At 67.7% G+C, this 49,921-nt stretch carries 56 protein-coding genes and 4 pseudogenes (1 of these 60 running past the window's edge); 43 read left to right on the top strand and 17 right to left on the bottom strand.

Annotated features, from left to right (window positions below; translation table 11 throughout):
* The first annotated feature begins 1,069 nt into the window (after positions 1 to 1,069).
* From OG729_RS39500 to OG729_RS39440, 13 genes and pseudogenes are all read left to right on the top strand, one after another.
* A complete protein-coding gene (locus tag OG729_RS39500; protein WP_405803382.1) occupies positions 1,070 to 1,441 on the top strand; it encodes a hypothetical protein in 372 nt (123 codons plus the stop codon).
* A 231-nt stretch (positions 1,442 to 1,672) separates the two neighbouring features.
* A pseudogene (locus OG729_RS39495) lies at positions 1,673 to 1,795 on the top strand (hypothetical protein); the annotation flags it as partial.
* A gap of 386 nt (positions 1,796 to 2,181) precedes the next feature.
* On the top strand, positions 2,182 to 3,387 hold the full coding sequence (locus OG729_RS39490) for a DUF932 domain-containing protein (RefSeq protein ID WP_405803384.1): 1,206 nt from the start codon (positions 2,182 to 2,184) through the stop codon (positions 3,385 to 3,387).
* Between the two features lie 403 nt (positions 3,388 to 3,790).
* Positions 3,791 to 4,153: a hypothetical protein gene (locus OG729_RS39485; RefSeq protein WP_405803386.1), complete on the top strand. Its 363-nt coding sequence runs from the start codon at positions 3,791 to 3,793 to the stop codon at positions 4,151 to 4,153.
* Positions 4,146 to 4,352, top strand: coding sequence for a hypothetical protein (locus OG729_RS39480; protein ID WP_405803388.1), 207 nt, complete (start codon positions 4,146 to 4,148; stop codon positions 4,350 to 4,352). The genes OG729_RS39485 and OG729_RS39480 overlap by 8 nt, the downstream gene beginning before the upstream one ends.
* A 392-nt stretch (positions 4,353 to 4,744) precedes the next feature.
* Entirely contained in the window at positions 4,745 to 5,362 is a 618-nt protein-coding gene (locus tag OG729_RS39475) for a hypothetical protein (RefSeq protein ID WP_405803390.1), read from the top strand.
* An 82-nt stretch (positions 5,363 to 5,444) separates the two neighbouring features.
* Positions 5,445 to 5,687, top strand: coding sequence for a hypothetical protein (locus tag OG729_RS39470; protein ID WP_405803392.1), 243 nt, complete (start codon positions 5,445 to 5,447; stop codon positions 5,685 to 5,687).
* Between the two features lie 203 nt (positions 5,688 to 5,890).
* Entirely contained in the window at positions 5,891 to 6,118 is a 228-nt protein-coding gene (locus OG729_RS39465; protein ID WP_405803394.1) for a hypothetical protein, read from the top strand.
* A gap of 417 nt (positions 6,119 to 6,535) precedes the next feature.
* Entirely contained in the window at positions 6,536 to 6,736 is a 201-nt protein-coding gene (locus OG729_RS39460; protein ID WP_405803396.1) for a hypothetical protein, read from the top strand.
* Positions 6,737 to 6,746: 10 nt separating this feature from the next.
* On the top strand, positions 6,747 to 7,319 hold the full coding sequence (locus OG729_RS39455) for a hypothetical protein (protein ID WP_405803398.1): 573 nt from the start codon (positions 6,747 to 6,749) through the stop codon (positions 7,317 to 7,319).
* Between the two features lie 37 nt (positions 7,320 to 7,356).
* A complete protein-coding gene (locus OG729_RS39450; RefSeq protein WP_405803400.1) occupies positions 7,357 to 7,581 on the top strand; it encodes a hypothetical protein in 225 nt (74 codons plus the stop codon).
* Between the two features lie 8 nt (positions 7,582 to 7,589).
* The gene (locus OG729_RS39445) at positions 7,590 to 8,051 is read left to right on the top strand and encodes a nucleotidyltransferase domain-containing protein (protein WP_405803402.1); all 462 of its coding nucleotides are present in this window, start codon (positions 7,590 to 7,592) and stop codon (positions 8,049 to 8,051) included.
* Positions 8,048 to 8,542, top strand: coding sequence for an integrase (locus tag OG729_RS39440; protein ID WP_405803404.1), 495 nt, complete (start codon positions 8,048 to 8,050; stop codon positions 8,540 to 8,542). The genes OG729_RS39445 and OG729_RS39440 overlap by 4 nt, the downstream gene beginning before the upstream one ends.
* 29 nt (positions 8,543 to 8,571) lie before the next feature.
* Here the strand turns inward: OG729_RS39440 and OG729_RS39435 are convergent.
* Positions 8,572 to 9,050, bottom strand: a pseudogene (locus OG729_RS39435) (HIT family protein).
* 108 nt (positions 9,051 to 9,158) lie between these two features.
* Here OG729_RS39435 and OG729_RS39430 point away from each other — a divergent pair.
* From OG729_RS39430 to OG729_RS39400, 7 genes are all read left to right on the top strand, one after another.
* Positions 9,159 to 9,458, top strand: coding sequence for a hypothetical protein (locus OG729_RS39430; RefSeq protein WP_405803406.1), 300 nt, complete (start codon positions 9,159 to 9,161; stop codon positions 9,456 to 9,458).
* A gap of 41 nt (positions 9,459 to 9,499) precedes the next feature.
* On the top strand, positions 9,500 to 9,844 hold the full coding sequence (locus OG729_RS39425; RefSeq protein WP_405803408.1) for a hypothetical protein: 345 nt from the start codon (positions 9,500 to 9,502) through the stop codon (positions 9,842 to 9,844).
* A gap of 127 nt (positions 9,845 to 9,971) precedes the next feature.
* Positions 9,972 to 10,727, top strand: coding sequence for a hypothetical protein (locus OG729_RS39420; protein ID WP_405803410.1), 756 nt, complete (start codon positions 9,972 to 9,974; stop codon positions 10,725 to 10,727).
* Between the two features lie 318 nt (positions 10,728 to 11,045).
* Positions 11,046 to 11,303: a hypothetical protein gene (locus tag OG729_RS39415; protein ID WP_405803412.1), complete on the top strand. Its 258-nt coding sequence runs from the start codon at positions 11,046 to 11,048 to the stop codon at positions 11,301 to 11,303.
* A gap of 88 nt (positions 11,304 to 11,391) precedes the next feature.
* A complete protein-coding gene (locus OG729_RS39410; RefSeq protein WP_405803414.1) occupies positions 11,392 to 12,294 on the top strand; it encodes a replication-relaxation family protein in 903 nt (300 codons plus the stop codon).
* A gap of 477 nt (positions 12,295 to 12,771) precedes the next feature.
* Entirely contained in the window at positions 12,772 to 13,122 is a 351-nt protein-coding gene (locus tag OG729_RS39405) for a hypothetical protein (RefSeq protein ID WP_405810992.1), read from the top strand.
* 268 nt (positions 13,123 to 13,390) lie between these two features.
* Positions 13,391 to 14,779 (top strand): hypothetical protein, encoded by a 1,389-nt coding sequence (locus OG729_RS39400; protein ID WP_405810990.1) that lies wholly within the window; start codon positions 13,391 to 13,393, stop codon positions 14,777 to 14,779.
* Here OG729_RS39400 and istB read toward each other — a convergent pair.
* Both istB and istA read right to left on the bottom strand, forming a co-directional pair.
* Complete coding sequence (gene istB / locus OG729_RS39395; RefSeq protein WP_405803643.1) at positions 14,725 to 15,495, bottom strand: IS21-like element helper ATPase IstB; 771 nt, start codon at positions 15,493 to 15,495, stop codon at positions 14,725 to 14,727. The genes OG729_RS39400 and istB overlap by 55 nt on opposite strands.
* Entirely contained in the window at positions 15,492 to 16,907 is a 1,416-nt protein-coding gene (gene istA / locus OG729_RS39390) for an IS21 family transposase (RefSeq protein WP_405811003.1), read from the bottom strand. Before istA ends, istB begins: the two co-directional genes overlap by 4 nt.
* Positions 16,908 to 17,005: 98 nt before the next feature.
* Between istA and OG729_RS39385 the strand changes: the two genes are divergently transcribed.
* The 3 genes from OG729_RS39385 (at position 17,006) to OG729_RS39375 (ending at position 19,178) form a co-directional block, all read left to right on the top strand.
* Positions 17,006 to 17,839 carry a hypothetical protein gene (locus OG729_RS39385; protein WP_405810988.1) on the top strand — a complete coding sequence of 278 codons (834 nt, stop codon included), beginning with the start codon at positions 17,006 to 17,008 and terminating at the stop codon, positions 17,837 to 17,839.
* The gene (locus OG729_RS39380) at positions 17,836 to 18,360 is read left to right on the top strand and encodes a helix-turn-helix domain-containing protein (RefSeq protein WP_405810987.1); all 525 of its coding nucleotides are present in this window, start codon (positions 17,836 to 17,838) and stop codon (positions 18,358 to 18,360) included. Before OG729_RS39385 ends, OG729_RS39380 begins: the two co-directional genes overlap by 4 nt.
* A 92-nt stretch (positions 18,361 to 18,452) precedes the next feature.
* Entirely contained in the window at positions 18,453 to 19,178 is a 726-nt protein-coding gene (locus tag OG729_RS39375) for a dienelactone hydrolase family protein (protein WP_405810985.1), read from the top strand.
* A 150-nt stretch (positions 19,179 to 19,328) separates the two neighbouring features.
* Here the strand turns inward: OG729_RS39375 and OG729_RS39370 are convergent, their stop codons facing one another.
* A complete protein-coding gene (locus OG729_RS39370; RefSeq protein ID WP_405810983.1) occupies positions 19,329 to 19,748 on the bottom strand; it encodes a DUF3307 domain-containing protein in 420 nt (139 codons plus the stop codon).
* 340 nt (positions 19,749 to 20,088) lie between these two features.
* Here OG729_RS39370 and OG729_RS39365 point away from each other — a divergent pair, with 340 nt between their 5' ends.
* The 5 genes from OG729_RS39365 (at position 20,089) to OG729_RS39345 (ending at position 24,389) form a co-directional block, all read left to right on the top strand.
* Positions 20,089 to 21,513, top strand: a complete 1,425-nt coding sequence (locus OG729_RS39365; protein ID WP_405810982.1) for a site-specific integrase — start codon at positions 20,089 to 20,091, stop codon at positions 21,511 to 21,513.
* Positions 21,513 to 22,556 (top strand): hypothetical protein, encoded by a 1,044-nt coding sequence (locus OG729_RS39360; RefSeq protein WP_405810980.1) that lies wholly within the window; start codon positions 21,513 to 21,515, stop codon positions 22,554 to 22,556. Before OG729_RS39365 ends, OG729_RS39360 begins: the two co-directional genes overlap by 1 nt.
* 5 nt (positions 22,557 to 22,561) lie before the next feature.
* On the top strand, positions 22,562 to 22,762 hold the full coding sequence (locus tag OG729_RS39355; RefSeq protein ID WP_360875857.1) for a hypothetical protein: 201 nt from the start codon (positions 22,562 to 22,564) through the stop codon (positions 22,760 to 22,762).
* Position 22,763: 1 nt separating this feature from the next.
* Positions 22,764 to 23,243, top strand: a complete 480-nt coding sequence (locus tag OG729_RS39350) for a hypothetical protein (protein WP_405810978.1) — start codon at positions 22,764 to 22,766, stop codon at positions 23,241 to 23,243.
* A 438-nt stretch (positions 23,244 to 23,681) separates the two neighbouring features.
* Entirely contained in the window at positions 23,682 to 24,389 is a 708-nt protein-coding gene (locus tag OG729_RS39345; protein WP_360875853.1) for a hypothetical protein, read from the top strand.
* 80 nt (positions 24,390 to 24,469) lie between these two features.
* On the opposite strand, the pseudogene OG729_RS39340 reads toward OG729_RS39345, so the two are convergent.
* The 3 genes and pseudogenes from OG729_RS39340 to OG729_RS39330 all read right to left on the bottom strand — a co-directional run bounded on the left by OG729_RS39340 (position 24,470) and on the right by OG729_RS39330 (position 27,643).
* A pseudogene (locus OG729_RS39340) lies at positions 24,470 to 25,242 on the bottom strand (transposase).
* A gap of 97 nt (positions 25,243 to 25,339) precedes the next feature.
* Positions 25,340 to 25,600 (bottom strand): integrase core domain-containing protein, encoded by a 261-nt coding sequence (locus OG729_RS39335; RefSeq protein WP_405810976.1) that lies wholly within the window; start codon positions 25,598 to 25,600, stop codon positions 25,340 to 25,342.
* A gap of 1,041 nt (positions 25,601 to 26,641) precedes the next feature.
* A complete protein-coding gene (locus OG729_RS39330) occupies positions 26,642 to 27,643 on the bottom strand; it encodes a phosphotransferase family protein (protein WP_405811446.1) in 1,002 nt (333 codons plus the stop codon).
* Positions 27,644 to 28,257: 614 nt separating this feature from the next.
* Here OG729_RS39330 and OG729_RS39325 point away from each other — a divergent pair.
* The gene (locus tag OG729_RS39325; RefSeq protein WP_405810974.1) at positions 28,258 to 28,860 is read left to right on the top strand and encodes a hypothetical protein; all 603 of its coding nucleotides are present in this window, start codon (positions 28,258 to 28,260) and stop codon (positions 28,858 to 28,860) included.
* Between the two features lie 704 nt (positions 28,861 to 29,564).
* Positions 29,565 to 29,960 carry a hypothetical protein gene (locus OG729_RS39320; protein ID WP_405810973.1) on the top strand — a complete coding sequence of 132 codons (396 nt, stop codon included), beginning with the start codon at positions 29,565 to 29,567 and terminating at the stop codon, positions 29,958 to 29,960.
* 265 nt (positions 29,961 to 30,225) lie between these two features.
* On the opposite strand, the gene OG729_RS39315 is transcribed toward OG729_RS39320, so the two are convergent.
* Positions 30,226 to 30,750, bottom strand: coding sequence for an NUDIX domain-containing protein (locus OG729_RS39315; RefSeq protein ID WP_405810971.1), 525 nt, complete (start codon positions 30,748 to 30,750; stop codon positions 30,226 to 30,228).
* Between the two features lie 285 nt (positions 30,751 to 31,035).
* Between OG729_RS39315 and OG729_RS39310 the strand changes: the two genes are divergently transcribed.
* Positions 31,036 to 31,716: a hypothetical protein gene (locus OG729_RS39310; RefSeq protein ID WP_360875842.1), complete on the top strand. Its 681-nt coding sequence runs from the start codon at positions 31,036 to 31,038 to the stop codon at positions 31,714 to 31,716.
* Between the two features lie 63 nt (positions 31,717 to 31,779).
* Here OG729_RS39310 and OG729_RS39305 read toward each other — a convergent pair whose 3' ends face one another.
* Positions 31,780 to 33,681, bottom strand: a complete 1,902-nt coding sequence (locus OG729_RS39305) for a hypothetical protein (RefSeq protein WP_405810970.1) — start codon at positions 33,679 to 33,681, stop codon at positions 31,780 to 31,782.
* A 1,050-nt stretch (positions 33,682 to 34,731) separates the two neighbouring features.
* Here OG729_RS39305 and OG729_RS39300 point away from each other — a divergent pair.
* From OG729_RS39300 to OG729_RS39280, 5 genes are all read left to right on the top strand, one after another.
* Complete coding sequence (locus OG729_RS39300; protein WP_405810968.1) at positions 34,732 to 35,241, top strand: GNAT family N-acetyltransferase; 510 nt, start codon at positions 34,732 to 34,734, stop codon at positions 35,239 to 35,241.
* Between the two features lie 10 nt (positions 35,242 to 35,251).
* A complete protein-coding gene (locus OG729_RS39295; RefSeq protein ID WP_405810966.1) occupies positions 35,252 to 35,722 on the top strand; it encodes a hypothetical protein in 471 nt (156 codons plus the stop codon).
* A 281-nt stretch (positions 35,723 to 36,003) separates the two neighbouring features.
* Entirely contained in the window at positions 36,004 to 36,198 is a 195-nt protein-coding gene (locus OG729_RS39290) for a hypothetical protein (RefSeq protein WP_405810965.1), read from the top strand.
* A gap of 356 nt (positions 36,199 to 36,554) precedes the next feature.
* Positions 36,555 to 36,923 (top strand): VOC family protein, encoded by a 369-nt coding sequence (locus OG729_RS39285; RefSeq protein WP_405810963.1) that lies wholly within the window; start codon positions 36,555 to 36,557, stop codon positions 36,921 to 36,923.
* A gap of 93 nt (positions 36,924 to 37,016) precedes the next feature.
* Entirely contained in the window at positions 37,017 to 37,343 is a 327-nt protein-coding gene (locus tag OG729_RS39280) for an IS30 family transposase (protein ID WP_405810961.1), read from the top strand.
* Between the two features lie 79 nt (positions 37,344 to 37,422).
* On the opposite strand, the gene OG729_RS39275 is transcribed toward OG729_RS39280, so the two are convergent.
* The 3 genes from OG729_RS39275 to OG729_RS39265 form a co-directional block, all read right to left on the bottom strand.
* A complete protein-coding gene (locus OG729_RS39275) occupies positions 37,423 to 37,779 on the bottom strand; it encodes a hypothetical protein (RefSeq protein WP_405810959.1) in 357 nt (118 codons plus the stop codon).
* A 305-nt stretch (positions 37,780 to 38,084) separates the two neighbouring features.
* Positions 38,085 to 38,327 (bottom strand): hypothetical protein, encoded by a 243-nt coding sequence (locus OG729_RS39270; protein ID WP_405810958.1) that lies wholly within the window; start codon positions 38,325 to 38,327, stop codon positions 38,085 to 38,087.
* Positions 38,328 to 38,993: 666 nt separating this feature from the next.
* A complete protein-coding gene (locus OG729_RS39265) occupies positions 38,994 to 39,899 on the bottom strand; it encodes a LysR family transcriptional regulator (protein WP_405810956.1) in 906 nt (301 codons plus the stop codon).
* A gap of 137 nt (positions 39,900 to 40,036) precedes the next feature.
* On the opposite strand from OG729_RS39265, the gene OG729_RS39260 reads away from it, so the two are divergent.
* Positions 40,037 to 40,855 (top strand): 3'(2'),5'-bisphosphate nucleotidase CysQ, encoded by an 819-nt coding sequence (locus tag OG729_RS39260; RefSeq protein WP_405810955.1) that lies wholly within the window; start codon positions 40,037 to 40,039, stop codon positions 40,853 to 40,855.
* A 41-nt stretch (positions 40,856 to 40,896) separates the two neighbouring features.
* A complete protein-coding gene (locus OG729_RS39255) occupies positions 40,897 to 41,493 on the top strand; it encodes an NADPH-dependent F420 reductase (RefSeq protein ID WP_405810953.1) in 597 nt (198 codons plus the stop codon).
* Between the two features lie 216 nt (positions 41,494 to 41,709).
* Here the strand turns inward: OG729_RS39255 and OG729_RS39250 are convergent, their stop codons facing one another.
* The 3 genes and pseudogenes from OG729_RS39250 to OG729_RS39240 form a co-directional block, all read right to left on the bottom strand.
* Complete coding sequence (locus tag OG729_RS39250) at positions 41,710 to 42,249, bottom strand: Tn3 family transposase (protein ID WP_405811444.1); 540 nt, start codon at positions 42,247 to 42,249, stop codon at positions 41,710 to 41,712.
* Positions 42,246 to 42,440, bottom strand: coding sequence for a hypothetical protein (locus OG729_RS39245; RefSeq protein WP_405811479.1), 195 nt, complete (start codon positions 42,438 to 42,440; stop codon positions 42,246 to 42,248). The genes OG729_RS39250 and OG729_RS39245 overlap by 4 nt, the downstream gene beginning before the upstream one ends.
* 13 nt (positions 42,441 to 42,453) lie before the next feature.
* Positions 42,454 to 42,672, bottom strand: a pseudogene (locus tag OG729_RS39240) (hypothetical protein); the annotation flags it as partial.
* A 1-nt stretch (position 42,673) separates the two neighbouring features.
* Here OG729_RS39240 and OG729_RS39235 point away from each other — a divergent pair.
* Both OG729_RS39235 and OG729_RS39230 read left to right on the top strand, forming a co-directional pair.
* On the top strand, positions 42,674 to 43,123 hold the full coding sequence (locus OG729_RS39235; protein WP_405811477.1) for a hypothetical protein: 450 nt from the start codon (positions 42,674 to 42,676) through the stop codon (positions 43,121 to 43,123).
* A 9-nt stretch (positions 43,124 to 43,132) separates the two neighbouring features.
* Positions 43,133 to 44,368, top strand: coding sequence for a DUF418 domain-containing protein (locus OG729_RS39230; protein ID WP_405810951.1), 1,236 nt, complete (start codon positions 43,133 to 43,135; stop codon positions 44,366 to 44,368).
* Positions 44,369 to 44,404: 36 nt separating this feature from the next.
* On the opposite strand, the gene OG729_RS39225 is transcribed toward OG729_RS39230, so the two are convergent.
* Positions 44,405 to 44,833, bottom strand: a complete 429-nt coding sequence (locus OG729_RS39225) for a DUF4913 domain-containing protein (RefSeq protein ID WP_360875820.1) — start codon at positions 44,831 to 44,833, stop codon at positions 44,405 to 44,407.
* A 201-nt stretch (positions 44,834 to 45,034) separates the two neighbouring features.
* On the opposite strand from OG729_RS39225, the gene OG729_RS39220 reads away from it, so the two are divergent.
* The 3 genes from OG729_RS39220 to OG729_RS39210 all read left to right on the top strand — a co-directional run bounded on the left by OG729_RS39220 (position 45,035) and on the right by OG729_RS39210 (position 48,788).
* On the top strand, positions 45,035 to 46,246 hold the full coding sequence (locus tag OG729_RS39220; RefSeq protein ID WP_405810949.1) for a hypothetical protein: 1,212 nt from the start codon (positions 45,035 to 45,037) through the stop codon (positions 46,244 to 46,246).
* A 266-nt stretch (positions 46,247 to 46,512) separates the two neighbouring features.
* Positions 46,513 to 47,508, top strand: coding sequence for an inositol polyphosphate kinase family protein (locus tag OG729_RS39215; protein ID WP_405810947.1), 996 nt, complete (start codon positions 46,513 to 46,515; stop codon positions 47,506 to 47,508).
* A gap of 155 nt (positions 47,509 to 47,663) precedes the next feature.
* The gene (locus OG729_RS39210) at positions 47,664 to 48,788 is read left to right on the top strand and encodes a hypothetical protein (protein WP_405810945.1); all 1,125 of its coding nucleotides are present in this window, start codon (positions 47,664 to 47,666) and stop codon (positions 48,786 to 48,788) included.
* 50 nt (positions 48,789 to 48,838) lie between these two features.
* Here the strand turns inward: OG729_RS39210 and OG729_RS39205 are convergent, their stop codons facing one another.
* Positions 48,839 to 49,921, bottom strand: partial view of a TraM recognition domain-containing protein gene (locus OG729_RS39205; protein WP_405810943.1) — the 3' portion only. The gene runs 708 nt beyond the window's last position; only the last 1,083 of its 1,791 coding nucleotides appear in the window; the start codon falls outside the window, past its right edge; the stop codon is at positions 48,839 to 48,841.

The raw sequence follows: 49,921 nt of genomic DNA, 5'->3' as shown, positions 1-49,921 counted from the left end.
ACGCGCCGTCGCTACGCGACGGTTCAATTACCTTGCTCCGCAAGGTAATTGACGCTGCGTCACTCCGTGACGCAGAAATTCGGAAATGCTCCGCATTTCCGAACAGAATTCGCTCCGCGAATTCAGAAAGGCGCAGGTTAGAGGAAGAGGCTTGCTCGCATCGTCGGGTGAATAGCCGTCAATCCAATTTACAAACACACACATCATCAGCCGCGAATTCCGAAAGCTGGCTAGGGGGCGGATCGCCTTTCGCGATATGACCCATACTCAATTCTGCATCGCAGATACTAATTCAGAAATTCATCCTGACCCCCTCTCAGCTTGAAGGGCACTGCCCCACAGCCCCGCTGGGTCCCGCAACTGAACAGGCAGACAACCGGCGAGGACTGAGAGCGCGTCAGGCCAGACCTGACAGTACGAAGAGGCTGAGATCGAGGACGGAGTCATGCTGCGGAGGCGCGCTACGGGGCGGGGCCGTACAAATGAGGGAGTTCGGGGCGAGTCCTCCCCGGGGGGTGTGCCTGCTACGGCAGGACCGACCCCCACGGGAGGAAGAGAGGGACAGGAGGAAGGGGAAGGGGCGGGAGGAGGAGCCGGGGGCGAGGCAGGGCGTACGGGAGGCGGAGAAGGGTGGAGAGACAGGCGAGCAGCTCCACCCCCACGACACGCCCCCACACGGGGCGACACACCCCGCCAGGGACACCCAGCCAGCGCGACGGCCCACGGCCGACGCGCAACCAACCCACAGACCGCGCCCGATCCCCGAGGTGGCCGTCCGACCACACCCGCCCCCCATTCCTTACTCATCCTTCTACCGGTGCGGGACAGTGGCAGCAGAGGGGATGTCAGCACGCCGACCACGCGCTTGCAGGCCGTTGACCTGGGGTAGCTGGGAGGCCGGCCGCCACGGCGCGCAACACCTGACGCAACACCTGACGCAACATCAGGACGCAACATCTACCGCAACATGGGGCGCAACAGGTCTTCCGCCCGACGTCAAAACACACTATTATTTGAAGTCCTGGAGGGCGGCCCCCGGGAACCGCAAGGAACCAACGAAGGGGAAGACGTGGAGATCCAAATCTCTGGCGGGATCGTCCGCCGGGTGCACGGAGGTAAGGATGCACCCATGAACGGCCTTGCAATCCAGGCCCGTACAGTCGCAAACTTCCTGCCCCTGCTGTGCCAGCGCGCGGGAGCGAAGATCGTGCACAACTCCGACGCGAATTACACCGGAATTCGCTTTGACACCAAGGTCGGTCCGGTTGTGCTGGAAATGCCGACGGGTGACGGCTCTTACCGGCTCGTGCACGAATTCATCGAGCCGGACGAGAAAGGGCGCACCGAAGTTGAGATGCGGCGATTCCTGCAGATCTACAAGCCCCGTGGAGTCGCGCACATCACGGCCGAGTTCCTCCGGTCGCGCGGCTTTCTGAAGTAGTCCGCGCGGGGGCACCCCTCCCGGGGTGTCCATTTCCACCCGCTATCACGGAGAGGAAAAGGGAAGCCATGGAGAACACGCGGATTGCAGAGCAGGCCGAGGACGTCGGAGCGCCGCTCACGGAGGCCGAGCAGGACCAGGCCCGTTACGCGCTGCGGCAGCTGGCCCGCAGCGAGAGCGACCCGGACGCCCTGAGGGTGCCGCAAGAGCAGTTGGACATGGTCCGGCCGTTCTTCGAGCTGGGTTGGGCCCTGGGGGTGCGCACCGGTCACACCGGCCCGGCCATGGCCGATGTGCCGGTCGACCGCGCTACAGTCGCGCACGCGTTCGTCATGCTGCTGTCCGGGCGGGTAGCGGATCAACTCGTGATCGCTGTGGCCCGGAGTCTGGACCCGCAGCACGCCGGACCGGTGCTGTGGCAGAAGGTCAGGTATCACGGCAGCCTGACGCAGCGTCACGGTACCTACTGGGTGCAGGCGATCCACGCGCACGCCGACCCGTTCGGAGAGGCCCCCGAGTTGCGCTATGACCTGTGCGAGATGCGCGGTGTCGCGGCGGTGTCGGCGGTCACGAATGCGCGGCGCACGAGCCTTACGCCGCTGCCTGAGTACCGCACGCTGGTCTAAGTGTGCTGGTCAGGGGTGGGTTCACTCACCCTAAAAAAACACTAATATTGGAGTTGTTCGGGGGGCGGCGGCCCCGCCCCCCGAAACCGCAGAATCCAACGTCGAAGGGGAACCGTGAGTATCACCGACGTAAACACCGCGTTCGCTGCCGAGAAGACCGCACAGGTCGAAGCCGTCCGCGAACACGAGCGCGCCTTCCAAGCCCGTGTGGACCGGGGCGAGATCCGCATGATCGGCACCGACCAGTACGAAGTCCTCACCGGCTGGGACCGGGGCGAGACGTTCACCGTCTCCCGCAACACCGAGGGGCAGATCGAACAGATCATCGCCAACCACGGGCTCGACGAGCAGGCGGACGGCACCACCGCCCTGTACGCGTCCTCCCCGGCCTGGCACGGCCTCGGCCAGATCATCCCCGGCGGCACCACGGACATTGACGAGGTACTGCGTCTGTCCGGGCTCGACTTCGACGTCACCACGGTGCCCGCCCTGTACGAGTGGCAGGGTGAGACGCGCGAGCACGCCGACCAACAGCACACCGTCCGCTCCGACAGCGGCGCCGCTCTCGGTGCAGTCGGCTCCCGGTACACACCGATTCAGAACCGGGCGGGGTTCGAGTTCCTCCAGGAACTCGTGAGCCGCTACGACGTGGTGTGGGAGTCCGCCGGACTCCTGCGCGGCGGGAAGCGCGTGTTCATCTCCATCCGCCTCCCGGAGACGGTCACCGTGGACGCCGACGGCATCAACGATGTCGTGGTGCCGTACATCGCCGTGATGAACGACCACTCCGGCAACGGCCAGTTCCAGTGCGTCGTCACCCCGTGGCGCCCTGTCTGCGCCAACACCGAGCGGTTCGCCGTCCGTGACGCCGTCACCCGCTGGGCCGTCCGACACACCGCAGGAGCCACCAGCCAGATCAAGGAAGCCCGCCGCACCCTGGGTCTCTCCTCCCAGTACTTCGAGCGGTTCGCCGACGAAGAGACCGCGCTCGCCCGCACAGACATCGCTATCGCCGACTTCCACCAGGCGATCGCCGACCTGTGGCCCCTCGACGACGACTCATCCAGCCGGAAGCGGACCAACCACGCCGCCCGGTTGGACGCCCTCGACGACGTGTTCCGCACCGAGAGCGAACGCGTCGGACGGACCGCCTACGCGGCCGAGCGCGCCATCACCGGCTACCTCGACCACGTCACCCCCAGGCGCCCGCCGCAGTCCATGACCGAGGAAATCGCACGCGCCACGGCCGTACTCGAAGGCGCCGACGACGAGATCAAGAACAAGGCCCACCGGCGCCTGCTCCAGCTCCGCACCCGCTGAGCCCCGAGATCGGCAGCCTCAGCTGACAGACCCCCGTGCGGGCCGGGAACCTCCCCGAGCCCGGCCCGCACGGGCCAACCTCCCCCAGAGCGCGGAGCGCGCGTTCCCACCCGCTCAGGGAGCGCGGAGCGTGCCCGCCCCGGCCCCTGCCGCGTAGAGGCAGCGCGACGCGTCTGCGGAGCAGACCGCGCGCCAGAAGACACCCGTTGTGCCCAGGGGCGCAGTGCGGCCGGCCTCCGAGGCCCACCGCCCACCGCCCCGCCTCGCAAGGAGCCCTCATGCCTTCACGCCCGGAGCTCACCCACCCCGGCGACGCCGCCATCGAAGCCGCCATGAGCCGCACCCTGACCGCCCTTACCGCCGTGTGCAGGCAGTCGGAGACGGCCAACACACGCTGAACCTCGTGGCCGAGCGGACCGACGACGCGTTCGTCACGAGCCGAGCCGATCTCTCCATCGGCACCGAGCCGCTCCGCCTGGCCGTCCTGGACGAAGACGAGTTCTGCGCCCTGCGCGCACTGCTGATATTCGCGCTGGAGGACAGCTCCATGCGGAGCGCCGTCTTGGTCGCCACCACGGCCTCCGAGCCCAACCCCTGTGCGTGCGGCTGGACCGTACGGACCGGGTGGCTGCACCCCATGGACACGGCCGAGCTCCACGCCGCCGTCTTCCCGTGCCCCGACGTGTCCGCCGTCCTGCGCGAGGCCTACCCCGCCCCGGTCCTGCGCCAGATCCCCGACACCGACGAGGAGAGCCCCCGTGGCTGACAATCCCGCCGTCACCGCAAACGGCTACTTCACCAACACCACTGCGGTCCCCGGCACCCTCCGCACGGTCAACGCCAAGAACACCGGACCGAAGTTCTTCCACCTGCACGGCCGCCGCTACGCCGAATGCCCGTGCGGCAAGGAAGTTTCCCTGACCGAGCGGGACAACCTCCGCCGCCACAAGCCGCCGCAGGAGTAATCCGCAGACGCCGTTCCCGCCCCCCAGCCCGGGGGCGGACGGCCGCACCGGCCAGAGCAGCACTGGCCGAAGACCTGCCGCCCCGACGCCTGCACCCTCCCCTTCGGCGGGCGCGGGGCGGCAGGCCCCCAGCTCGCCCAGTCGACGCCCGAGGAGTCGCAGCCCATGACCGGCCCGAGCCTGACCATCGAGACGCCCGCCGGCCCCGTGCGCGCCACGGCCGGCCCCCGCACGGACGACGCCGTTCGAGCTGGGCGGGGCGATGCGCGGCAGCGTGCACGTCACCGGCACCGGCACCGGCACCGGCACCCATCACCCCCACTACTGGGACCAGTTCACCGCCGTCCGCGCCTGTCTCGGCCCCGTGAGCGCCTTCCAGGTCACCGCCCCCGATGACCGCCCTGCCGCGGCTCTCCCGCAGCCGCACCGGCTACCGGGGCAGCCTGACCCTCTACCGCGACGACTACACCGACCGCCCCCAGGTGACGGTCTACCCGATGGAGTCCGCCGCCGGACACGACCCGTCGGAGAAGACGGCACAGACGCTCACCGCCGTCGTGCGAGCCTGCGCCGACCATGTCGCACAGCGCGACGACCTGCCCGCGATCCTCAACGCCTCCCGGCAGCGCGACACCCCCGCCCTGCTGCGCTTCCTCACCTGGTCAGCCGCCCACGCCCAGGCTGAAGCCGCCCGCTACGAGCGGGAAGCCCGCGCCGCCCACCCCGCGCGGCGCGCCGCCGTGACCGCCTGGTGGACCGTCGCACGATGGTTCCTCGCTTCCCCGCACCCGGTCCTGCTGCTGATGCTGGCCGACCTCCCGTATTCGCAGTTCCCCAACTCGCTGGCCCGCACCGTCGACGTCAAGCAGTGGTGGGGCCCCTACTGCCTCACCGAGGCCGCCCGTGAGCACGAACACGCCCGCCGCGCCCACGACGAGGCCGCCTCACTGCGCGCCCAGCAGCGCGCCCGCCCAAGCGGGCGCCGCCGGGCCCTGGTCAGCGCCAACTGACACCGAGCCGTCGTAGCCAAGCCGAGGAAACCGCAGGTCAGGGGCGCCCCCTCTCGTACCCGGGCCGACCGAAGGAGCCACCGTGCCGGAGCAGTTCACGTTCACCGTCAACTCCGGATCGCTCGGCTACCGCGTCCTGGACCGCCAGGACCGGGGCACCAGCTACGGCGTCGCCTGGTACCAGGCGGAGTGCTGCAAGTGGGTTGCCGAGTATCCCGGCAACCACCCGGGCAGCGGCGGCGGCATCCCCGGCTTCGCCAGCCGCGAGTGGGCCGCGCGCTTCCTGTACCGCTACCGCAAGCCCCAGCCGTCCGGGCGCCCCTGAGCCACCGCCCCTCCCCCAGACACCCACCGCCCCGCCCGACGATGGAGACGATCTGATCATGCGTTGGCTGATGAGCCTCGGTGAGCGCACCCGCCCCGACGAGCCCCGCTTCGCCGAGTGCCCCGGCCCCCGACAAGGCACGCGCCCTGGCCCTGGTCGACGACTTCGGCCACCTCTTCACCATCCTGCGCGAGTGACGGCAGGTGTACGGCGAGGAGCTGACCGCCTGGGCGATGCAGGTGGAGAGCGACGACATCGAGAACCTCCCCGCCGAACTGATCAACGGGTGGGAGTGGGAGGGCGACACCGTCCGCATCGACACCGAACGCGGCGGCTACGTGCGGGTGTCCGACTACCGCGAGGCTCCGGTACGCGCGGGCATCACCACCCGCTCCAGCACCGGCCTCCCGCTGTGGACCACCACGCCCTGACCAGCACGGCAGTCCGTGACCGCGAGCAGTCGCACCGTCCGATACCGCTACCGCAAGCCCCAGCCGTCCGGCCGACCCTGACCGGCCGCCAGACCGCCGCCCGTCACAGAAGGGACCGACCGCACCTTGGCAACCTTCGGTCACATCACCCGCGAGCGCTGCGACCAGTTGGGCCGCGCCCTCACGGCTGCCGGTCTTTCCTGGACAGACAACGGCCGTCAAGACAAGCCCGAGTTCTTGACCTACACCCCCCACCGACGCGCACGGCCGCGAGTGGAGCATCAGCCCGGCCACCTGCAACCAGATCACCCCGTCCCGCCCCGCGAGTATCTGGCAGGCCCAGTGCACCGAGCCGATGCACCGGACTCCGGTCATGTCCGCACGGGCAGTCCTCGACCACATCCGGGGCTTCCCCGCATGACCGGCCCGCTGCGGCCGTGGCGCCCCGAGGACTTCGACGACCAGTGCGAGACGTGCGGCGCGCCTCCAGGCCAGTTGTGCAAGCCGCCGTGCGACACCGGCTACACCGCCGAAGACTTCCGCCGCGACGCCGAGACCCGCGACCAGCCCGCGAGCAGCCCCGCGCCGGGCACGCCCACCAGCCATCCGAAGGAGTGAAGCGGCCGCCATGCCACAGGAGTTGACCACACAGGAGTTGTTGGACGCGTTTGCCGACGAGGTGGCGCAGGAGCTGGGCACGCACTGCCGGACGGACCGGCTCACCGGCTACGAGCGCGGTATGGGAGGACTCATCATCGACGACGACGGCCGCGCCGTGCGCCTGTGCCAGCCCGACGACCGCCGCCCCGACCAGCTGAAGATCTACGCCGCACTGCCGGACGAGACCGAGATGACCGCGCCCTCGATCAGGGTCACGGCCAGCAGCGCCCACCATGTGGCACGCGAGGTCACCCGGCGGCTGTACCCGCTGCACACCGAGGCCGCGCAGCAGGCCGCCGAACGCGCCGCCCAGCAGCAGGCGGAGGAAAGCAGCCGTCGCGCCGTCGCCGAGGCCGTGGCCGGCGCACTCCCCGGGGCCCGGGGCGAGGAGCAGTACCGGCGCACCCGGATCATCTCTGGCAGCACGACACCAGGCCGACCGGGGAGCACGGCCCCGTCCGGGTCGACAGCATCTGTGCAGTCGTCGGCCCCTCCGGGGAGTGGGTGCAGGTCGAAGCATCCGGCCGCCCCGGCTCCGTGACCCCCATGCCGGCCGCGTTCGCCCAGACGTCACGGGAGTGAGAAGAGCAGGTCAGGGGTGGGTTCCCAGGCTCCGCAAGCTCGGCATCCGGCTGGCGGAGACCCGGTCGACCGCTCTGTTCCAACTCGCCACCGAGCTGCCCGCCGCAGTCCTCGCCCGCACCCTCGGCATCGACATCACCGTCGCCGTCAAGTGGCAGCGGGCCGCTGCCGGAGACTGGGGTGCCTACACAGCCGAGATCAGCCGCCGTCCAGAAATCTAGGAGCCCACATGGCACACCGCGCCGAACAATCAGCGCAGCAATCCGAGATCTCACAGGAACGGGCCGCCGAAGCGCAGGAGATCATCGACGGAATCACACGCTGGGCCGCAAACCGCCAGGACATCGTCGGTCTGCTCCTTGTCGGTTCATACGCCCGCAATGCCGCGCGCCCCGACTCCGACATCGACATCGTCCTGCTCACGACGGACCAGACCCAGTACTTCAACAACACCTGGGCCAACGACCTCGCCCTCGGCGGACTCGTGCGAACTCAATCGTGGGGACCCATCACCGAACGACGGTATGCCACGGTCTCAGGTTTGGAAGTTGAGATCGGCATCGGGTCTCCGGAGTGGGCACGGACAGACCGCGTCGACCCTGGCACACGCCGCGTCGTCACTGACGGCGCCCACTCTCTGCATGACCCAGCAGGAGTCCTTGCCTCTCTGATCCAGACCTGCCGACCGTGACCACCCGGACAGGGGCATTCGGACAGTTCCAATACCCGACTCCACCATTAGCGGTCTTCCAGGAGGAGCTGATCAAGTCCTACCGAGCCTTCCTCGACACCCGGCGCGCTGACCGCCCGGCCGCGGAATACCGGGAACCCACCGAGCAGGAGTGGGAGGAGTTCCAGAAGCACTTCGAGTTGCGCAAGGTCGAGCTTGGAACCTGTGGGCGCCCCTACGGCACCCCCTGCCAGCACGAGCATGCCTGCGTCCGGTGTCCGGTGCTCCGCGTCGACCCGCAACAGCGTCGACGACTGGAAGAGATCATCCGAAATCTCGGCGACCGTATCCAAGAGGCCCGCGTCAACGGCTGGCTCGGTGAGGTGCAAGGGCTTCAGATCAGCCTCGAAGCCGCCCGCAACAAGCTCGCTTCGCTGGACCGGCTCTCACGAACCCGTAACCGCACCCCGGTCACCCTGGGCATGCCGATCATCCATGGAGAAGGCCAGTGACCTCGGCGATCTCCTTCGTCGGCTCGCCGTCAGTGCGCCGAGCGCAGACAGTCCAACTCGTCCTCGATCGCCTTGCGCAGTGGGTCATGCTGCGGACCGAGTGCGAACTGATCGTCGGTCCATCTGTCACGGGATAGAGCCACACCGGCTTGCTGACCAAGTCGGTTGGCTCCCACCCGAATCGCGGCCATACGTGCGCATGCAGGAACCCATCGGTGTTGCCCAGGATCTCCAGATTGACCCTCCGGAAGGCTGCGTCCATGCGACGGGATACTCGCTCGACTGCTTCTCCGAGAGTGTCCATGTCGGACAGAAACGACAGCCGCCTGGCCTTGGGCAGTTCCGACAGTCTCTCCACCTTCGGGTCGTCCACCAGGAGCACCGAGTAGCCCGGCAGGAACTGCACATCGCCGATCACTGCGAACCCTGCGTCCAAGCGCCGCAGCACGGCCGGGTTTTCACCTCGCAGAGCACTCCCGATCCGGTCCATTCGCCAGTCATCGACCATGACCAGAACCTATTTGATCGCGACCGCCCGACCCTCGGTCAGCGTCTCGGAGCACCGCGCCCGACCGGCACTTCGTTAGTTCGGAAAAGCTGTTCCTGCTCGATCTGCGTGTTCGCCTCCAAACGCGACGTACTGCTCGCTCTCGGCCGGCGGCCGCGGCTGGCCGCCCTGTACGCCGAGATCGAGCAGGTGCGCGACGACAGCTTCTGCGCCGGCTGGCGAATCACCGATCTGATCCGCCACGCCGAAATCTGCGGGGCGCCCGACCCCGGCATCGTCTGCCCGGACGACGGCCCGGAGTTCACCGCCCTCGAGGTCCACGTGCGCGCAGCGCTGAAGAGGGAGCCCCGCAAGGAACCCAAGCTGGCCCGTGGCAGCGGCCGCGCCATGTGCGACGGCTGCAGCTGACCACCACACCGGCCTTCACCCCCTTGTCGGAGGGATACTCAATGATGATGACGACGACCCAGCGCATCCTCGACCTCGCTGCGGCGGCACCGGCCAGCCTCGGCGAGGACCTGGTGCTGCTCCTGAGCGAGGCGAACGAGCTGTACCAGCAGGGTCTGCAGGATCTGCATCGGAGTGTGGCAGCGCGCCTTGGCGGGCTGGCCACTGCGGAGCTGATGTTCGCCGCGGACACGGCCGGTATGCCCTGTGATGCATCGCAGGACCGCGACGAGGTGATCCTGCTGCTGGCCTTGGCCGAGTGGGAGATGACGCCGGCCGCCATGGCGTACGCGGAGATGGCGGAGGACGCCGCGCGCCGCGGCGTCTGCTTGATCCCTGAGGATTGAGCCGTGAGCGCGGCCGTCCGGGAAAATCCTTGAACCGCGGGCTGGACCCCCAACCGCAACTCCTGCCATTATTTGCGTTGTGGGCCGGGCAGGCCGGCCCACTTCCGACAGGACGGATGGTTCTGCCATGACCTCGCGCCGTGAGCCTCGCCTGGCCGACGCTGCCGAGATCGCGGCTGAACAGGGCCTGACGCCCGCGCGCATCAGCGGCCTCTACACCGAGCGCGCGGAAAACGCGGCCGGCGTGCCCTTTCCCGAGATCGCGGACATGCGCGGCCGCGCCCGCCTGTGGGACCACGCGCAGGTCACCGAGTGGTTCGCCCACCGCACGCCGGCAAGGCTCCAGGAACACACACCGCCCTCCCGCGACCCGCAGGAGTTGCTGAACGCGGCGGATGCCTCGCGGTTCCTCGGCTACAAGAACTCCAACCAGGTCACCACTTTCGTACGCGACCACCCGGGTTACTTCCCCGACCCGGACGTCGTCGAAGAGTTGGGCACCACGGAAAACCCCTACCGCCGGCAGCTGTGGCGCGTGCAGACTCTGCTGGACTGGATGGCCACCCGGCCCGGCCGCGGAAGACGAGCGGGAGCCAAAGCGGTACCGCCCCTGCCCGACGTTCCCGTCGACGGCGATCCCGACGAACTTCTGGGAGCGACGCAGGCGGCCGCCTTGCTGGGGTACAAGAGCGTCGGCTCCTTCTCCAGCAGCCTGTCCCAGGGCAACCTGCCGCTGCTGAAAACCCCGGACGCGCTCGCCGAGAATGCCGGGCGCCAGAACGGGCGCCGACGGTGGACGCGCCGACATATCCTCGAGCAGGCCGCCCAGCGGTCCAAGAAGCAGAACCCGGCGGTGAGCGCACATCCGCCCACCGCCCCATGAACGCGGCAGCCGGTTACGGGCGTTGGTCCCTTGCGGGCCGACTGTCGCACGATGGCCGGCATGGCGTGGCTCGCCACCACGCCCCGCAGCAGCAGATGCTGCTGCGGACCGGCCATCGCCGAACTTCTAGGTGCCGCCCTCCAAGCCTCGTGGTCGGGGTCATGGATGGCGACCACGGTGCAGACCACGAGGCTGATTCGAGTTCGTGACCATGGTCGGGGCTTCATGGTCGGGGATCTGGTCGGGGACCACGGGTTTCCTCATCAGCAACCGAAGGTTCTGACGGAGACCGCCACGGCCCGCGGAAGGAAGACCCCCATGAGCAGCGCTTGGACATGCGACGGCTGCGGCGTCCCCCACATCGACCACGCGTCATGCGAAGCGTGCGGTACGAGCAGCCCGAGCGCCACCGCCGCCGATCTCGCGAGAACTGCCCCGAAGGACGCCCCTGCGGCCCGCGCGGCCCAGGTCGAGGAAGCCGCTCGCGGCAATCACCGGTTGGCTGACCCCCTCGACAGCGTGAGCGATGCCCACCTCGACGACGCCCTCGCGATGCGACGCCTCGCCATCGCGTGACCGGCACATCGAGGGACCCGTGTTCTCATGCGCGCAGCCGCCCATTGCTCAGCACCCAGGCCGCAGGCGTGCGTCGAAAGGATTTCGCATGACCAGCACTCCGGCCACGAGCTTGGCCCCCAGCCCCGCTGAACCCCTGAGCCACCAGGTACTGGCCGCGCTCGCCCAGCACCGCATCGCCACCACCAGCCAGCTGCGCCGGATGCTGCGGCCGGACGGCACACGGCAACTGCTGTCCCGCGTCCTGAACAAGCTCCGCTCCGACAGCTTCGTCGACTGCACGGTACTGCCGGACGCCAACCGCTCACGTACCCACGCCTGGTACCTCACGCAGGAAGGCTCACGCCTGACCCGGGATCTGCCCGTCCTGCGGGGACGGCCGCCCTACCCCATCACCTCGGATACGGCAGCCTCGCTCAAGACCCCGCACACGCTCGCCGTCGTGCGCGCCCACCTGGCCTTTGCCGCAGACGCCCGCCGGCTCGGACACGAGCACGGCCCCTGGGACTGGACCCCTGAGGTGTCTCACTCCATCGGCGAAGGCGAACAGACTACGGCCGACGCCGTCATGTACTACACCACCGCCGAAAGCGAACACCGACGAAAGCTCCGCGCGTTCGCGGAAGCCGATCGCACCACCATGAGCAGCGAGCGGCTGGCCGTGAAGTCGATCGAGTACGCCCGTCTGTTCCAGTACGAAGCCCAGCCCGTCACCCGCCACAGGCCGACCGCCACAGGCCCTGCCTGGCTCCGCTGGTATCCGGTCTTCCCCCGCGTGCTCTTCGTGCTCACCGGCGCCTCCCGAACCAGGCTGGACAATCCGATCAGCGATCTGCAGGCCATGGTCGCCCAGCACCCGCTCGTAACAGCCCTCGCCCGCGAAGTCCGGCTCGGAGCCGCCCTGCTGGAAGACATCGAGCAACACGGCCCCGCCCAAGCCGTCTGGGTGCCACTGGCCGACGGCAAACCCCGCCCATGGACCGAGCTGTGAATCCCCCGCGCGAGCGATAGGGAGTGACCAGCCTGCCACCCCAGGACTGCTGCCCTGAAACGGCAGGCATTCACCACGCCCCAGACCATCGCCTGAGGCATCCCGCGTCCCGCAGACTCACCCGGCCGCCCGTCCACCCGACAGCAGCCACTCCACGGTCAGTGGCCGCAGTGCGGGCCGCCTGATCACACGAGGTCCGCCTGCAAGTACTTCCCAGACGGGAAGCCACCTTCGCGACCAGGTAGTCAGATCTGCCGGTACAGACGGAAGTGCCAAGGCTCGCCGCCACGACGACGAACTCGCTTGACGGACCAGACGGACTGTCCGGCGCTAGGAGCAACAGCGGCTTACAGACCCGTGGAGGCGCCGCCCGCTCCTGCGCTGGTCTCGTGCCGACTCTTCGGCTGCGGCTACTCAGGACGACCTAGGTACTCGCGCCCAAGCGGAGCGCGGTACCTGCTGCCTAGCATCCCGAGCATGAGTTCCGTTGAGCAGATGGCCGGATCGAGTGAACAGGTGGCGGCGCGGCAGCAGTCGCAGGGTACGACGTCGCTTGTACTGGGTGCTGTCGCCGTCGCGATGATGGTCTGCCCCTTGCTGCCCGCCCCGGTCCCGATGTGGGTCCGCCTTCTTCCCGTGTACTTCTTCGTGCCCGTGGGGATCTCTGCGGTCGTCTCAGGCACCGTCGCTCTGCGCAGGATGCGGGGCTGGGAGGGAGCCGATCGCTTCCGGGCGCGGGCGGGTGTCGCGCTCGGCACCGCGGCCGTCGTGATTCCGCTGGCCGTGATCGTCTGGGCGATCTGGGCGCTGAACCAGGCCTACAAGTAGACGGCGATCAGCTATGAGCTTCAGAGATGGGTTCGGAGAGGTCGTTTTCATCTTGAGTGCTGTGCTCTGGGCTGTTTTGTTCTGCCCCTCGGGGTGTTGCTGGTGGGTCTGCAGGGGCGGCTCTGCTTGGTGGGGCTGGTGGTGTGACGAATGGGGTGGAGGTCTGCTTGCGCCTGTCTCATTCCAGGACGACCGGGTCTGTCCCGTGCTTCGACGAGGCGGGATGCAGTGCCGGCGCCCCTGGACGTCGTCCCGCACACAGATGTGCATGCGGCACCGCGAGTTGTTCACGAGGCTGGGACGCCCGCCGCTGGAGGCGTTCTTCGCCGACCCCCGCGTTCGCCCGCTGCCGGGCTTCGGCCTGTGCTCGGTCGACGCCTGCCACCGGCACCAGGCGAACAGCTCGAACCTGTTCTGCCCTCCGCACTGGGTGAGGTGGCAGGAGGCACAAGTCCCCGACGCTGAATTCGAGACGTGGTGCCGCACCGAGCCCGGCACGGCGGAGTCCACCGCGCTGAGCCTGCGCGGTCTGCCGGCCCTGGTGACCGCCGAGATCCTCTACGTCCTCCAGGCCCGCACGGACGCCGAGGTCAAAAGCCCGCCCGTCCTGCTGCGAGGCCTCGTCCGGCACCTGCGCGAGCAACGCGTCGAGCAGTTCGACGACGTCCAGGTGCCCCGCAACACCCACCTCGCCGGCATGGCCAACCGCATGCGCCACATGCTCGCGGCCGCCGTCTCCACTCCGGAACTGGAGCAGATCAAGGACGTCTGGAACATGGGCGCCTTCGGACTGGGCCAGTGGCGGCGGATGGACTTCACGCCGTTGCACCAGGAGTGGATGCGGCGGGCCTGCAAGACGTGGGTGCTGGACGAGATCCCCCGTCGCTACGGCAAGAACATCCCCAACGGCCTCTCCGACATGATCCTCTGCCTGCGCTACCTCTCCCAGAGCCTGGTCCGCTCCCGTCAGGACGACGGAGCGGACATGGCCGCGCTCGGCCGCAGCGACATCGAGACGTTCACGCAGTACGTGGCTCACCTCGCGCACACCGGCGAGATCAGCGCTTTCCGCCGCACGACGGTCTGCCGCTTCACCAGCCGGTTCCTGCGCGAAATCCGCGACCTGGGCCTGACACGGCCCGGCGAAATCCTCGCCGACCTGCCCGACGACTTCGCGCTGCGCAGGCACGACATGCCCCCGGTCGTCATCGAGGAGGGGCCGGGCAGAGCCCTGCCGAAGGAGATCCTCAGCCAGCTCTGCGAGCGGCTGCCCACCCTCGACCAGATCCGTGACGGCAGCGACGACGCGCGCGCCGCCATTGAGATCCTCGTCGATACCGGCCGACGCCCCGACGAGATCGGATGCCTGCCCTGGGACTGCATGGAGACCGACGAGCACGGCAAGTCCGTGCTCGTCTACACCGACTTCAAGAACAACCGCATCGGCCTCCGCCTGCCGATCCCGGACTCCACCGCAGAGATCATCGTCGGGCAGAAGAAGGCCATCCGCGCCCGTTTCCCAGACACCGAGCTGTCCAAGCTGGTCCTTGTCGGCGTACGGCCTCAGCTCCCCAGCCGCGTACAGATGAACGTCCCCAGCTGTCAGGCCACTTCGTTCTCTCGCTCGATGGCCTTGAGTCGGTTCTTGAGTCGGTAGCTGGGGCCGTTGATGGCGATCACTTCGCAGTGGTGCAGGAGGCGGTCGAGGATGGCGGTGGCGAGGACTTCGTCGCCGAAGACCTGGCCCCATTCGCTGAAGGTCTTGTTCGAGGTGAGGATGATCGAGCCCTTCTCGTAGCGCTTGGAGATGACCTGGAAGACCAGGTTCGCTTCCGCTCGTTCGAGGGGCTGGTAGCCGACCTCATCGACCACCAGGACGCTCGGCCGAAGGTAGGAACCGAGCTTGCTGGTCAGCCGGCCCGTCGCTTCGGCGGCTTTGAGGTTGCGGACCATGTCGTCGAGACTGGTGAAGTAGATCGAGTAGCCGGCCCGGCAGGCCGCGACCGCGAGAGCGACGGCGATATGCGTCTTGCCGACCCCGGGCGGACCGAGCAGGGCCGCGTTCGCCTTGGCCTCGACGAAGGACAAGGTGGCCAAGTCCTTGACCTTGCGCGGGTCGAGTTCGGGCTGGAAGGAAAAGTCGTATTCGTCGAGCGTCTTGTGGTGCGGCAGCTTTGAGGTCCGCAGGCAGGTGCGGAAGCGGCGGTCGTCACGGACGGCGAGTTCTTCGGAGAGGACCAGGTCGAGGAAGTCGAGGTAGCCCATCTTCGCCTCGTCCGCGCGCCGGGTGAACTCGTTGATGGTTTCCGCCAGGTGGGGCAGGCCGAGCTTGCCGGCCGTGGTGCGGATGCGGTTGCCGGTCAGCTCGCTCAAGAGGATTCCTTCGTCGGTCGGCTGGTGGTGAAGGGGCGGGTGCCGGTCAGTTCGTCATAGACCGACAGCGGACGGCGGCCGACCTCGATCCGGGTGGCGGCGGCCCGGTTCAGCAGGGCCTGCAACGGGCCGGCTTCTTCACCTCGGGGCTGCGGGCGGGGCCGGGGCGGGATGTCGCCGGTGGTGGTTCGGCGTCCCTTGCCGGTGGGCAGGCCGTCCCAGTGCTGTTCCTCGACAACGCGGACACCGCGGCCGACCACCCGCGCATGCATGGCCAGCAGCGTGTCGCCGTCGGTGCCGGGGACGGTGGAGTGCAGCATGACCTGCGACTTCGTGGCCCGGATCTCCACCAGCTGGCGCGGGCGGACGCGCCGGGCGGGCACCGAGTAGAGGTTGCCGCCGAAGGCGACCAGGCAGTCCTTGCCGACCGGCCGCAGGTGCCGCTCGGCCACCAGATAGGGGGTCGGCGGCAGCGGTTTGAGGGCCGCGTGGTCGCGGGCCGCCCGCTCGCCGATGACCTCCCGGTGTGTCTTGTGGATCTGAGCCCGCCGGAGCGGCACCCACGCGGCGAACGCGGCGTCCATCTCCTCGACGGAGCAGAAAGCCCGGCCGGACAGCACGTGATCTCGGACGATCAGCACCTGGCGTTCGACGCGGCCTTTGCCGGTGGGCCGGTAGGCGGCCAGGACATCGATGTCGAAGTCGTAGTGGCCGGCGAAGCCGACCGCCTCCGGATGCAGCGGGACCGCCTCGCCGGGGGCGACATGCCGGCGGACGACGGTCTTGGTGCGGTCGTAAACGATCGTCATGGGCACCCCGCCGAAGTGGGAAAACGCCCGGCGGTGGCAGTCGAAGAACGACTGCAGGTCTTGGCTGGTGGTGAAGCAGCAGAACGGGTCACGGGAGTACGACAGCGTCATGTGGAAGGAGTAGACCTTGCCGATGCCCATGTGGGCGAGGGTCCTTCCCTCGTCGCCCCAGTCCACCTGGGCCTGGGCGCCCGGGATGACCTCGAAGCGGCGGTGCATGCCCGCCAGTTCCTTCGGCGTGATGCCGAGTTCCTCGGCGATCCTGGGACGGGCATCCTGGACGTAGAGCTTCGTCCGCTGGTAGTTGCCGGTGAACCCGTACTCGCTGGCAAGCCGTTCGTGGATGACCGCCGCTTTCATCAGGACCTCGGCCCGCAGCATCGAGTCGACCAGCGGCGCGAACTCGTCGATTGCCCTCGCCCGTGACCGCCCGTTCGCCGACCGCCTCGGAGGAGTCGCCGGACCAGGTGCAGAGAGGTACTTGCGGACCGTCTTCCTGTCCAGCCCCGTCTCCCTGGCGATCTCCGACAGACTTATCGCCCCGGACTCCAACAGGCCACGGAAACGCCGCAGTTCCAGCCAGCGATGCGGATCCAAGACCACCGTCAACCGCCCTCCGCCATCCCACATCGATCAAGCAGCAGAGTGGCGGGCAACAGGTCTCACCGCATCAACAACTGTCCCTTTTCATCCGTACGCGGGTGGGGACGTTCACGTGTACGCCGACAGTCCTCTTCCCCCAGCCCCGGCAGAACTCCGAGGGCACCAAGCCGTTCCGGATGCAGCCCATCGGCAACGTCCACCGCCGCTGGATCAACGCCATGCCCCCACTGCTACTGGCCGACGGCACCGAGTTCCCCAAGCTGGAAGTCGTGCCCTACTCCTACCGCCACTCCTACGCCCAGCGGCACGCCGACGCCGGAACCCTGCCTGACGTGCTGCGCGAGCTCATGGGTCACCGGTCGTTGCAGACCACTCAGGGCTACTACCGGGTCACGGAGAAACGCACCCGGGCCGCGGTCGATAAACTTGTCTCGCACCAGTTCGACCGGCACGGCAACAAGATCTGGACCCAGGCCCGCCAGCTCCTGGAGCACGAGCACGCCCGCCTGCGGATCGGCCAGGTGTCCGTCCCCTACGGGATCTGCGTCGAGCCGAGCAACGTCAAGGCCGGCGGCCACGGTTGCCCGTTCCGGTTCCGCTGCGTCGGCTGCGACCACTTCCGCACCGACCCGTCGTACTTGCCGGAGCTGCGGACCTACCTCGACACTCTGCTCCGGGATCGCGAACGCCTGGCCGCAGCAACCGACTTGGACGCTTGGGCCCGCACCGAGGCGACTCCCTCCGAGGAGGAAGTCAAGCGCATCCGCACACTGATCCGCCGCGTCGAGACCGACCTGGACGGGCTCACGGACGACGAACGCGAGCAGATCACGGAGGCTACGCGGACCCTGCGCAAGACCCGCACCGTCTCCCTGGGCATGCCCGGCATCCGCCCGCCGGAGCCGGACCTGCGGCTGGAGCGTGACACGTGAGCACATCACCGGACCACCTGGCCCGAGCACGGGCAGCGGACTCCGACCGGCGGCGGACCCGTGCCCTCAAGGTCCTCGACAAGCTGGCCGCGGACGGCGAGGAGATCACCGTCTCCTCCGTTGCCCGCGCCGCCGGCGTCCACCGCAGTCTGATCCACCGGCACGGTGACCTGCACGCGGCCGTTCTCGCCCGAGCGGGCGAGCCGCCTCCCAGCGCGACGGCCGGAACGCAGGTCAGCCGCCGGTCGCTGCTGGCCGACATCGCGAACCTCACGGCCCGCAACGGCCGTCTGTCCGCGCACATCACCCGGCTCGAACGACGTCTGTCTGAAGCGCTTGGACAGGCTGCTTGGGAAGCCTCCGGGCTCGGTGCCCCCGCCGACGTCGAAACACTCACCCGCCGCATCGGCGAGCTGGAGCAGCGGATCCTCGACCTCCGCTCCGAACTCGCCGAGCGCGACGAGGACCTCGCCGCCGCACGCGCCGCGAACCGGGACTTGATGGCGCAGCTGAACCGCTGACAGGGCGGTTCCGGAATACGCCAGAGACCTGCCTTCTGCCAGCAGCAGAACACCGGCCCGACCGGGCCCGGCGATCACTACAGTCCAGGCTCATGACGACGGTTACAACGCGCACGGTCGAATACGCGGCTGACGGCCTGACGATGATCGGGCACCTCGCGCTCCCGGCCGGTGTCGACCGCCGGCCCGCGGTCCTGGTCGGGCCTGAGGGGATGGGGCTCAGCGACGTCGAGCGCCGCCGGGCCGATGTACTCGCTGAGCTGGGATACGTGGCGCTGGCCTTCGACCTCCACGGCGGGCGCTATTTGGGCGACCCTGAGGAGATGCTTGCCCGTTGCATGCCGCTGCTCGCCGACCCCGACCGGATGCGGGGCATCGGCCACGCGGCGCTCGACGTGCTCCGCGCCGAACCGCGGACCGACCCCGACCGGATCGCCGCCGTCGGCTACGGCACCGGGGGCGCGATCGCGCTGGAACTCGGGCGCGACGGCGTCGACCTGCGGGGGATCGGGACAGTCAACGCACTGACCACGGGCCGACCGGGCGAGGCGGCGCGCATTCGCTGCCCGGTGTGGGCCGGTGTCGGGTCGGAAGACCCCATCATGCCGCCCGCGCAACGGGACGCGTTCACCGCTGAGATGCAGGCCGCGGGCGTCGACTGGCGCCTCGCGCTCTACGGCGGCGCCTTACACGCCTTCCACCACCCACCGGTCGACCACACCGTGGTCCCCGGCGTCGGCTACCACCCACGGCACGCGCAGCGAGCGTGGCGTGACGTCGTCGACCTGCTCGCCGAGTGCCTGCCCATCACGGAGTGATCTGGTCGACAACCGCGATTCCGGACCGCAAACCAAGCCGGTCGACCGTCACCACGCACCAAGCTCGGCCACCCACCACCGGTGCTTACCGGTCGCCACGGCAGGTTTCTGGCGCATTCCGGTCCTGTCCCCTGCACCAAGTCGTCGCCATCACCCCCAACACGCCAGGGCGGCGGCGTTAATCGCCAGGTGCACAGTGTTGTCAGCAACGATGACCAGGGCCTTCGCCAGGCCGGACGGCACGGCCACGGGCGAGCCCTGGTTCTTCTGCACGTCCGCCCAAGCGACCCGACGCGAGGCAGGGGCCAGCAGGTTCCGCGCCCAGACCAGGTACTTCGCGGCCCGATAGCGGTCCAGGACAACGTGCGTCGCCACGATCACCGCAAGTGCGAGCGGGGACTGCGTGATCAGCAGGAACGGCAGCCCATACGTGGTGCCATGCACGATCGCGGGCCACCACCGCTTGACCTTCTCCGTCGCCATCCAGTCCGACTGGATGAGGTAGTCGCCGGCCAGATGCGCCAGCAGGCTCTCGAAGAACAACATCAGGAAGCCACCGACTCGGTCCACGACACTTGTCGCTCACCCAGCGACCGCGGACACACGCGCCTGAGCTGCACGATCATCATGCTTCCCGGACTCGAACTTCGAGCAACCCCGAGAGAAAGGCAGTGGTGAAGGCATGCCTTCCTGCCGTCGGCCGTGCCGTGGGTGCTCTTCGCCTGGGTCTCGGGGTGCTCGTAGGTCACCGGCGCTTCGTCCGAGGAGCCCTTCACCCGTGCGCAGAAGTCGCTCTGAAACCAAATTGTCGCTGCTTTCTTTGCGTGTCTCACATGCCTCAACTCCCGTTGATTGGTTGTGGAGTTAGCAGTTGATGAAGGTCGTGTCGCGGGCCTAACGTCCCGTTCCCGTGTTGGTGCACTTCTTCTCTTCCGAGGGCTGGCAGTCCTGGGGACTCGGTGGGCAGCCGCTGATCCCTGAGCGGATGCCGGTCCTGATCGACGACGACTTCCTGTTCGAGGACGGGTACGGTCCGCGGGCGACGCGGGTGGTGAATACGTGGCTGCGTACGCTTCCGTCGAGTGGCGCCCCGTCGCCGAACTCGTGGCGTGCGTACGCGCTGGCGGCCCGGGACTGGCTGACTCATCTGCGGCGCCACGCGATTGGGGTGTTCGCCTCGCGGCAGGAGCTGGTGGCCGCGCTGGGTACGTACGCGGACCGGCGGTTGTCGGGGCCGTTGGACGAGCGATTGGCGTCGTCTTCGTGGGAGCTTCAGGTCACCGCGTTGCCCCGGTTCTACGCCTGGGCGGTGGATGAGGGCCTGGCGGGTGCGGTGCCGTTCACGGTGGGCACGGGCATGCGGATGGTCGAGGGCCGGTTGGTCGAAAGCGGGCGGAATCTGGCGAGGATGCGGCGGGTGAAGCCGCACGTGAAGGTGCAGTACCTGGAGTCGGACTTCGCCGATCTGTTCTGCCGCGGGCTGGCCGGGCTGGGTCCGGACGGTCTGGAGGATGCGGCGTTTCGGGGCCGGTTCCCGGGGCGGAACGCGGCGATGGGCCGTCTGGTGCTGGGCACCGGGATGCGGAGCCGGGAGTTCACGCATCTGCTGGTGCACGAGGTGCCGCCGCTTCCGGCGGAGCCGACGGAGGTGCCGATCTTGTGGGCGGTGCCGGAGTTGGGCGCCAAGGGCCGGAAGTTCCGCATGACGTGGATCGACTACGCGTCGCTGGCGGCGGTGCGCGCCTACATCGCGTTGGACAGGGAGATGGCCCGCGGCTCGTGGATGCCCCGGAAGCCGCTGGTGGTGGAGGAGGCGGACTTCTGCGGCGGCCGGGTCAACGGATGGCGCATGACCTGGTCGTCGCTGGCTCCGGCCGAACGGCTGCGGCTGGTCGACCCGCAGGGAGGTTCGCTGCTGCTGGCGCTGAGCTACGGCGGGCGGCCGTTCGTGGACTGGGGGACGCTGTTTCGTCGCACGGCCCGCCGTATCCGGGAGGTGTTCGAGCCGCGGTTCCCGGACGTCGCTCCGCACCGATGTCGCCACAGCTTCGCGATGGCCACGCTGGAGCGGTTGGTGGAGGGTCACTACCGGGCTTCTGCCCAGATGGCCGCGGCCACCGGTGACGCGTCGGGGCTCGCGCTCTACCTGCTGAAATCCGATCCGCTGTTGATCCTGCGGGACTTGTTGGGGCATTCCAGCGTCACGACGACGGAGGTCTACCTCAAGCGCCTGGACGTGCACCGGATCTACCGGGCCGCTTGGGAGAAGACGCACGGGCAAGTGGATCCGGCGGTGCTGGCCGAGGCCGATGGCGAGTTCGAGGAGGCTGTCTGATGCCCGCCGAAGTGATCCGCGAGCCGCTCGCGCTGAAGTTGTCCCTGCCCGGCCAGGCGACCGAACTGATCGCGATCGGAGACCTTCCGAACCTGCTGCTGGCCACCGACCTCACCGAGGGGCTGGCCGCTCTGATCCACCCGAACGGACCGCTCGCCAAGCGGACCACGGTGATGAGCTTCACCTACACGTTGCGCCGGATGGTCCGCGAACTGCGCGCTGACGGGTTCGTTGGATCGGCAGGCGAGCTGACGCGGCCGCTGCTGGCTTCCTTCTGGCTGCGTTCGCAGTATCTGGTCGAATACCGCACCCGCGCGGTGCTGCGGGCCTTCGACGAGCGGCACCAAGCCTTGGCGGAGCCGGTGCGGCAGATGGTGTTCGGCACGAACTACACCCGGCCGGTCGTGGGCTCCCCGCTGCCGCCCTACCAGCCGGCCGAGTGGAACCGGCTGATCGACTTGTGCAAAGCGGAGGTACGTCGTCTTGGTGACCGACACCGGGCGATGCTCGCGCTCGCCGAGGAAGGCACGGACCCGGCGGTCGGGGGCTGGGACAAGGCGAACGCGGCCTGGTTGCTGTTGCGTCTGGGGCCGGTCAGCCGGGCTGTGGTCGCGAAGCACCTGGGCCTGACACGTGAGGAAGCGCGGCAGGGGTCCTTGGGGCTTGAGGAGATCCGCAACGCTCTGTTCCCCACGCACGCGGACGCCGTCCCCTATCTGTTGCTGCTGGGGGCCTGGACGGGCATCGTCCCCGACGGGTTGACGACCGGACCGTTCAAGCATTCCGCCAGTTCCAAGACGGCCAGCTGCCAGCCGGTCCCGGCGCGGACGCTCTCATGGCTGCCTTCCGCGCGGTCGAGGACGAACTCCAAAGGCACGAGCCCGGCCCGGCCAAGGTGGTCACCGACCGACAGATCGAACTGCTGCTCAAGAAGAAGGCCGCAGTCCTGCACCTGTCCGCCGCGAACTACTGCTGGTTCGAGGACCCGGCCAAAGCCTTGTGTCTCAAGCTGGCTGGCGCCAAGTCGGCGGCGGCTCCGCTGACGGGAATGTGTGACAGCTCCCGCTGTCCGCAGGCCACCCACCATCTCCTCCACCGGCCCGTCTGGCAGACCGCGGCGGACAACGGCACCGTCCTGCTGGCCAGCCCGCGCATGCCTGCCGGTGAGAAGAACCGGCTGCGGGCCGAACACGAACGCTCCATGCGAGCCCTCGAAGAGATCGACAAGGCCGCCGGAAAGGCGGGATGACATGGCGCTCAGTCCCGAACAGCGCGATCAGATCGAACGGCGGATCCGCGCGGCCATCGACCGGCTTCTCGCCGGGCAGATCCCGGTCGGCGGGGCCTGCGACGTCAAGACCCTCGCTCGCGAGGCCGGGATCTCCCGCGCTGCCCTCTATCGCACCTGGGGCCACCTCAAGGACGAGTTCGAGAAACGGCGGACCGCTGCCTGGGCCGCAGGTCAGCAGCCCGACCCGCGCGAGGCTCGGATCGCCCGGCTGCGGGAGCGCAACCAGCGACTCACCACTAAACTTGCCCGCACCCACACCGAGCTCAATCAGCTCAAAGCGGGGCACCAGCTCGCCCTGTCAGCCCTGGTCGCCAAAGATGACGAGCTCCAGAGACTGCGCCGCCAACTGAGTACCTTCGGCGGTATGGCTCCGGCGCCAGTGCCCGGACAGCAGCACGGGGACGACGCCACGGGCGTCGTCCCCCTGTACCGGGCCTGAGATTGGTGTTCAGCCGCGGCAGGACGCGATCTCACCGGAGTTCAGGGCCGATGGAGAACGCTTTTGGTCTGGCCAGGGTGTCGTACAGCCTCACTCAATCCTGGGGCCGGGCGTCATGAAGAAGGCCTGAGTGAAGTTGCCTTCTCTATCTCAGCTTTAAAGGCTGTCTCGTAACTCGTGGTGGGGTGTGCGTTGGGCTGGTCGTGCAGATGACCCGCGCTCAGTGTCCTGAGCTCGTCGAGGTGCTCGCTTGCGATGGGGAAACGACAGGTTGCCCTGAGGCAAGCGCATCTGGGCCGAGCTGAGCTGCGGGAACTAACCAAAGTGCCAGCACGGGGCGAGACGGATCCCATCTTCCGCTCTGGTTTCTCCTCCCTTCGGGCCAATCATGGGCGCGTAGGCACTCGTACGCACTCTGCCTCGACCACCATGAGCGGGGTGAAGCAGCTGGGCGGTGGGCACGAACCTGCTCCAACGTTCGACGAGATCCAGGCCAGGGTCGGAAAGCGCCTGGACGACGTTGCCAAGATCCTCGCCGGTGCCCTGGTCACGGTGGCCGGGGTTATGACCACACTGGGGCTGACGAGTGATGTCGTATTCGTCGCGCTCAACAATGAATCGTGGCCCATCTACGTGGCCTCGCTCTGCGCCATCCTCGCCATCGTGTGCAGCATCCTGGCCCTACTCATCCACCCGACCCGGCGGGGCAACCTGTGGGAGACCGTCGTACTGGTGCTCGGAGTGATCTTCTACATGGTCGCGTTGAGCGTGGCGGTCGTCGGCGCGTCCAAAGCGGCAGGTGGGAACGGGCGACCGACGATCACTGACGTCAGACTCGCAGGGCCGAGGTCCGACATGAGGCTGAGCTTCGACGTGCTCGCGGACGGCGTCGACACGTGGGCGAGCATCAACGTATACGCGAACGCCGTGGCCACGGACGGGGACCCCATCGAATCGCGCGACTTCTACAACAGCACCCTCAGGCCCAACGACAGGGGCGAAATCGAACAGCACATTAGCGTGCCGTTCTCGGCCCCACAGGGCGCATGGGGCATCCAAATCAGCGCAGTCACCGCAGGCGGGGCCGAAGAGTGCGAGTCTCGATCAACGCGCGGTCCTACGTGTGCGGTGATCCAGCTTCCCTGACGACCCCAAAGGTTATGTTCATAGCACCTTGTTCACGCTCGGCGAGTGTCCGGCCAGGAATCTCCGTGAGGGGCGTCTGCTCAGCGCTCAAAGACGAGATTGTGCATGTGAGCGACGCCGCTCGTGGCCCAGAAGACGCCGTCGCCCTTAAGCCGGCAGTCCCGCAGGATCTTCCAATTCTTCATCCTGGCGAAAACATGCTCGACCCGGGCTCGGACCCTCCGGTGGGAGGCATTATGCTGCTCCTTCCAGTGCGGCAGACGGTCCTGGTCCCTCTTCCGGCATGAGGGATGAGGATGCCTGTGCCCTGATAGCCGCCGCCGGCAAGGACGATCGCATTGCCGCAGGAGGCTTCGATGCCTGACTCGGTAAAGGCGGCGCAGTCATTGCGGTTGCCCGGCAGCGGGCGGCCGACGCCAGAACCAGCCGAGTATCGGCCTTGACAAGCACCTGCAGGTTCGCCGAGTACCTGTAGTTCTTGGACGAGGCGGACACGGTCCGATCGCCGGTGGGCACCAGCGCGCCATCCACGATGAGGACTTCCCGACGGCTTGGCCTGCCCTTGGTCAACGGCAGAGCAAGCAGCGGACCATGCCGGTCGATGATCCGGCCGACCGCTGCCCGAGAGAGCCCGAATAGCGGAGCCAGCCGACGCATGGTGAGATTCGTGCGGCAGTACGTCGCCACCAGTAAGCACCCGGTCCTCCAAGGTCAGAGCCCACGGGCGGCCCGGGCGGGTTGGGTCCAGGGCCCTGCCGCCCTCGCGGCAGACGGCCCGCACCAGGCGCTGGAAGTGGCGCGGGCGGAGCCCGGTGAACGCCTCGACTAGCTCAGGACACTGAGCGGAGATCATCTGCACGACCAGCCCAACGCAGCACCCCACCACGAGTTACGAGACAGCCTTTAGTGAGGGGCCACGCGTTTTCCGGACAGGCGTCTGACTGTCTATTTCACGTGGCGATTCGCAACTTCTGGTACTCGGCGTGGACTTCACGTGGAGGGCGGTAACCCACGGCCGAGTGGAGGCGTTTGCGATTGTACCAGAATTCGATGTACCGAGTGATGTCCTGCCGGGCAGCCTCTCGGGTCAGGTAAGTGACCCGTGATACACGCTCGTTCTTCAGCGCGCCGAAGAACGATTCGGCCATGGCATTGTCGAAACATATCCCGGTGCGGCCGGAAGACCGGCGGAGTTCGAACCGGTTGAGCACCTTCCCAAACTCGGCTGACATGTAGTTGCTGCAGCGGGGGGAAAATATTGCACCGGCCGGGAGGTTCCTGACTGTCCTGCGGCAAGGACGATCGCGCCGCTGGGCTGTCGCTACGGCGGCTCCTGACCGAGACACTCAGGAAGGTGGACACGGGCTTCGCCGCGTTAACCCAATAGTCTCCGAGCTGGGCGCCTGCACGTCCCAGGCCCATGAGAGCAGCGAACACGGCGGCGTTGCGGTGCGACATGCGTGAGGTTTCCTTGTCTGCGAGGTGGTGGATGGCTGGGCTATCGCCCCGTGGAGCACGTGCGTATGCCCGGGCATCGCGCCCGGGTTGTCTGTTCCGCACCGATGCCTGCAAAGCGAGCGGGGGCGGGGCAGGTCAACCGGTCCTCAGCCGCGGAACCTGTTGCGCTTGAAGATCGCCCGCTTGATGTGAACGGCTGTGCCGCCGGAGCCTCCCCTGGGGGCAGTAGCACTCCAACGAGCACGACCAGGGCCGCCATGCCCATCACGAACTGGCTGGCGGTCGCGAGGATGTCGTCGAGGACGGACATCCTGGGGCAGCGGCTCCGATGCCGTGGCCGACGAGGGCATTTGCGCCCTCCGGTGGACGATGGAAGCGCGCTGCACGTCCAGACGAACGCGGGCACGAAGTGCGACGCGGGCTTCTGCTTGAGGTGGGTACGGCAGGCAGCACGTGGTTGGTACGTGTCACATCAGCTCGAAGCCGAACAGGCGCGCGCCCCAGGCTGCCACGACCAGACCAACGAGGCCGATGACCACCTGGCGGCCGGTGATTGGAGCTTTATCGCCTTCATGGGACTGGGGCCCGTGGTTGGCATCGACGTGGGCTTTGAGCGCGGCGGACGGCCCTTCCCGGCCGTGCGGATACGCGCACTCGCATACGTCACACCAATACATGGGGCCCCGCCCTTCTTCACGTGCCTACTGGTCGGCCGGCGTGCGCCCCGGAGAGGGACCGGCACGCCCGCTGATGGACCGGTAGGCAACCTACGTGGATGATTCTTTCCACGGGGTTCAGCGGTCGTCTGTAGGCAGGAAGGCGAGCGCCTGTCGGAGGTTGTGCTCGGCGATTCCCACCATGAAGTCGCGGTCCGGGAAGTCGCCGTCGAGGAGCCGCAGTGGTCCGGCAACGAGGGACAGGTGCATCGCCAGTGTGTAGAAGGTCAGGCGCTCCTCGTCGAGGTCACCGCTGTTCAGCCACCGGTAGTGGTCGCCGAAGCGCAGTCGCAGGAACGCGTGCTCCCATTCGGCATCGAAGAACATCAACCCTTCGGTGTCGATGAGGACGGGCTGCCCGTGCCGGTCCACCAGCACGTGGTCTGGCCCGAGCTCGCCGTGGATGAGCCCGTACTGCGAGCGTGGGCGCACGGCGGCGGCCAATTCACGCACTACGTTCACCAGGCGGTGGCGGGAATGCGTGATCCGCGTGTCCCGCGAGGCGGCTTCGGTGAGGTCGTTTAGCGCGCGGTCCAGGACGACCTGCTCACACGAGCTGCCCTCGGACGTGCCGCCGTTGTCGATCAGGGCGACTTTTCCGAAGCGTGGACCCTGGTGCCGCTGCATCGCGCCGAGTGCCTCGGCGAGTTGCGCCATAGTCGCTTCCACGCTGCGCGGGTCCTGGCGGAGCAGTGTTTCCAGGTTGTCGCCGGGCACGTCCTCGACCACTGCAACGTCCGCCGGGTAGTGCTTCCTGCTCTGGTCGGCCAGTCGGATCCGGGGCGTGCGGATTCCAAGGGCATCCAGATGCCGGTGGGCGGCCTCGAAGAGCTCGATGCCGGAGGCGGGCGAGAACGGGTCCGCGTGGCTGTCGGCCTCGTCGGCGCCCGTGGTGGGCCAGTAGTTCTCGGCGTCGTCCCAGATGTAGGCGATCGCGGTCGAGTCATCGTCGAAGGTGAGGCGGTACACGCCCTTCTTGCTTCCGCCTCGGAGACGCGATACGCCGACGAGGCGATGTTCGGTGCCCAGAGCCGCTCGCGCGACGCCTTCCAAGTGATCCCGTGTGACAAGCCTGCGCACCACGTCCACGACCTGCCTCCCCCATGTATCGACTGCGCGGCCCCCGCTGCTGGAGGAGGCGTTCCCGCCCAGGCGGGCCAGCGCATAGGCGACCGACCTTTGGCGACGCCTATTGCACGTAGGAGGAGGGATGCCAACCTCTATGTGTGAAGGCTGACTTGGACTCCCTGGCGACCGTACTCCATGTTACGGCCGACGACCTGCTGAGGGACTGACCACAGCTCGCCCCCTCGCGGCCAGAGGTAGGCATCGCGCCGCTGCTCGGCGACGCGGAGCCGGTGACCTTGGCCATGATGCAGGCGATGCTCGGCTTCACTGTGCCCAGTACGGGCACTACGCCAGCCACCCGCTAGTTTCTGGGGAATGCGGCTGCACCTGGTGTGCACCCTGCACGGTTTGCCTGTCGCGTTCGCGCTGACCGGAGCCAAGACCAACGAGCCCGAGACCTTGCTGGACCTGCTCGCGGTCGAGCCGCAGCTCACCGCCGAGCGCCCCGGGGGAAGACGCTGATCGGGGACTGGGTCGGCACGACCGGACGCCGATCACGGTGAACGTCTTCATCCAAGCGACTCCAGCTACCAGTACAGCCACCCCGCCATGGCAGAGTCAGTCCCATGTCGACCTTAACGCTGGGGCGGCGCAGACACTTTGCTGCGGCCGCTCTCCTCCTGAGCGCCGCCATATCTCTGACCGCCTGCGGTGAGCAGCGCGCCGCGGACACGGCGGCCGACGCCCCGAGTACGCCCCCGAGTTCCAACCCCAGTTCCCCCGACGCTTCCCCCTACGTGGAGCCCGGAGTCGTCGACGGTGCCCCGCACAACGGCGACAACAACGCCTACCGCCGCTCCCGCAAAATGTCCCCCGCCAGCGCGAAGGACGCGCAAAAGGAAGCAGATCGCATCGACCCCGTACTCAAGCGGCTCTGGGGACAGAAGAAGTGGGACCCCAAGAGCGTGCGCCAGGCGCTGCTCCAGCTCGGGTACGAGGAGGAGCGGACTGGGCCGGACGGCGAGCGGCTCGCCGGGACGCTTACCATGCGGGAGATGGACTCGCGCTACAAGGTCGACCACTACGTCACGGCCGAAGGCGCCCTGGTCGGCCTTCGCGTCCATGACGACGCCTGCGTCACGGCGTTCGTGCAGAAGACCAACTACGAGGTCAAGATCAACGGCCCGTTCATGGAGACCGGCTGCTTCGAGCCGCCCTACGGCCACTGAGAGACGGTGCGAGGCACGTTCGCGAGAGAAGCAGACCTGAGGTTGGGAACCTCCTGGTCAGCACCCCGGGCACGTCATGGGCTGGGGACCATCCCCGCAGTTGCTGGAAGCCGGTAGAGCACCAATTCGCGCCGCAGTACTGAGCGGGACCGTCCCCGCGGGCGCAGGGAGCAGATGCCGAAATTGATGAGCAGGATGATTTTGAAGGGACCATCCCTGCGGGGCGGGGAGCAGAGTGAGGTGCCGTCGAGGTACACAAGCTTGGTGGGACCATCCCCGCGGGTGCGGGGAGTAGTACGTCGCGTTCGGGTTCGCCGACCTCTCGGCGGGACCATACCCGCGGATGGGGGGGAGCAGCCGTGTTCGCTGCTCCATCGAGGACGTGCTTCGAGACCATCCCCCGCGGGTGCGGGGATGGTCCCGGATCGGAGAAGCTCCATGGAGCGTGGCCGCCCTGCTCCCCGCCCCCGCGGGGATCGGGGTGCGACCTCACATCGTCGTCGACGACATCGGCATGCTGCCATCCGGGCAGGCCGCGCCGAGGCGCTCTACCGCGTGATCGACGCAGCTTACGAACGCCGGTCCGTGATCGTGACCTCGAACCTCCACTTCCCAAAAGCGCACATGTTCCGGGCGAACCTGTGCCAGGCAGCGCTGAAACTTCACGGGTTCCGGCAGCAACTCGGATGCTGCATGATCGAACGATGCTGGTCGAACTGGAGAAGGTCGCAAAATTTCCCTGGAGTCCCTGGCTGGCTCAGATCCGGACCCCGTTCGGACGGACCATGGTCCGCTGGTGCGGTGACCAGACCGCGGAGCCGGGCGAGTACCACGTCGAGTGGACAGTCGATGAGGACATCGTCTGGGGGCGGAATGTGAAACCGGCTGCCGATTCCGGACCGGGAGTCGGGCCTGGCGGGCACTGCATTGTCCTGCGAGGGCGGCTGAACCCCACAAAGGATGGCGCCGCCGTACTGGACTTGGACGGCACTCTGATCCTGCTGGATCTCGCTGATTCGCTGCCCGAAGATGTCGCCCATACGCGGGTTGACCTCTTCATCGAGCGCGAAAAGATCAGTCTCTACCCCTACGAACTCTGACCAGATATCAGCTTCCGTCCGTCTCCCACTGCGACAAACGGGTCTCGTCGACGCGATCGGACAGATACTGCTCCCCGCACCCGCGGGAATGGTCCCTCGGACGGCGCAGAGGCTGCGGAATTGGGAGCCCCGACCGCCATGACCACTGATCCCCGCACCGGCGGGGGGAAGTACAGGCCCTGCAGAACGTGCTGGAGCATGCCCACGGCGAGAGCCTCCACCTCCGACGCGAACTCGTCCGCCGCCGCGGACCCACGCCGACCCCTCAGCGACTGCCCACCTGACCAGCCATCCAAGCCGCGTGCTGACGGATGCGAACCAAGTCATCGGGAAAGTAGCTCTCCCAGCCCTCGTCCAAGCGGATCCAGGCCACAGGCTGCCCGGCCTCCGCGACGAACGGGGTCGCCACATCGACGACCGCGGCATACGACAACCCGAGCGTGACCGGCCAGTCCGGGTGAAACGAACGAACCGCGACCGCCGTCGGCTCAGACAGCAACTCCGGCTGAAGCCCCGCCTCTTCGAAGAGTTCCCGGCTCGCACCCTCTCGCGGCGTCTCTCCAGCCTCGACCTTCCCACCCGGCGGAACCCACCCCCGCCAACGGTGCTTCACCAACACCACCCGGGCAAGGTCCTCGTCAAATACCCAGACCTCGGCTGCAAGCGGCTCCATCGGCCCCTTCCTGGCAGAGGCCAGCCACTTACAAGCCCCGTCGAACTCCGCCACCGCCCGCTGGGCATCAATGACTGCCGCCTCGACAGCCCGCTCATCGACCATGTTCCGAGTCATCGGGACAAAATACGGGGATGCACTGACATCACAGCCCTGTCACCAATCTGATGAACGTCATACGCTGCGGCAAACCGTCGATATCGCTGGCAACCGTGCTGCTCCCTGCACCCGCGGGGATGGTCCCAAGCCGGTCTGCTCCTGCACCAGTTCGTGGATCTGCCTCGCATCCGCGGGGATGGTCCAGGCGGCTACGACATCCAGTTGGCCGCCAGCCACTGCTCACCGCGCCCGAGCATGACGCTCCTCACAGTGGTCCTCTCCGCCCGCCGATAGGTTGGCGGCATGTCTGACGGAATTCGATGGATCGGTGAGCACGCTTACGAGGATGCGAAGGGCGACGTGCCCGGGATGCGTGGCAGCATTTCGCTGACAGCAGCCCGAGGCGTGGAGACGGAAGACTTCTTGGTACGCCTCGGAGCCGACCCCGAACAGCTTGACTGCCAGGACCTGTACAAAGACCGCAACGACTTAGCTATACCGTCCAGCGGGTACAAGACGCATATCAACTGGGCCATGTACGGCACCTGCGGTGACTGGCTGTATGTGCTGGAAGACTGGGGCATGGCGACCTTCTACGCGGGTTACCGGAGTGTGGCGGCAATGGAGCCGCGCACTGGTGAGGAGATCGTCTGCCTGACGATGAACAGCTGGGACCCCCCGCAGCTGATCCTCCACGCGCCGGGCGACCACAATCGGACCTGGCAGGCGGAGTTCGGCGAGCCCGCCGAGTGGTCACCGACACTGGACGCCGCACTACGGGTGGCAGGCGCGGTGTTTCCTTCCGCGTACTACGACTCCGACACGACTGAGGAAGAGGAGCGACAGTACTTTGAGGAGCATCACAAACAGCTCCCCCTGGCCGTGTTTACCGGTGTCGGCCGCTACTGCGGTCTGACGATCGACCGCGCCGTTGTCGAAGCTGGCCTCCTCCCGCTGGCCATCCTCCCGATGCCGGAGAGCTGACCCCACCGGCCGGTGGCGACACCCCACCTGGGGCGCCCCCACCGGCCTTTCAGGTGTTTGCCGCTACTTTGCGGTCATCGTGCAGATGACAGGGTTGACGGGCTTGCCGAACGCGTCGGTGGCCGCGCAGTTCCCGGTCATGCGGGTATTGAGCCAGTAGGCGTCTTTGTCGATGATGCGCATCTGCTTCATGAAGTTGTTGAAGTTTCCGCCCATCGACTGCTGGTTCTGGTTGCCGGAGATGGACGAGCGCCCGCACACCTCGTTGAAGGTCGGCACCTTGCCGTTGTCGATGTTGTACAGGTGGATCTTCGTCTCGTGCTTCTTGGCGAAGGATTGCACGCAGGCGCTCCCGTCCGGGTCGCCGGTGGTGGAGCCGGTGGGGACGGCCTCGTTCAGGCCGCCTTCGCTCTTCTTCATGCCGCCGCTGTTGTATGAGGACGCGAAGGCAAACTCGTCACAGTTCAGAGCGTCGTTCGCATCGTCCAGTGCACTGGCATCACCGCTTGCCGCGGCCCACCGCTTGGGGCAGATACGGCCCCGGTTCGTCGTGTTCTGATCGCTGTTACCCATGTAGTACAGGGGCTTGCCATACGACTCCGAACCGGCATGGTTCGGCAGCATGGTCTGGATCAGCCACGCGTGCGCCGCAGCCTGCGGATGCTTCTTCGCGTTGAACACATACGTCGGAGCCGAGTTGACGAACACGCAGCCCGTCGCCGTGTGCGTGGTCAGCGTGTCGCAACGGATCTGGTCGAGGTCGGGGTTGTCCTTCCAGTAGCCCTTGCTCCACTGGTAGTCGACCTTCTGCTCCATGCCGGGCGAGTGGACCTGTCCTTCGATCTTGACGTCCGGCTTATACCGGTACGTCATGTCGGCTGCGGACGCATCCCACGTGTACTTCGTGGTCAGCGACGCCGTGTGTGTGTCGCCGGGCCTCCAGGTCGGGGTAGCTGTCCAGTCCCCGCCCTGGGGCTCGATCGGCTTGCACGAGCCCTGGCAGATGTGACCGTTGAAGGCGGACAGGCTGATGCCACCGTCGAAATCGTCCGGAATTTTGACGCCCTTAATGGTGAGGGTTTCGGTGAAGCTGTCCGGGCCGTCCAGGCGGAGCGTGCGGGTGAAGTTGAACTCAGCCTTCGCGATGGGGTCGTCTTCGGGGCCCAGGTAGTAGGTGACCGGCCGGGTATCGCACTCCTTGAACCGGTCGGCGTAGGCCCCCATGGCGCCGTTCTCGCACCAGCCCACATCCCGCGTGCTCCTGGACTCGGCAGGCTTGGCCGGGGTCGCGGCGATGCACACCTGGCGGCCGTCCTTGTCGGTCGGACCGCACTGCTTCCGGGCCTTGTAGGTACTCCGCGTGACGCCGCCAGAGGCCAGCGGCTTGGTCTGCTTGCTGTTGGGTGCAGTGGTGAAGCCCGGGTTCGGCGCGTCAAAGACAGGCGCCGGGAGCGCCAGGTCCACGGGCAGTTCGATGCGGAGCCTCGCCCACGGCGACCATGACGTCTCATACAGGGAGCCGTCGTAGGCGCTCGTGTGGAAGACGTAGTCGACCTTCGGGTTCAACCACTTGGGGTCGACGCTTACCGTGGCTGCGGAGCCGGAGTTGACGTAGCCGGACACCTTAACGCCGTACTCGTTGTCCTCGATTTTGACTTTGGTCTTGGGCTTGCCGCCGGAGTCGACGGTCCACACCTCGAAGGTGAGGGTGGATTTGTCGCCGTCGGCGTCGGTGACGGTGTTCCGCAGCTGGACCTTTCGGGTGTTCACGCTCCAGGTGCCCAGCCCCTCGTCGACCTGTTTCCAGGCCGGTCCGGCGGACGGCTTCTTGCCTGACACCGGGCGGGCTCCGGCCCTGACTTCTTTCTCGGGGCCTGCGGCCGGCCGTGTGGACGGTGCGGCGTTGGGGTCGGGGTTCGGATCGAAGGTATCGGCGGATGCGGTGGTCGCTACGCCGGATCCCACGAGCAGCACGGTGGCGGCGCCGCAGGCTAAGCGGGACAGGATGCGACTTCTTCTGGAAGTTCCAGACAAGAGATGTTTCCCCTCTGGCCCTACCCCGCGTGTTCCCCAGGGGCAGGGCTGATCGGATGGATCGGCTTGGTCGCGCCGCCTCTTGTCTAGGCGTGGTCATGAGGGCCATTCAAGGCCGTGAACTGGTGCGTTCGTCCCTAACTGGAGCTAACGGACGTGACACTCGACACGGTTGTACAAAACCCCGTCAAAGTTTCGCTCAGGCCGGGTGGTTACGGGTGCGGCGTCGACGGCAGCCGCCGCGGTCAGGCGACGGGTCATCAAGGTGATGAGCGCCCAGGCCAGGTGCGCTTCTCTCACCTCGGGCAGGCGCTCACAGTCACGGCAGTCACGGCAGTTGCGGCGTGCGTGCATGATCCAGCCGAGCCTTTGGCGTTCTTGGGCCGGGAGATCTTCATGCTCCAATCCCGCTCATTCTTGACGGAGTTGGCACGGACGCGGTCGAGACGGCCCAGCACTCCGCTGTTGCGGCCCTCGCCCGTCAGAAGCTGCAAAGGCCTCGAGGCGAATATCGATCAACCTGTGGCGGTCGGGGGCCGAAAAGTGAACGCTTTACATGGCCGCCCTCGGCGTGCCGACGGAACACTGAGGACCTTATGGGCGATTTGCCGGACTCCAAGAAACTCTGCGAAACCTGTATACCTCCGCGATGAAACTGCAGGTCGCGCAGTCTGAACCCGCACCCGCGGGGATGGTCCCCCCACCCCCAGGCTGACGTTGAGCCCGGAGTTCTGCTCCCCGCACCGGCAGGGATGGTCCCAACTGCATGATGACGACTCAGTGATCTGCGGTTTTGCCGCGTTCTATAGGTGACGGCCGTCACGGAGACTCCCCAAAACGGGCTCCACCCACCGGCGCAGCGGACGTCCATGTGGGCGAGGGCTGTGAGACGTTGCGGCGGCTGCGGATTTCACCACGTGGCGGGGGCCTGCACGCGAAACCCTCTGGTCCGTAGGCTCCTTGGGGTGATCGGATAGGCGCATGAGACTTCCTCGTACCGGGGTGGCCGAGGTTGTCGTGCCAGTCCTCGTCCGCGACCTGACGCCCACTGATCTGCCGGCCTGTACGTGGTCCGGCTCGACCGCCCATCTGATGCAGGTGGAACGGGAGTTGGTGCGCGCGGCAGCGGGGGATGTGGACTATCTGGCGGTGTGCACCCCGGCCGATGTTCCGGTGGCGATCGGAGGCATCGACTACCAGGTCACAGCCGGTGTAGGCACACTCTGGCAGCTCGGGGTACTCCCGGCCCTGCAGTCGTGTGGTCTGGGCACCATGCTCATCCGGGCCGCGGAGGACCGCATCAGGTCACGCAGCCTGCACAGGGCCGAGCTCGCGGTGGAGGAGAGCAATCCACGGGCCCGGGCCCTGTACGAGCGACTGGGCTACCTGGCCCACGGTCGCCGGCCGGACGCCTGGGACGTCCAGGCGCCGGACGGCTCACTGCTCCGGTACGAGACCATGTGCACGGTGATGCACAAGGACTTGTCGTAGGGGGCGCCGCGTGGCGATGGAAGTGTGGGCACCGATCTTTTCACTCGCAGGCGTCGCCCTCGGCGGCGGCCTGACGGCGCTCTCCCAGCGCGCCACTCAGCGCTCCGCCGAACGGCTGGAGGAACGCCGCCAGGCAGCGGCCACCAGCGAGGCGCGCCGAGCAGAGCAGATGCAGGCGATCAAGGACTTCATCGCCTGCGCCCAGGATGCCGAACGGGCGGCCTACAGCCGGCCCGAGGCTTGGGGCGATGACGAAGACTGGAACAGCACCGCTTCGGGTGCCATGACCAGGCTCTGGATCGCTGAACGGCACCTCGTGCTGCTCAGCGACGCGGACCTGCACGCCCCTGTGCACACATACGGTCGGGCACTCAACCAGGCGGTGTGGCGAGAGATCGGCGACGTCGAGGTCAACGAGCACCTCGAGGAACACAAGATCGCCTTCATGACCGCAGCACGCGCGAGCCTCGCCTCCCCTTGAGTCCAAGCAACCGAGGTGGGACCCCTCCGTTCAGGAGCCGCCAAGACGAGCGGCCTCCGACGCCCGTCTCGAACCCTGAGCAGCTGGGGAACGAAGAGTGACACTGGCCGACTTCACAGGCTCTCGATGGGGATGCAGGCCCTGGTACCTCACGCCAACGAAAAGCCCTTGGGGAGGTCCGCTACGCCGAGAACGGGCGCCTGATCACCGCCATCAACATCGTGATGGGCTTCCACCCTGATCACTACACGGGCTGCGATCCACACAGGTTCACCCCGGCAATGCGCGCACTGGGTGCCGCACCCGAGAATCAGGACTACGGCCCCCTGGGGCCACGAGGGCTGTTCTTCCGCCTCGCTGAAGACCTCGGAGTCGGCCTCCCCCACGCCGACCTGACCACCAACCCGGTACTCAGCGCCGAACTCCAGCCCAGGCCGGACATCGACGCCCGACCGCGCGAACCACCGGCTCCGTAGTACGCCCGGCCCGTTTTCCGTCATCCCAGAACATGCATTTCGTCACCAGTCCATGGGCCACAGGCATCCCCCGAGTCGTGCATGCCGTAGCACTACTCCCCGCACCCGCGTGGATTGGTCCCTCGAACGTCTTGTCGTACGCGGTCTGGACGCCTGGTCCTCGCACCCGCGGGGATGGTCCCCCACCGAGGTCATACGATGATGTCCTGTCCCAGATAACTGTGAACACGGTGGGGCTCTGACCTGCAGTGCCTACGGTTGAGTGGGACGAATGTGCTTCTCGCGGTCCCGCTCAACCGTAGGCAGCGCCTCTAGGGTGTGCATCGGGAAAGTCTGTTGATCGGCCCGGAGGTGTCATGCCCCTGCAGATGAAGTTGAGCGCGATAACCCTCGATTGCCCTGATCCGCTGGCTCTGGCGACGTTCTATCAGCAGGCCACCGGCCTTGAACCCCACCCCAAGTCGGACGCCGACTTCGCCGGTCTCAACCGTGAGGATGGACTCCTCATCGGCTTTCAACTGGTCGACGACTACCGGGCGCCGAGCTGGCCTGACCAGGCCGTTCCCCAGCAGCTTCACCTTTGCTTCGACGTCGTGGACCTGGACGAGGCCGAGGCCCGGTTGCTGGAGTTGGGCGCGGGCAAGCCGGATCACCAGCCGCATAAGGACAGATGGCGGGTCCTCACCGATCCGGCTGGGCATCCCTTTTGCATCGTCAGGGGCTGACTGGGGGGTTCAAGAGTGCCCCCGCGGGGATGGTGGTCCCCTCCCCGCAACGGTCGAACTGGTCACGGACGACTGCTCCCCGCACCCGTGGGGATGGTCCCAGCTCCTCGATCTCTACTGCCGGAGCAGGCACGTCGGAGTCTCACCTGGGACCAAGGCTCCGAGATGGCCCGCCATCACGAACTCGCCCCCTACTTCACCGACGGGATCTTCTTCGCCCGCCCGGGCAGTCCCTGGGAGCTGGGGACGAACGAGAACACCAACGGCCTGATCTGGCAGTACCTGCCCAAGCGCACAATCCTGTCCCTCCACACCGCTGACGACCTCCACGCCATCGAGCACCGGCTAAACAACCGACCCCGCAAGACACTGAGTTGGCAGACCCCAGCACAAGCATTCGCCGCAGCTCTGGCACGCTGAGCCTGCAACGTTGCGATGATCACGCGAATCCGCCGCTTCACGCTTCCACAGAGCGAAGCCTGAATAACTCCTACAGAGTTTATGGCCCAGCACCCATAACAGCTCTACCGATCTCGGACGGCCAATTGGGCCTGAAGCGGGCGACGAACTCGGCAAAATCCTCACACAGATACTGCGGGTCAGACGGCTTCAGCCGCACCTGCTGATGATGGCGGTGCACCCACCAGACCTCAAAGTCGGTCACCGTCCCCTCGGAGGGCCAGTCCTTGCTGCGCTGCGGCAGCATCACGACGTCGACGAACCCTCCCACGCTGAGGCCGATATCCACGAAGACCCCGATCGCCCCAGGTCTGGGCGCCCGCACGACAGTGCCCGTGAAGACCTGACCGAAGCGCAACTCGCCTCGAACCCGATCCCACTCTGCTTCCGCGACCACTCACGCATCCTCGCACCTCAAGACAACCCTGGACAGGAGAGCCCGGCAGACGTGTGATGCTGCCGGACTCGGCGATACGGGCCGACAGGGTCAGGATGCTGACAGTCCGGCTGACGTTGTCGTCGTAGCGGGGTGCGCTCATCAGGGGTGCCCTTTCTCGAGGGGTGTTCTCGGCCCGGGCGGGGTGCCACACCACCGCCGCCGGCGGTGCGGCCCCGCCCTCGGATGGGGCGGGGCAAGGGCGTCAGCCCCAGGTGACGCGCAGGCACCGGGCCTGGGCGTACTCGGCCGGCCCGCGCAGCTGCTCAGCCGCGACTGGGCATAGCCCTCGATATGGCCGCAGTCGGTGAAGCGGCCGCCCGTGACGGCGGGGCGCCCCGCGTCGGCGGGTCGAGGACGAACGCGAGCAGGACGCGGCCGAGGAATAGCCGGGCGTGCTCGTCGCCGTACGGCCCGGCGTATCCGAGAGTGTCCAGCACACGGACGGCGTTGGAGTTGTTCATGTCGACCGGGTCGCCGGTGAGTTCGGCGGTGAAGGTGACCGACATGCCGGGCCCCTCCCGGAGGGTGGAGATCTTCTTGTCTACCCTTACCTGGCGGATGCTGCGCCGGGGCCAGTTCGCTCCCCTGACGAACTCGCTGACGCGATCCGCGAATTCGTCACGGCCTACGACGAGCACGACGCTAAGCCGTACCGATGGGCCTACGACGGCACCCCGCTCAAGGCCGCGTGACCCTCGCAGGATCAGCGCGGCGCTGCACTAGGACCAGGGTCAGCTGCTCGCCCAGATCTCCGAGGGCCACGCCGACGCCCTCCCACAGATCCGCGATCGCGAGCCGCAGGCGTCGGTCTGGCCGCCCCCACGGCCAGCACCCGCGCGGACAAGCCGCTGCTGACGTTCAAGCAGATCGCCGCCGTGTTCGGCGACGTGCCGAGCGACCGCGCCGACGCTGGGGCGTGCGTACCGCTCCAGGGAGCGGACGGAGGCGTGGCGGGAGCGGGCCAGCAGCATTGGGGTGGAGGCAGCCAGGAGACCGTCAAGACGTTCGTGTCCTGCATTCTCGGCAAACTCGGGCTTCGCGACCGCGTTCAGGTTGGTCGTGTACGCCTACCGCCGGGGGCTGGTGATCTGATGCGGGTCCGCACAGCGGCCGGCCGTGCGGCATCAAGGTGGTCGCGTGGACGTATGGGTGAAGCGGCCGGATGGCGCCGACTACGACGCTCCGCACATGGCCAGCGCGGTTCGCGCCAGCCCGCGCAGCCAGGCGTGGGCGTGGTCGGTGTCGTAGCGCTGATGCCACGACAGGTATATCGGTGCCGACGGCAGTTCGAGCGGGAGGGGGAGCACGACCAGGCCGAGGTCGGCGACCGCTGACCGCGTTGTGGCTTCGGGGACGCTGATCAGGAGATCGGAGCCGCGCGCGAACTCCAGCGCGGCCGCTTCCGTGGGCGCGGTCGCCACCACGCGGCGGGTGAGGCCGAGCCGCGCGAGGGCGTCGTCGAGGGCATTGCTGAGGTTTCCACGTCGCGAGACGGTGACGTGCTCAGCGGCGGCGTACCGCTTTGCGGTCACGGTCCTGACGCGGGTGAGGGGGTGCCCCTGCCTCACGACGATGACGAGGCGGGTCTCGCCCACGTTCTCGGCACGGATGTCCGGTGCGCTCGGGCGGTTGGCGTTCGCCTCCAGGTCGACCTCGCCGCGCCGCAACTCGGGGGTGTCGATGCTCGATTCGGCGACGAAGCGCAATCGCACGCCCGGCGCCTGTCCGCGTACGGCCGCGAGCAGTGCGGGGCCGCTCAAGGCGACCAGGGAATCGTGCCAGCGGAGTGTGAAAGTGCGCTCCAACGTTGCCAGATCGAGTTCACGGCTCGGTGCCAGCACCCCCTGGACCTGGTGCAGCAGCTCGTGCACCTGTTCCCGGACGGCGATCGCATACGGCGTCGGGGTCATCGTGCGGCCGGTGCGCACCAGGATCTGATCCCCGGTCGTGCGCCGGATTCGGCCCAGACTCCGGCTCATCGCGGGGGCGGTGACGTGCAGGCGCGCGGCCGCCCCGGCCACACTTCCCTCCTCCAGCAGCGCGTCGAGCGCGGTGAGCAGGTTCAAATCCAATTGCATGTGAGTAATCCTAGCCGTGCTTGACATGCATTTGAAGTTAATGAAGGGGCTGTATACCTTCGAGACGAGAGCGCAAGACGGAACGCACAGCTCGGCCCGACCCGCCTCATCACCCCTCCTCACACGGGAGTTCCACCATGTCCGAAACGCTTCAGACCACTGACGTCGCCGCCTCCGACGCCGACCTGCTCGGCCAGACCGCGATCGCCGTGCGCGCGGCCGGTTCGGCGCTGCGCGAGCGCTTCGGCGAAGTGGTCCGCTACCAGACCCGCGAAGAGCTGATGCGCGCGCTCGCCGCCAACGACGACACGGCCCTCGACATCCTGCGCCCCCGCCTCACGCGCCTGCGCCCGGACGCCGGCTGGGTGGAGGACGAACTGGACGGCGGGGCGCTGCCGCCCGGCGAATGGTGGGTCGTGGATCCGGCCGAAGGCAACGTCAACCACCTGCACGCCCTGCCGGAGTGGGCGGTGACCGCCACCCTCGTGCGCGACAACCAGCCCGTACTCACCGCGGTCCACCTGCCGTTGACCGGCGAGACCTACACCGCGCTCACCGGCGCGGGCGCCCACCTCGACGGCCGGCCGCTGCACGTCTCCCCCACTGCGGACCTCGGCCTGAGCATCGTGGCCACCAGCCAGGCCCGGCCGGACGAGGACGAGAAGGTCGTGCGGCGCGTCGGCTCCTCGATCACCGCGATGCTCTTCGACGCGCTCGTCGTCCGCACCGCCGTGCCCGCGACCCTGCACCTGCTGAACGTGGCCGCCGGCCGGATCGACGCCTTCTGGCAGTTCGCCGGCGCCCGCGCGGACCTGCTGCCCGGGGCGCTGCTCGTCACCGAGGCCGGCGGACAGATCTCCGACGCCCAGGGCCGCCCCTGGACCCCCCAGAGCGAGAGCTTCCTGGCCGCCGCGCCCGGCGTCCACGCCGAGGCCGTCGCCACGCTCTCACGCTGACCGCGCACCACAACCTGCACGCACGGAAGGACCAGATCATCATGACCACGATCGCAGTTCTCGGAAACGGCCGCGTCGGCGGCAACCTGGCCACAGCCCTCATCCGGGCAGGGCATGAGGTGACCGTGGCGGACCGCGCACCGGGCGCCGCCGCCGACGCTGCCCGGACAGCCCAGATCGTCATCAACGCCACCCCGGGCGCCGGCTCGCTGGACCGGCTCGTCGCCCTGCGCGAGGAACTGCGCGACAAGATCCTTATCGATGTCTCCAACGCCACCGTCGACGGACCGGACGGACTGCCCGCCGACCTGATCTACCCCGGCTCAAGCCTCGCCGAGCAACTCCAGGAAGCGCTCCCCGAGACGCGCGTCGTCAAGACACTCAACACCATGCTCTTCCCGGTGATGACCGCGCCAGCCACGCTCACCCAGGCGCCCGACGCCTTCCTCTCCGGCGACGACCCGCAGGCCAAGCAGACCGTCCGTGACCTGCTCAGCAACCTCGGCTGGCACAAGGAGTGGATCACTGATCTCGGCGGGATCCAGACCGCCCGCGCCACGGAGGCCGCGATACTGTTCGTACCCCACGTGATTCGGTCCAGCGGATTCGCGCCCTTCGCGATCTCGATCGCCCGCTGATCCGCACACAGTGCACCACCCCCGGCGGGCCCACATCCAGAACGGATACGACAGCGCAGCCAGGGCCGGCGATTCAGCGCCGGACGGGGACCCGTGGCCACCCTTCCCGGGCCGTCGGCCTCGCACCGAGGAATCGGCCCATCTCACGGCGGACGCGCTTGCGGAGCTGGTCGCGAATCTGCCCGCCGATGCCCGCGGCGGCCGTCGGCACCGGCCTCACACTCGCCGATCCAAGTGCGCGTGCGGGTGCATGGCGCTGGCGCCGGACGGCATCACGCTGCCGCTGAAGTAGTGACCTGGCATCGATGGCCAGGCTGCCTGGCCATAGCCGTCCGCGCCGGGGCCGTCGCCGCGGAGCGGGCTGAAGTCGACGTCCAGGTGCGGGTCGTACGCCTCGGGCTCAGGGCCGAGTTCGTGGGTGGAGTACTCGCCGAAGCGGCGGATGTGCTCGGTCAGGTACGGCGAGATGTGGGCCAGGTCCTCGGGGTCGACGACGTGGCCCTCCTCCTGGAGCTGGCGCACGATCTCGGCGATGTCCAGGGCGTTGTGGAAGATCACTGCGTTCGTGAGCAGAGCGGCGAATTTCGCGGTCTTCTCCTGCTCGACGGGGTCGTTGTCGGTGATAACGCCACCGCTGCCGAAGCCGATCCACTGGGAGAAGCCGTTGAACGCCTCGACCTTGTGCGTGGCCGCGGTGACCCGCCGGCGCAGTGGGGCATCCGAGAGGTAGCGCAGCGAGCAGACGCGCGTACTCAATCTTGTCGGCGGGTGGGCGACGGGCCGGCCGATGCGGCGGCCGGCTGCTTCTGCGACGGCGCGGGCGTGGGCAGCCCGCTCGGCGGTGAAGGTGCGTCCATCTCGGCGAACAGGGCCAGCAGCAGGAAGGCGATGTGGCCCATGCCCTCGTCGGCGGTGTCGATCGGGAGCGGGTCGGCCAGTGAGCGCACGCCGATCCATGTCGCGGGCGGCGGCCAGCGGCAGGGCCCCGATCGAGGCCGGCTGGTCCACCACGACCAGCACCGTTCCGTGCTTGGCCTGGAGTTTCGCGAACAGCTCGCGGAGCTTGGGCTCGGTGTTGGGCAGGCGCTCCGCGAGGCCGAGCCCGGGGTTGAACTGATTCCCGGGCGATCCCGTTGTGGGTGCCGAGGAAACCCTCTGGGTACCGAGACATGGAGGCAGCGTGAGTGTCCTGAAGGATCGAGTGGGCCGAGAGGACGTGCCGGGGACGGCAGGTTTCGGCCTCTGGCTGATGACTCTGGTGGCGCTGACCCCCCTCGCCCTCACCGCCGTCTGGCTGGGCGGCAGCCTGGGGGTCATGCTGATCGGCGACGGCTGGAACCCGCCCCCGTTCTCCCTTGCCTCCCTGACCGACCTGGTCGGCGGCGGGACGGGAGCACTGTGGCCGGGCAGCCCGACGGGTGCGGTCGTGGCGGGCATCTCGGCCCTGGCCGGTGTCCTTTTCGCGGCGGCGGCTCTGTGCTTCTTCGCGGTGGACTGGGCGCTCGCGGCCATCGCCGCCCGCAGGTCCCTGGACGACGGCTCCGCTCACAGGTGCCCGCACACCCGGGCCCCGGCCCCCGTGCCCGCCGGTGGTTCCGACACCCGGGCCGCGGCTCCTCTCGCTTCCTGAGCAGCGGGCGTGCCAACTTCCTTGCGCCCAGGTGCCGACGTACCGCCGGCACGGATCAGCGACATCGACGTACTGCGCGGCTTCGCCCTGCTCGGCATCCTGCTCGTCAACGCGCAGCTCATGGCAGGCCCCTACACCGGTCTCGGCGATGGCCCAAGCGCCTCGGCCGTCGACCGCGCCGCCGCCTGGGTGGTGACCGCCCTGGTCGCCACCAAGTTCTATCTGCTCTTCTCGTTCCTCTTCGGCTATAGCTTCACCATCCAGCAGCGTTCGGCCGAGAGTGCGGAAACCGCCTTTGCACCGCGCCATCTGCGGCGGTCGGCGGTGCTGTTCCTGCTCGGTCTCGCCCATGCCGTACTGCTGCTCCCGGGCGACATCCTGATGACGTACGCGGCACTCGGGCTTGTGATGTTCGCGTTCCGCGCGGCGTCACCCCGGACCCTGTTGCGGGTCGCGGCGGGCCTCCTCGGCTCGGTCGCCGTCCTGTTCCTCGCCTACGGCCTTCTCCTCGTCTCCACGACGGAGCCGGTCGGGCCGGAGGCCTTCGCCGCTTCGGCATCCGAAACCGTGAAAGCGTACCGAGGCGGTCCCGGTTCGGTGGTCGCCGCGAATGCGCGGTTGCTGCCCGACGCGCTCACCGGGGATCTGCTCTTCGCCGCCGACATACTGGCGGCCTTCCTCGTCGGCCTCGCCGCGGGCAGGTGGCGCGCGCTGGCCGACCCGGACCGGCACATCGGACGAATGAAGCGGATCATCCGCCGCGGGCTGCCCGTCGGGCTGGCCGGCGGGGTGTTCATGGCGGTGTGTTCCGACGGCCCGCTGGACAGCCGATGGTTCTACGTCGGCAGGGCAGCAGGGATCCTGACCGCGCCCGCCCTCACCGCGTCGTACGCCTGCGCACTGCTGCTGCTAGTACGGACCCGGGTGGGCCGCAGGATCGGTGACGCGCTCGCGCCCGCCGGACGGATGTCGCTCACCAACTACCTCACGCAGTCCCTCATTCTGGCACTGGTCTTCACGGGCTACGGCCTCCGGCTGTACGACCGCGTCGGCACCGGGGTCGTGTTGGCGGGCTGTCTCGTCCTCTACGCCGCCCAACTGGCCCTCAGCGCGCTGCTGCTGCGACACGCTCGATACGGACCCGCGGAGGTCCTTCTGCGCTGGGCCACTCGGGGCGGCCTCCCCGGAACGTATGGGGCGGCGGGCGACGGCCGGCGCGCTGAAGACGCGGCAGCCGTCCCGTGACCGGGCGGGGCGCCGTGCGGGTCGTACCGCCGGGGCTCAGCCGTCGTAGGCGTCCATCTGGGGCGCATCCTTGGCGCGGTGCGCCCCGGGCTTGCAGCCGGCGAACGGACCGGAGGGATCCCTCAACGCGGCCATGACATGGGTGAGGTAGTCCCGGTGCCAGACGGCGGGTCCGGTCAGTCCGGCCCCCGGGTCGGTGAGTTCCTGCCAGGCCATCCACAGCCCGTACAGCTGGGCCACGGCCTCCTCGTGTTCCCACCACCGGGGACACCACGCAGCCGCGGACGTGGTCTCCCTTCCATAGACCGGGATCAGCAGATGGCGCACCCACAGCGTCAGGCTGCGCAGCGCCTCGTCGTACACCGGGCCGCTCAGGTAGAGGATGAATTGCGGCCCCTGCTGCTGGGGCGGTGCGGCCGGTTCGGATGTTCCCGTCGGCTCGATGGTCTCGGCGGCGCTGGTCATGTACGGATCCGCTCCCGTCCGGTCGGCGTACTTCGCTACGCGTACTTCTGGCCGTCGTGCTTCTCGTCGGCACAGGTACTACGGGACCGGGACGACCAGGGTTCAGGGCTCACCAGCCGTTGCGGACGGCTTGAACCGAAGAAGTCCGGAATCCGTCGTGGTCTGGACATCGGCGCCAAAGCGCAGACGAAAGGGAGTTCCATGCCGGACATTCAAACGATCTGGGTCGGCGGCCCGCCGCCCGACTGGGCAAAGCAGGGACTGCTCAACATTCAGCAGCAGTATCCGAAGCAGAGTCCGGACGAGCAGCGCAACTTCTGGGTGCACCCCAGCAGGATCGGTCCGAACAACACGGGTGATGAGACCTTGCGGCAGATGAGGGAGGCGGCGGAAGCGGCCGGCTTCGAGGTCAAGATAATTGCCGATCACCTCGACGAATTCGCAGAGAACATGAGCCGGTACAACGGCGATACGCTGCGCGACGTCATCAAGTGGGAGATGGGCAACAAGGGCGAGATCGCGGTAAAGGACCTGACGAACTACATGGTTCTCGGCAAGTACGGGGGCCTCTCACTGGACCTCTCCACCCAGCCGACGGCTGCGGATCAGGGAAGCTCCAATGTCACCCCCACCAACGACCTGCGCTCCTTGCACGGCGTCGAGTTCAAGGTCCCCAAGCTCGCCGACGACTCAGTCGCCCGGCATATCGGTAATCCCTCGTACAGCCAGTACAGCCAAAACCCGGCGAATGAAGCCGAAATACATTCTCTTCCACACCTGGACGTTTGGGCCATGTATGCCCGGCCCGGCGAGAGCAAGGGGCAAGAGGTCATGCGCGGCGCCGCCGAGAAGATGATCGGAAATTACGCGAATCTCGTGAACACGGGAATCGACAAGGGACAGATCGTCACTCGTCCGGGACAGGGCGGGGAGTACGAGCGAAATCGCTTCAACCTCGCTGTTGTGGGTATGGACACCGAACTGGGAGCCAAGTGGAACCCCGGTGAACAGCACCGCCAGACAGTCATCGGCCACTTTGCGATGTCGTCGCTGTACGACTCGATCCACGGCGTCTACGGCAATCCCACAACGCCGACGCACGAAAGCGAACTGGTCCGCGTGGAGGTCCCCAAGGCCACCTGGGACAGCATTACGTGGCCCACCGTCAAAACACCGGCCGGGACCGAGGTCCCGGATCTGGGTATCACGAAGCAGTACCAGAACAGCTGGCGCCAGGCCAACGATGAGGCGGTCACCCGAGCGATGGTCTCCACTATGCGGCTGTCCACTGAGCCGCACCCTCCGGGCTACACCACTCCTCCTCGCGGAGCGAGCACCCAGTCGTCCCCCACCCTGTCGGCTGCAGCGAGCCCGCCGCAGTCGCCCAGTGCCGGCAGAAGCAACTCCATGTAGGGCTTGACCTGTGAGTTGACCGGGGGCTCGGACGCGGTCCGAGCCCCCGGGACATGCCCGGCAGCGGCACTGCGACAGCGATTCCCGGCGGATCATCCTCGGCTTTCCGTACCGCCTGCCCGTGCGCACGTCGACCCGCGTGGCGACGGTGATCCCGAAGACGCCCACAATGCTGTCCGTTGAACCCCTGGGAGCCCGATCGCGTTGTGGTCACAGTCGATGAACCCCCTCATTCTTCGGGTTCACGCATCACGGGAGGAGCAGCCATGACCACGCCACCGGGCGAAACTCAGAATGCAGCAGTCAATCAAGGAGGACACGGCGCCATCAAAGCGATCGGCGACGGGAGCATTCTTGCAAAGAGCACCCCGCGGGACTCCGTCGAGAGCGAGTTCTACGCAAGGGTTCGACAGGGCGTATACCCGCACATGACGCCCGTCGTGCCGACGTCGTACACGGCGCAGCAGGTGAGGGAGCTGCAGCCGCAGCTCACCGCCCAGGAGAAGGCGAGCCTGGACGACCAGACACATGTGTTCTTCCAGAACATGGCGCAGGGGGATGTAAAGAAACTCGACGTGAAGGTCGGTAACAAGACGTCGAGTCGCCGTGAACTGCACGAGCAGCACGGTATGAGCAGCGCGGCGGCGGCATGGAAGGAGATGAAACTCTCGGTCGTCGACTGGGCCACCCGGAGTTCCGACCGCGGATTCCGTGTCGTCGGCGGAGACGACGCGCCCGACAACCGTCTGAAGGCGGGCAGAGAATCCATGGAGACTCTTCGGAAATTCTCCGACGATCCCCATGTGTGGGACCAGCTGATCGGCAAGATGGAGGAGATCAAGAACGCCGCTCAGCAGAGCGATCTCGGGTTCATCGCGTCAAGCGTCTTCTCCGTTCAGGGGACCCACGACGGCAATCAGGTTGTGGATGCCAAGCTCATCGACTTCGCTCATGTCATCGATGCCGGACATCCGCTGACGCAGATCACGGACGTGACCGCGGGTCCTGCGGCTACGGCCCAGGAGTCCCCGCAAAGTGCCGTCGATTTGAAGGACAAGTACAGGGACAGGTTCCTTTCGGGAATGGACAATCTCATCGAAGCCGCGAACACGGTGCGTACGGAGAAAGCAGGGCGGGACAATGTCGCCGGTGCGGCGCTCATGAGGGGCGAGGGAGCCGCACAAGCCGTCGTCACCTCAAGGTCGACGAAACCTGTCGCGGTCGCCAACTCGTCCACTGAGCAGGTCACACGGCGTTTGTGATCCCACACAGGCGGCCGCGCGCACGGGGCCTGGCCAGCATGAGGTCGGGCCCCAACCCCTCTGCGCGCCGCGCCGGGGCGAGCGCGGAACCCTACGGAGCCGCATCCGTAACTGCCTCGACCGACATCACGCACACGACAGGAAGGAATGCCGTCATGCCTGCGATCAGCCGGCCGGGAGAACAGCCGGGCAGGAGCGAGGACATGGCCTCGCTCAATCCGCAACTCGTCGCGGTCGCCAAGGACGTGATACTGCAGGACCTCGCGGCTCTGCAGCGGGCGCCGGTCCGCTCGGGCCTGTCTGCGGAGGCCTTGGAAGAAGTACGTGACTATGTCACCCGGCTGGGCTCACCGTCCGCCGAACCGGGCGTACGGGCCGCACCTTCGCAGACAGAGGGCCCTCCGCGCGCGGCGCACGAGGATGCCGCCACGACACAGGGGCGGCCGGGGGCCGGTCCCGGTGACGGTGACGGTGCCGCCATGGGGCAGCAACAGGACGACACTTCGACGCTGTCCGCGGTCCAGGAGCTCATCGCCCGCCTGATCCGGAAGCTCCTTGGAGAGCCCGCGCCGCATACGTACCAAGAACAGAATATGGCGGAGCGCCCGCAGGACCGTTTTGTTGGCCGGTACGAGGGCGAACACGAGAGCCAGGTCGCAACCATGGCCCAGGCGATGGAGATCGCGCTGTCCGGGAACAGCGTGCTCCGGGATTTGTACGAGCGCGGGCAACTCGGCAATACCCGAGGTGTCATCGAGTACGCAGACTCGATCAACCAGTCCGCCAACTCGGAAGGTGCTGGGAAGTCCGTCGGAGAGGCCGAGGAGACCACCCAGGAGGCAGGTCGGGGCGCGGCGAACTACCCATCGATGTCCGAGAGCGCCAGTCTCCGCTCAGGGACGTGGGACAGCTCCAGCAGCCACGGCCTCGACTCGGGCCTCGGCTCAGGCCTCGGCTCAGGCCTCGGCTCAGGCGACACCTTCGGTGCCGCCTCCCGCTTCGACTCAAATTCCCGCTCCGCCGTCGACGACGACATCCCCCTCAATCGCAGCACGGCCTCGGCCGTGCGGCTGAGCAGCCCTGCCGGAACAGCCCCGAACCCGACCCCCGGCCAGGCCACCTCTGAGCCAGTTGCCTCGACGGCCGCGGCAGCTGCTTCGAGGAGCAACGGCGTGCAGCAGCTGCCGTCGGGCGAACCGCACCGTCCCGCGACGGCGCAGTCGCACTCGTCTCCCGTGCTCCAGCCCCAGACGCCCCGCTCCACCTCGCTAAGGCAATGAGCCCGGTCACGGGCCTGTGGCGGACCACCCCCGGTCCGCCACGCCCCCTCTCAGGCCGACTCCACCGGGTCGCCCGCCCCCTTCGTCAGGGTCACCTTCGACCATGCCTGTGCAGCCCGCTCGGTGATCGCCTCCACTTCTGCCTTGGCCGCCGCCGAGATGGGGCCCGCGTTCGGCTCCTTGTACCAGGGGCGGAGCCGGATCAGCGCGGGCCGTACACCGGTGGCGAGCAGGAGTGCGGTGCCCTTGGGAAGCGCCCGTATCTTGTCGGGCGGGAGCACCTGTTCCTGCCGGTAGGAGACGGAGCGGGAGGAGCCGTCCTTGCTCTTGGAGACACTGACGGTGCTCACGTCGTGCTGGCCGACCAGTTTGGAGATCTTCTCCACGAAGTCGGCGTCGTCCAGCCCAGCGCCCAGCAGTTTGACCGTGGCGGCGCTCCACAGGGCGTCCATGCCGGCGTCTCCCCAGACGCGCGCCCCCTGACGGTAACTCTGGAGCAGCGTCACAACATTGATCCCGCGGGAGCCGAAGTGGCTGTAGAGGTCGGGCAGATCGGAGATGCGGCAGACGTTCGCGGCCTCGTCGAGGACCGCCGTCATCGGCGGGTCGAGCCGGCCACCCATCCGCTCGGCGGCAACCACTCCTGCCCGCATCGTGGCGTCGGCGAGGCCCGCGATAACGCCCGCGGCCGAGCCACCACCGTCCTTCGACAGCAGGTACAGCGTGTCACGCCCGAGCACATGCTGCTCCGGCCTGAACTGCGGGAGGTCGGGGTCGCGGGTCACCCAGGCAACGATCTCCGGGTCCAGAAGGCAGGCCACGCACTGGCGAGCGGTCTCGTAGATGCCGTCGCGCGTCTCCACCGCGCCGCGGACCGTGCCCTGCAGCTGGTCGGCCATTGCGGTCATCCCGGCGTCCCGCAACAGGTCGATCGGCGCACGGTCCGCGGGGTCGGCGAGCCACGCGAGCAGTTCGATCACAGACGCCTTGCCACGTGCCGCGGCAAGGAAGAGAGCGGTCAGCGTGTTCTGCGCGGCCGAGATCCAGAAGTCCTTCTGCGAGGAGTCGTCGTTGACGGAGGCCACGAAGTGTCCGGCCAGTCTCCGGGCTCCCTCGATGGTGACGCACTCGGC

It is taken from the genome of Streptomyces sp. NBC_00210 (assembly GCF_045160975.1).
Lineage (GTDB): Bacteria > Actinomycetota > Actinomycetes > Streptomycetales > Streptomycetaceae > Streptomyces.
This window is presented reverse-complemented; position numbering and strand designations above follow the sequence as displayed.

Coding starts and splice junctions, on each gene's coding strand:
- OG729_RS39475 (WP_405803390.1), top strand. CDS start 4,745: ATGACCGCCCTGCCGCGGCTCTCCCGCAGCCGCACCGGCTACCGGGGC.
- OG729_RS39460 (WP_405803396.1), top strand. CDS start 6,536: ATGACCGGCCCGCTGCGGCCGTGGCGCCCCGAGGACTTCGACGACCAG.
- OG729_RS39455 (WP_405803398.1), top strand. CDS start 6,747: ATGCCACAGGAGTTGACCACACAGGAGTTGTTGGACGCGTTTGCCGAC.
- OG729_RS39445 (WP_405803402.1), top strand. CDS start 7,590: ATGGCACACCGCGCCGAACAATCAGCGCAGCAATCCGAGATCTCACAG.
- OG729_RS39425 (WP_405803408.1), top strand. CDS start 9,500: ATGATGATGACGACGACCCAGCGCATCCTCGACCTCGCTGCGGCGGCA.
- OG729_RS39420 (WP_405803410.1), top strand. CDS start 9,972: ATGACCTCGCGCCGTGAGCCTCGCCTGGCCGACGCTGCCGAGATCGCG.
- OG729_RS39415 (WP_405803412.1), top strand. CDS start 11,046: ATGAGCAGCGCTTGGACATGCGACGGCTGCGGCGTCCCCCACATCGAC.
- OG729_RS39410 (WP_405803414.1), top strand. CDS start 11,392: ATGACCAGCACTCCGGCCACGAGCTTGGCCCCCAGCCCCGCTGAACCC.
- OG729_RS39405 (WP_405810992.1), top strand. CDS start 12,772: ATGAGTTCCGTTGAGCAGATGGCCGGATCGAGTGAACAGGTGGCGGCG.
- OG729_RS39400 (WP_405810990.1), top strand. CDS start 13,391: ATGCGGCACCGCGAGTTGTTCACGAGGCTGGGACGCCCGCCGCTGGAG.
- OG729_RS39375 (WP_405810985.1), top strand. CDS start 18,453: ATGACGACGGTTACAACGCGCACGGTCGAATACGCGGCTGACGGCCTG.
- OG729_RS39360 (WP_405810980.1), top strand. CDS start 21,513: ATGCCCGCCGAAGTGATCCGCGAGCCGCTCGCGCTGAAGTTGTCCCTG.
- OG729_RS39355 (WP_360875857.1), top strand. CDS start 22,562: ATGTGTGACAGCTCCCGCTGTCCGCAGGCCACCCACCATCTCCTCCAC.
- OG729_RS39350 (WP_405810978.1), top strand. CDS start 22,764: ATGGCGCTCAGTCCCGAACAGCGCGATCAGATCGAACGGCGGATCCGC.
- OG729_RS39325 (WP_405810974.1), top strand. CDS start 28,258: ATGTCGACCTTAACGCTGGGGCGGCGCAGACACTTTGCTGCGGCCGCT.
- OG729_RS39320 (WP_405810973.1), top strand. CDS start 29,565: ATGCTGGTCGAACTGGAGAAGGTCGCAAAATTTCCCTGGAGTCCCTGG.
- OG729_RS39315 (WP_405810971.1), bottom strand. CDS start 30,750: ATGACTCGGAACATGGTCGATGAGCGGGCTGTCGAGGCGGCAGTCATT.
- OG729_RS39310 (WP_360875842.1), top strand. CDS start 31,036: ATGTCTGACGGAATTCGATGGATCGGTGAGCACGCTTACGAGGATGCG.
- OG729_RS39300 (WP_405810968.1), top strand. CDS start 34,732: ATGAGACTTCCTCGTACCGGGGTGGCCGAGGTTGTCGTGCCAGTCCTC.
- OG729_RS39290 (WP_405810965.1), top strand. CDS start 36,004: ATGCGCGCACTGGGTGCCGCACCCGAGAATCAGGACTACGGCCCCCTG.
- OG729_RS39285 (WP_405810963.1), top strand. CDS start 36,555: ATGCCCCTGCAGATGAAGTTGAGCGCGATAACCCTCGATTGCCCTGAT.
- OG729_RS39280 (WP_405810961.1), top strand. CDS start 37,017: ATGGTCCCAGCTCCTCGATCTCTACTGCCGGAGCAGGCACGTCGGAGT.
- OG729_RS39270 (WP_405810958.1), bottom strand. CDS start 38,327: ATGTCGGTCACCTTCACCGCCGAACTCACCGGCGACCCGGTCGACATG.
- OG729_RS39265 (WP_405810956.1), bottom strand. CDS start 39,899: ATGCAATTGGATTTGAACCTGCTCACCGCGCTCGACGCGCTGCTGGAG.
- OG729_RS39260 (WP_405810955.1), top strand. CDS start 40,037: ATGTCCGAAACGCTTCAGACCACTGACGTCGCCGCCTCCGACGCCGAC.
- OG729_RS39255 (WP_405810953.1), top strand. CDS start 40,897: ATGACCACGATCGCAGTTCTCGGAAACGGCCGCGTCGGCGGCAACCTG.
- OG729_RS39225 (WP_360875820.1), bottom strand. CDS start 44,833: ATGACCAGCGCCGCCGAGACCATCGAGCCGACGGGAACATCCGAACCG.
- OG729_RS39220 (WP_405810949.1), top strand. CDS start 45,035: ATGCCGGACATTCAAACGATCTGGGTCGGCGGCCCGCCGCCCGACTGG.
- OG729_RS39215 (WP_405810947.1), top strand. CDS start 46,513: ATGACCACGCCACCGGGCGAAACTCAGAATGCAGCAGTCAATCAAGGA.
- OG729_RS39210 (WP_405810945.1), top strand. CDS start 47,664: ATGCCTGCGATCAGCCGGCCGGGAGAACAGCCGGGCAGGAGCGAGGAC.